Consider the following 57,671-nt stretch of genomic DNA (forward strand, 5'->3'; position numbering starts at 1 on the left):
TTGGACCTCACGCCGGGGGCGACCCGTTCAGGTCATCAGCGGCTGCCGTACGACGCACCGCGACGTGACCTGACGTCTTTTCGACATCAACTATTGACGCCGCCGTAACAGGGGGCCTAGCGTCTGTCGAACCGCTTCGTCGAAGCGGTTCGACGAACGGTCGAATCCGTTCCCGCCCGGCCCGAGGGAGGTGCGCGGTGGCCACCATGCATGACGTCGCCCGCCTGGCCCAGGTCTCGGTCAGCACCGTCTCCTACGTGCTCACCGGCACCCGGCCGATCTCCCGGGCCACCCGGGCCAAGGTGCTCGCCGCCATGACCGAGCTCGACTACCAGCCCAACGCCATGGCCCGCGGCCTGGCCAGTCGGCGCAGCCGGATCCTGGGCCTGCTGCTGCCGATGGACGAGCGCGGCCTCGGCGCGACCGAGACGGCGTTCGTCACCGGGGCCGCCGCGGCGGCCAGCGCCGTCGGCTACCACCTGGTCCTGTCCCCCGTCGGCGGGGGCGGCGACCTCGACGCCCTGCGCCGGCTGGCCAGCCAGCGCATGTTCGACGGCGTCGTGCTGATGGAGGTCCAACTCGCCGACGAGCGGGTCGCCGCACTCCAGCAGGCCGGCGTGCCGCTGGTGCTGATCGGGCGCACCGGGGACACCGGCGGGCTCTCCTACGTCGACATCGACTTCGAGCAGACCGTGCGGGAGGCGGTGGCGCACCTGGTCGGCCTGGGGCACCGGCAGATCGTCTACGTCAACCACTCGGCCGAGACCCTGGCCAGCGGTTACGGGCCGGCTCTGCGTACCCGGGACGCCTTCGTCACGGCCATGACCGGCCACGGCCTGGAACCGGTCATGATCCCGGCCGAGGACAGCGCCGCCGGCGGCCGGGCGGCGCTTGCCACCGCCGTCACGCGGGCGCCGGGCCTGACCGCCGTGCTGGCCATGAACGAGGCGGCGACCTTCGGCATCCTCGGCGAGCTGACCGCGCGCGGGCGGTCCGTGCCCGACGACGTCTCGGTGGTGTCGATGGTCACCTCGCCGCAGGTCGCCGAGCTGGCCACCCCGGCGCTGACCGCGATGACGTCGCCCGGCTCGGCGATGGGCCGGATCGCCGTCGAGGCGCTGGTACGCCACCTGGACGGGGCCGGGGACGAGCGCCACCAGCAACTGCTGCCGTGCGCGCTGGAGATCCGGGGATCGACCGCAGCACCACGAGGCCGCGAACCGATGGCGGCTGACCAGTAGTAACGGCCCGCCGTCGCGCGGCAACGCGACGACGGGCCAATGAAGTACCGGGCACGATACTCGACGAGGAGGATAGCAATGCAGCGATTCCGCCGGATCGTCGCCGCGATCGCCCTGGCGGCGACCGCGACGACCACCGTAGCCGCCTGCGGCGACGACAGCGGTGACGGCAGCGGGGCCAAGACCCTCAAGCTCTGGCACTACGAGAGCGAGAACAGCGCGATGGGGATCGGTTGGGACCGGGCCATCGAGATTTTCAAGGACGAGCACCCGGGCGTCGAGGTGCGCTTCGAGCGCAAGGCGTTCGAGCAGATCCAGCAGAACGCCGGTATGATCATCAACTCGTCCGAGGGCCCGGACATCATGGAGTACAACAAGGGCAACGCGACGGCCGGCCTGCTGTCGTCCCAGGGCCTGCTCACCGACCTCAGCGAGGAGGCCGAGAAGCGCGGTTGGGCCGACAAGCTCAGCCCCAGCCTCCAGACCACCGCCCGCTACAGCGAGAAGGGCGTGATGGGGTCGGGCAACTGGTTCGGCGTGCCGAACTACGGCGAGTACGTCACGGTCTACTACAACAAGGACCTGTTCGACCGCAACGGCGTCAAGGTGCCCACCACCATGGCGGAGATGACCGCCGCGATGGACACCTTCGTCGGCAAGGACATCACCCCGCTGGGCATGGCCGGCGCCGAGTACCCCGCCGGGCAGCTCTTCTACCAGTTGGCCCTGTCGAAGGCCGACCGCCAGTTCGTCGACAACTACCAGCTCTACAAGAACCCGGTCGACTTCCACGCCGACCCGCTGAAGTACGGCGCGGACACCTTCGCCGACTGGGTGAAGAAGGGTTACGTGGCCAAGAACTCGGCGAGTCTCAAGGCCGAGGACATGGGCACCGCGTTCATCGCGGGCAAGACGCCGATGATCGTCTCGGGCAGTTGGTGGTACGGCCGTTTCAAGGCCGAGATGAAGGCCAACTGGGACACCTTCCTGTTCCCGGGCAACACCCTGAACGCCGGATCGTCCGGCAACATCTGGGTCGTCCCGACGAACAGCAAGGCCAAGAGCCTGGCGTCCGACTTCATCGACATCACCCTGCGCCCGGAGATCCAGGATCTCATCGGCAACAACGGTGGGGTCCCGGTGGCCGGCGACCCCGCCAAGATCAAGGACGCGAAGGATCGCAAGCTGATCGAGGACTTCAACACGGTGAGCAAGCAGGACGGCCTTGCCTTCTATCCGGACTGGCCGGTGCCCGGCTACTACGACGTGCTGGTCGGCGGATTCCAGAGCCTGATCAACGGCTCCAAGTCCCCCGACCAGGTGCTCGACACGATCGCCAAGCCGTACGCCGACGGCGTCAAGGAGATCACCGGCAAGTGATGCGGCGAGCGGCGGGCGCGGCCGGTACGACAGGCGCGCCCGCCCCCGCCGGGAAGGATCTTCCATGGCAGTCTCCGACACCGTCGCCGCCACACCGTCGGCCGAACCCTCCTCCCCCGCGTCCCCGTCCCGCCGCCGGCCGCGTGGCCGCGACGCGGCGTACTGGCTCTACCTGCTCCCCGGAGCGGCGCTGTTCATCCTGGTCATCGGCGCGCCACTGGTCGGCACCGGCTACCTGTCGCTGACCCGGTGGTCGGGCGTCGGCGACCCCACCTTCGTCGGGCTGGACAACTACCAGCGGTTGCTGCACGACGAGGTGTTCTGGGCGTCGTTCCGCAACACCGTGGCCATGATCGTCGCGATGGTGGTGGTGCCGACCCTGCTCGGGCTGCTGCTCGCCTCGGTGCTCTTCGACGTCATCGGGCGTCGGTTCAAACCACGGACGGCGGCGGCGCTGCGGGCCGCGTTCTATCTGCCGCAGGTGCTGCCCGTGGTGGTGGCCGGCATCGTCTGGGGCTGGATCCTGCGCCCCGACGGCGCGTTCAACAGCCTGCTCGACGCGGTCGGTCTCGGCGCGCTGCGCCACGACTGGCTGGGCGACCCGGACACCGCGCTGCCGGCGGTGATGGCGGTGATGATCTGGGTGCAGATCGGCTATCCGGTGGTCGTGTTCATGGCGGCGTTGCAGCGGGTCGACCCGGAGCTGTACGAGGCGGCCGAGGTCGACGGGGCGAACTGGCTGCACCGGTTCCGGGCGATCACGCTGCCGCAGATCCGGCCGGAGACCTTCGTGGTGGCCCTGACCTGCACCATCGCCGCGTTGAAGGTGTTCGGGCCGATCTTCGCGCTGACCCGGGGCGGCCCGGCAAACGCCACGAACGTGCCGTCGTACTTCGCGTACTACACGTTCTTCAAGAAGCTCCAGGTCGGGTACGGCTCCGCGATCTCCACCGTGCTCACGGTGATCATCGTCGTGGTGGCCGTGGTCTTCATCTGGGCGCAGGCCCGAAGCGAGCGCCGGGACCGGGGGATCTGAGATGGCCGTCACGATCACCGACGCTCCGGTCCGCCGACCGGCGCGCGACCGGCACCACCGTGGCGTCAGCCGATGGCTGGTGCTCGTCGGAGTCACCGCCGGCGCGCTCGCCATGCTCGTGCCGTTCGCGTTCATGCTGCTCAACGCGTTCAAATCGCCGGGTGACTACTCGTCGGCCGGGCCGCTGAGCTGGCCGACGGACTTCTACACCCGAGGTCTGACGACGTACTGGTCCGAGGTGAACTTCCCGCTCAAGCTGTGGAACTCGGCGCTCATCGCCGGCTCGGTGGCGGTCCTCGGCGTCGTCGTGTCGTTGCTCAACGCGTACGCCCTGGGTGTCGGCCGGGTCCGCGGCCGGTTGTGGATCGTCGGTTTGTTCCTGCTGGCCAACATGTTGCCGCAGGAGGCGTTGATCTACCCGCTCTACTACGTCGCCAAGGAGATCGGCCTCTACAACACCCGACTGTCGGTGATCATCATCTTCACCGTCGTCCAGAGCGCGTTCGGCACGTACCTGCTCGCCTCGGTGCTCGGCACGTTCCCGCGCTCGCTGCTGGAGGCCGCGGCGCTCGACGGCGCCGGCAAGTGGACGGTGCTGTGGCGGGTGGTCTTCCCCAACCTGCGGCCGACCCTCGCCGTCCTGCTCATCTTCTTCTTCATCTGGACCTGGAACGAGTTCCTCATCCCGCTCGTCATGCTGATCGACAACCAGACGCAGACCATCCCGGTCGCACTCGCGTCGTTGCAGGGTGACCGCCTGATGGACGCCCCGACGACGAACGCCGGCGCGTTGCTCAGCCTGGTACCGGCCATCCTCTTCTTCCTCATCTTCCAGCGCACCCTGGCGCGCGGCATCACCGCAGGAGCCGAGAAGTGAAATTCACCGACGGATACTGGCAACTGCGCCCGGGGGTCAGCGTCCTGCGCCCCGGCACGGTGGAATCGGTCGAGCCGGACGACCGCGGCTTCACCGTCTTCGCACCGGCCGGTCAGATCAACGGTCGGGGTGACACGCTCAACCGGCCCGTCGTCACCGTCCGCTTCTTCTCCCCCGCACCCGGCGTGGTCGGGGTCACCATCGGCCACCACAGCGGCGGGTTGCCCCGCGAACCCCACTTCGGGCTGCACACCGACGACACGCACCCGGTCACCGTCGACATCACCGGGCTCAGCGCGTCCCTGACCACCGGCGAACTGACCGTCCGGGTCGCGCTCGTCGACGGCTGGCGGGTCGAGTTCCGGCACGGCGACCGGCTCGTCACCGCGTCCACCGGACGCAGCGTCGGGATCGTCACCGACCGCGCGGGGCGCCGGTACGTGCACGAACGGCTCGCCCTCGGCGTCGGCGAGACGCTGTACGGGTTGGGCGAACGGTTCGGCCCGTTCGTCAAGAACGGTCAGACGGTCGACGTCTGGAACGCCGACGGCGGCACCGCCAGCGAGCAGGCGTACAAGAACGTGCCGTTCTACCTCAGCAGCGCCGGCTACGGCGTGTTCGTGGACCACCCGGAGCACGTGTCGTTCGAGGTCGGCTCGGAGGTCGTCACGCAGACCCAGTTCAGCGTCGAGGGCCAGTCACTCACCTACCACGTCGTCGACGGGCCCACCCCGAAGGACGTCCTGCGCCGCTACACGGCGTTGACCGGCCGGCCGGCCCGGGTGCCCGCCTGGTCGTACGGGCTGTGGCTGTCCACGTCGTTCACCACGTCGTACGACGAGAAGACGGTGGCCGAGTTCGTCGACGGGATGGCCGAGCGGAACCTGCCGCTGTCGGTGTTCCACTTCGACTGCTTCTGGATGCGCCAGTTCCACTGGGTCGACTTCGTCTGGGACCCGACGACGTTCCCCGACCCGGAGGGGATGCTCCGCCGGCTGCACGAGCGGGGCCTGAAGGTGTGCGTATGGATCAACCCGTACATCGCGCAGCGCTCCTATCTCTTCGAGGAGGGCCGCCAGGCCGGCTACCTGGTGCGCAACCCGGACGGATCGGTGTGGCAGTGGGACAAGTGGCAGGCCGGCATGGCGCTCGTCGACTTCACCGACCCGGACGCGGTGGCCTGGTTCACCGGCAAGCTCAAGGCGCTGCTGGACATGGGCGTCGACTGCTTCAAGACCGACTTCGGTGAGCGCATCCCGACCGACGTGGTGTGGCACGACGGGTCGGACCCGCAGCGCATGCACAACTACTACTCCTACCTCTACAACAAGGTGGTCTTCGAGCTGCTGGAGGCCGAGCGTGGCGAGGGTGAGGCGGTGCTGTTCGCCCGCTCGGCCACCGCCGGCGGCCAGCAGTTCCCGGTGCACTGGGGCGGCGACTGCGAGTCGACGTTCGTCGCGATGGCCGAGTCGCTGCGCGGCGGGCTGTCCCTGGCGTCCTCCGGCTTCGGCTACTGGAGTCACGACATCGGCGGCTTCGAGGGCACCCCCGACCCGGCGGTGTTCAAGCGGTGGATCGCGTTCGGCCTGCTCTCCTCGCACTCGCGGCTGCACGGCTCCGGCTCGTACCGGGTGCCGTGGGCGTACGACGAGGAGGCCGTGGACGTGCTGCGCCACTTCACCCGGCTGAAGCTGCGCCTCATGCCCTATCTGGCGGCGACGGCCGAGGAGGCGCACCGCGACGGGATTCCGATGATGCGCCCGATGATCGTGGAGTTCCCGGACGATCCGGCCGTGGCGCACCTCGACCGGCAGTACATGCTCGGCCCGGACGTGCTCGTCGCGCCGGTGCTCAGCGCCGACGGGCAGGTCACCTTCTACGTGCCCGCCGGCACGTGGACCCACCTGGTGACCGGCGCGCAGCTCACCGGCCCGGCGTGGGTGACCGAGAGGCACGGCTACGACAGCCTGCCGGTGCTCGCCCGGCCCGGCGCGGTCATCGGGTTCGGGGCGCGCTCCGACCGGCCCGACTACCACTGGCCCGACGGGGTGGAACTGCGCCTCTACGCCCCGACGGAGGGGCAGCGGCAGCGGGTGCGGATCCCGACCCCCGACGCGGGGCCGGGCGCCGAGTTCGAGGTGAGCTTCCGCGACGGGGTGGGGACCGCCGAACTGGTGGCGGGCGAGTCGTCGGCGTACCGCTGCGTGGTGGCCGTTACGGCCGCCCCGCGCCCCGCCCGTCTCGCGGGCTAGCCGCGGGCCGGCTGGACGGCGACGTGGAAGTTGAAGACCGCGCCGTTGCGGGTGAGGACGAGGTTCCATTTCCCGCCGTTCTTGAGCACGACCGGGTTGGACGTCGGGTAGCGCTGGAGGAACCACGCTTCCAACCGGTGCGCCTCGGCGTCGGCGAGCACCCCGACCTCCCCCACCTCAGCCGCGTGGTGCGGCTCCGGGTTGCAGCCGGCGTTGAACCGGTAGCTGGAGTCCCGGTTCCACCGGCCGCAGCCGAGCATCGTGACTCAGGTGGCCTGCCCCTGCCCCGGTCACCGGCGCAGGTGGCCGATGCCGTGCCGGTCGAGCCAGGTGACGGTCCGCCGCACGAACGTCGGCGCCGCCGGGCCGGCGCTGACGTCGGTGGCGACCAGCGGCACCTGGGCGGCGACCGGGAGCAGGGTGGACTGCCAGCAGGCCGGCGTGGCGCAGGCCGAGCGGTCGTCGACGCGCCAGGCGGCGGCCACGCTGCGGCCGCCCGGGTCGGCCGGGCGGTATTCCAGCCACCGGCTCAGGTCGTTGCCGCCGTCGATCCCGGCGGCGAGGACCAGGTTGAACGCGCCCCGGACGCGGAGCAGGCGGATCTGCTCCTGCACGCCGAAGGTCGGTAGGCCGGTGCCCAGGCACGCGGGACCGCCGTCGCGCCAGCAGGTCCAGACCACCCCGGGATCGGCGCCGCCGAGCGCCGGGAAGCTGTCGGGCGAGATGTCGAGGACCACCGCGTTGTCGTCGCCGAACACCTCCGCCACCGCGCCCCAGAAATTGCGGGCGGCGGATTCGTCGCTCTGGCGCAGCGACACGATGGGTGTGATGCCGGCCCGGGCGAGCCGGTCGACGTACCGGGCCGCCTCGTCGAGGTAGCCGACACGGTTCGCCCTGTCGGTGGGGCTGCCGGTGTAGGCGTAGCAGGTGTCGCTCAGCACGACCCGCACCGCGTCGACGCCGCGGGCCCGCAGCGCGGCTACGGACGCGTCGTCGACCGGGCCGTCCCAGCGGATCGGTCCCCACGCGCACTCGCCGGGCACGGCCGACCGGATGATTCCGCGTGGCCGGTACGGCCTCGGGTCGGTTGTGACCGTGCGGATGCGGTTGCCGAACGCCTTCAGCGCGGGCGCGGCGCCGGGCGCCTGCGGCGGGAGCACCCGGATGCCGCGGACCTCGGCGGTGGCCTGGGCGCCGCTGCTGTCGTAGGCGGTGGCGGTGATGCGGGTACCGGTGTTCGGCGGCACGCCGCGCCAGTCGAACGCGTACGGCGCGGTGGTGTCCACGGCGAGCAACGTGCCGCGCTCCCGGAACTCGACCCGCTCGATCCGCCGGCCGGCCGTCGCCGCCGTGGCCTCGGCACGGATCGGGATGACGCCCGGCGCGGCGAAGAAGTCGTCGGGCAGGGGCGAGGTGAGCGCCACCGACGGCCCGCCCGGCAGCGGGCTGGGGGTGGGGCTGGGCCGCGGGCTCCCCGAGACCGGCGGCGACGAGGGGGGCGGGGGCGAGGATGGCGGCGGCGAGGAGGCCGGCGGCGACGAGGGGGGCGGGCTGGCGACGTCCCCGTCGCACGGCTGGCCGCTCAACAACCACTCGGTCGGCTCGGGGTTCGCGCCCTGGTAGTTGCCGCCGAACCGCACCGTCACCGAGGCGCCGGTCGGCAGCGTGGATCCGGCCGGTGGACGGAGCGTGGTCAGCGGGTACAACTCGCCGCTGCCGAGCGTGTATCCGTCCGGCAGCCGGTCGTAACCCATGGTGATCGATTGACCGTTGGCCTGCCGGAACCGCAGCCACCAGTCGGTGACGGGAGAGCCCAGGTTGGTGACGGTGAGCTCGGCCCAGAAGCCGCCGGACCACTCCCGGGTGACCGTGTAGTCCACCGTGCACGACGTCGCGGCGTAGGCCGGCGGTAGCACCATCGTCATGGCCCCGCCGACGACGACCGCGGCGGTCGTGGCCAGCGCGAAGATCCTGCGTCGCATCGTGCCCCCGTTAGTATCGACAGTTGTCGCTTAACACAGCGTCAACGGTCGGGACACGGCCTGTCAATACCGCGGCGAACGCCGGGCCTGCGGGACGCCACCGTCAGCCGGCCCCGAAGCAGACGAAGGCCGCCGCGGTGGCCCGGGCGGCACCGTCGCCCGTCGCGCCGAACGCCCGCTGCGCCTCGGCGAGGGCACCCGCCGGGCCGGCACCCGCCCGCATCCGCGCGTGCAGGTCCAGCATCAGTGCCGTGGTGGGCTCGGCCGGCACGGGCAACACGGTCGCGATCAGACACCGCGTGCCGAGCGCCAGGAGCACCGCGGTGAACCCCATGACCTCGTCGCCGGGGCGGAGCCCGGTCAGGCCGGAGTCACAGGCGGAGAGCACCACGCAGCCGGGCGGCCGGGCGACCGCCTCCCACTCGTGGGCGAACAGCGGCCCGTCGGCCAGTTCCAGGCTGGAGAACTGGGGGTTGTCCGCGCGGAATGTGCCGTGGGCGGCGATGTGCACCAGCCCCGCCCCGTCAAGCGCGGCGGTCAACGCCGCGGCGGTGGCGTCCGGCCCGGTGAGTCGACGCGCCCCGGGCAGGACCTGGGCGAGCCGGCACACCTCGGCGTGCCCGGCCGGCAGGCGCGGGCCGGCGGCCAGGACCGGCGGCCCGGCCGGCAGTTCCCGCCGGTCCGCCCCGAGCCAGGCGGTGGCCGAGGGGGCGACGGTCACCGGACGCCCCGCGCAGGTGGGCAGCGCCGACCAGGGCACCGCGTGCAGCGCCCCGACCGGGACGATCACCAGGGCCCGGTCGGCCAGCCGCAGCGGGGCGAACAGCAGCCGATCCAGGGCGGCTGCGGCGTGGGCGGCCCCCGCCCGCGCGGCGGCCGTGTCGCCGGTGGTGACCAGCCGGCGCAGGGCGAACCGGTGCCGGCGGGCCAGGTCCGCCGCGGCGGCGAGCGGGCCCAGGTCGTGCAGGCTGGCCCGGCCGTCGCGGACCATTACCGCCCGGATCCGGTCGCCGTGGGCCACCAGCTCGACCAGCACCCGGGAACCGAGCCGCGCGGCCAGCGCGCCCACCCCGGGCGGGGCCAGCACGGCGCCCTCACCGGGCACCCGCCGGGCGAGGTCCCGGATACGCTGTTCCAGCCGGGCCTGCCGGCCGCGCAGGGCGGTTGCCGGGCGGCCGGCCAGCACCTCGTCTTCGAGCAGGCTGCTGACCAGTCGGAGCTCAGCGAGCGCCGCCACCAGTTCGGGGTCGGCCGGGGGGCGGGCCGGCCGGGCCCGCAGCGCGTTGGCCCGCCACCGCTCCGCCCATGCCAGGACCCGTGCCGGCGCGCCCGCCCGGACCGCGATGTCGAGGCCCTCGGCCGCCAGTTCCTGACCGTACGCTCCACTGTGGGCACGCAGCTCGGTGGCGCCGAGCGACATGCGGTGCCGGTCGAGCACGGCCAGCCCGCGGCGCAGCGCCCGGGCGGCCCCGGGTTCGTCCCCGCCGAGGCGGCGCGAGAGGGCCAGGGCGTACCAGCCCTGTGCCCGCCGGTCGGCGGTGCCGCGACGGCGGGCCCGGGCGGCCACCGCCAGCAGGTTCCGGGCCCGGCCTGGCCGCCCCAGCGCGGCGGCCACCAGGCCGGCCTCGATCCGGGTGGTCAGCGCCGGACCCGGCCACCCGGTGGCGTCGAGCTGGTCGGCGGTACGGGCCATGGCGGTGAGCAAAGGCGCCGAGCGGGTGCCCCGGCGGTACTCGGCGCGCAGCTCGACGTGCCGGGCGAAGACGGCCCAGGTGCGCCGGCCCTGGCGACGGAACCGGGCCCGGGCCGCGGCGGCGGCCTCGGTCGCGGTGTCCAGGTCCGCGGCGAGCAGCGCAGCGCGGGCCCGGGCCAGCAGCGCCTCGGCGAAGTCGGAGGCCATGCCCCGGCGCCCCAGTTCCCGGACCGCCGCCGTCGCCACCACCACCGCCTCGTCGACGAGCGGCACCGACAGCAGCAGCTCGACGCGGTCCAGCAGCAGCGCCGGCCGGGGCACGGCGAGCCGCCGGTACTCCTCGTCGACGGTGGCGAAGCAGCGCAGCGCGCCGGCGATGTCGCCGCGCCGGCCGGCCGCGATGCCGCAGTTCCACCGGGCGTCGGCCGCCGCGAGGTCGAGGCCCAGCCGTTGGAACGCGGCTGCCGCGCGGGACAGGTCGTCGTGGGTGCCACCGGCGGCGCCCCGGTGGGCGTTGAGCAGCCCCCGGTTGTTGCGCGCCCGCGCCTCCAGCAACAGATCACCCTCGCGCAGGGCGATGTCGACGGCCAGGCCGTAGTCGCGGACCGCCTCGTCGTAGCGACCCCGGTAGTGCAGCACCACGCCCCGCTGCATCCGGGCCCGCCCCGCGTCGGCGCCGACGAGCTGCGGCAGCGCGGCGGTCACCGCGCGCAGCGCGGCGGCGGTGTGGCCGGCGTTGGCCAGCACGTAGCCCTGGCTCATCCGGGCCAACGCCCGGGTCCGGGGCGTGCCGGCGGCCCGGACCGCGCGGCGCAGGTGGCGCAGCGCGCCGGGCAGGTCGTTGAGCTCCCGCAGGGCTAGGCCGACGGCCCGCTCGGCGGTGGAGCGCTCGTCGGCCCCGGCCGCGGACCCGGCGGCCAGCACCCGCTGGGCGATGGCGATCGCCTCGTGCGGGTAGCGCTGCACGGCGTCGAGCGCCGCCTGGGCCGTACCGGCACCGGAACCGGTGCTGTCGGGCATGCCCCACAGAGTCCCCGAACCGGTACCCGGCCGTCAATGTCTTCGGGGCATGTCGGGAATCCGCACCAACCCTTAACGTCATTGACATACGACCATGCTTTGGAAGAATCGGCGACACCCGGGAAACATGGCCACGCCGGCCAGTGGCGGGCGCTTCTGCCGACCGCATGGAGGACCCGTGTCGCCTGACCGTCCCGCCGAGCCGCCCCCGGCCGGCCAACTGTCCCGACGGCGACTGCTGGCCACGGCCGCGCTGGCCGCCGCAGCGTCGTTCGCCACCGCATCCCGTGCGGCCCCGGCCCGCGCGGAGGGCGCGGACGACGTCGCCTACCAGCGCGCCTTCGACGAGGCGCTGGCTGCCGACAAGAACGTCCGCCGGCACACCACGCCGGGCCGGGAGTTCCTCTACCGGCCACGGCAGTTGCTCGCCGCCGACGCCGACGCCCAGCGGGTCACCGCCTGGCTGCGCGCCCGCGGCCAGGTGGTGGCCGGGGGCGGCGGCTTCGCCGGGGTCACCCGGCTGCTCTTCGACCGGGAGACCGACGTTCCCGCGATCGTCACCAAGCTGCGCGACCCCCAGCAGTGGCCGGGGCAGCCGGTGCCGAAGGTGCAGCCGCACCACGTGCTGCTGGGCTTCGGCAACATCATGGGCAACCCGGGCGGCCCGCCCGCGACGGTCGCCGCGCTGTCGCCGCCGGACCCGGCCCGGCTGGGCGAGGGCGCCGGGGTGACCGTCGGGATCTGCGACACCGGCATGTGGCGGCAGGCCGGCAGCTACCACCCGCAGTGGCTCGGCGGGGCGTACCTGCCGGAGGTCGACGACGAGGACCCGCTCTACGTGCACACCGACGTGCTCGCCCCGCAGGGCGGGCACGGCACCTTCGTCGCCGGGGTGGTGCGGCAGGCCGCGCCGGGGGTCCGGGTCGACCCGGAGCAGGCGCTGACCGCCACCGGCCTCGGCGACGAGGCGTCGGTGGTGGCCGCGATGGCCCGACTCGCGCCGGCCGTGTCCGTGGTCAACCTGTCCCTGGGCGGCTTCACCCAGGACGACCAGCCGTCGCTGCCTCTGGCCAACGCCGTGGCCGCGCTACCCGGGACGAGCGCCGTGGTCGCGGCGGCGGGCAACGCCGGCACCAGCCGGCCAACCTGGCCCGCCGCGCTGGACCGGGTCGTCGCGGTGGCGGCGGTCAGCCAGGGCTCCGGTGGCGTGGTGCCGGCCACCTATAGCGGCTACGGGCCATGGGTCGACGTCTGCGCCGTCGGCGAGCGCCACAGCACGTACGTCGAGGGGCAGTTGCCGCTGCCGGGCCGGCCGACCCGGGTGTTCCACGGCTTCGCCGCCTGGGCGGGCACCTCGTTCGCCACGGCGCACGTCTCCGGTCGGCTCGCCGCCCTGATGACCGCCGGCGGCCTGACCGCCGACGCGGCCCGGCTGGCGCTGCTCGCGGCGCCGCGCTGGCACCCCGACTACGGCGTGCTCGTCGGATGAACGGGCGGGCCGTGAGCAACGGAGCAGCGCCCCACCAGCCGGCGGACGGCGTCGCCGTGACCGACCCGAGCGCGACCGACCTGGTCACCGCCGCGGCGGGCGGGGACGAGTCGGCGTGGGTGGAGCTGGTCCGCCGGTACACCCCGCTCGTCTACTCGGTGATCCGGTCGTACGACCTGAGCCGCGCCGACGCCGCCGACGTCAACCAGACCGTGTGGCTGCGTCTCGTCGAGCATCTGGGCCGGGTACGCGACCCGCAGGCCCTCGCCTCCTGGCTGGCGACCACGGCCCGGCGCGAGTGCTACCGGCTGTCCCGCCTCGGCCGCCGCACCCAGCTCTTCGACCCGTACGACGACGCGCTGGACGCCTACCATGGCTTCTCCCGCTCGGCGGAGGTCGCGGCCCCCGACGAGGAACTGCTACGCGCGGAGCGGCGGCAGGCGCTGCGGGAGGGCTTCGCGCAGTTGCCGCCGCGCTGCCAGCAGCTGCTGGCCCTGCTGACCACCGACCCGCCGGCCAGCTACCGGGAGATCGCCGAACGGTTGCGCATGCCGATCGGCAGCATCGGGCCGACCCAGGCCAGATGCCTGCGCCGGCTACGGGACTGCCCGGCGCTCGCCCCGTTCCTCGGGACGGCCGCGACCCGGACGAACGGAGGTGAACGCGATGGAGCCGTTGCCGCCGGCCGATGACGTAACCCTGGCCGCCGAGCTGGGCGCGGCGCTGCGGGAGGTCGGGGCGGTCCCGGAGGAGTTCCTGACCGCCGCACTGGCGGCGTTCGCCTGGCGGGGCGTCGACACGGAGGTGACCCTCGCCGAGCTGACGTTCGACTCGGCGTGCGACGCGGCGCCGGCGCTGACCCGGTCGGCCGGGTCGACGCGGACGCTGTCGTTCCGCAGTGCGGCGGTGGTGCTGGAGATCGAGGTGACCGACGCCGGCATCGTCGGTCAACTCTCCCCGCCCCGAGGTGGGCGGGTGTCCGCGCAGACCGCCTCGGGCACGTACGCGGAGGCGCCGGTCGACGCGGTGGGCTTCTTCTCGCTCGGCGCTCCCCCGCCCGGCCCGGTCCGGCTGCGTGCCCACACCGACGGCTACGCGGTGGCCACCACCTGGGTCTCGCTACGCTGACCCACCGCCGGCCGGGACGACGGCGCTCGCGGGACGCCCGGACCGTCCCGCGAGCGCCCGGCGACGGGGCCGCGGGCTGCCCGGGCCCGCGACCCCCGCTGTTGGCCGGGCTACTGCCGCCCGACGCTGATCAGGTACTCCACCCCACCGAGGTCGGTCCGCTCCGCACCGCTCGTGTCCGGCCCGAACTGGGTCACGTCGAGCGCGAACTCCTTGTCCGAGGCGGCCTCGGCCGCGAAGGTGAGGGAGAACTCGACCCGCTCACCCGGTTTCAGCACCAGGTTGCCGAGGCTGGCCTTCGCCGGCTCGACGACCTCCACCTGGTTCTTGCCGACCTCGCGTACGCCGGTGCCGACCTTGCCACCGGCCTGCCACCGCTCGAACAGGGTCGGCCCGAGGTCGACGACGACCCGGCCGCCGACACGCTGGATCGGCTCGCCCGGCTGCGTGAAGACCAGGTCGTTCTTGGTCTCCACCTTGAGCGAGTTGCCGATGGCGAACGGCCGTACGATCGCCGGCCCGCCCGCGACGAGCCGCACCGAGTCGACGTTGCGCCAGGCGATGTTGTTGTTGTTGCGGGTGTTGGTGCCGATGTCCGGGCCCTCGAAGGTCATCGGATCGGTGGCCGACACCCACCTGGCCAGCAGGCAGAAGTGGCCCGGCCCGGGCACCCCGGTCCACGGGATCGTCACGGTCGTGGTGCCGGCGAAGGCGGTCACGTTCATCGCGCCGATCTGGGTCCAGTGCATCGGCCAGACGGCACCGCCACCCGGCGTCGTCCGGTAGACCCGCAGCACGCCGCCGCTGGTGCCGGTGCCGTACGGGCCGGGGTTACGCAGCTTGACGAAGATGTAGTTGGTGACGCCGACGATCGGGTTCTGGCTGACGGCACACTCGACGGCGGTCGGGCAGACCTTGATGTCAGGGCTGGCCCACAGCGGGTTGAGCGAGTGGGGCTGGACGCCGACATCGGCGGTGACGTCCCGGATGTAGACGTCGGTGCGGGCCGCCGCGGCATTGTCCGGCCGCGCCACGACCGGCGCGGCGGCGGCCGTGGTGACCGCCAGCAGGGCGGCCAGCGCCGTGCCGGTGAGCACGGCCAGCGCCGAGCGGCGGACACGTCTTCCTACGTTGCCCATGACAGGCTTCTCCCATCGTCGAGAAACCGCCGACCGGCGTTGTCGCCTACCCGGCCGACGCGATGACGTTGTTCAGGAGCGCGGCGCGGCGGGGCTGATACGCCCGGCGGGAGCGGTGACGGTCAGATGGAGCGAGGAACGACGAATTAGACGGACGTCGATGCTATTGCGAAATGCTCGCGATCCGCGGCGAGCACCTACGTGAGCGCGTGCACCAGTGCGGTCGCCGCTCCGGCCAGGAGAGCCACGCCCGTGCCGGCACCGACGACGGCGCTGGGGGTGAGGTGGAACCGTCGGGCGACGGGGACGCTGACGAGCGCGACCAGGGTGACGAGCGCGGCCCAGACCGCGAGGACCGGATAGTCCAGAAGTGGCGCCAGGGGGAAGAAGTGCAGGCCGACGATCAGGGCGATCCAGGCCGGAACCAGGGACGTGCGGCCGATCCGCCGGAGCCAGATCGCGCCGGCGGCACAGAGGACCACCTCGATCAGGACGATCACCCCGAAGACCGGCCCCGTCCGCTCGTCCACGGAGTTGCCCTCGTCCCAGGTGCGTGCCGTGACGATGCCGCCGATGATCGCGGCGACCAGGGACAGCACCGAGCCGATGCCGAGCCAGGGGCGCCACGCCCTGGGCGGCGCCTCCTGCGCCCAGCCGAACCAGACGATCCCGAAGACTCCGAAGATCGCGGCGGTGGCGGCGGCGTTGGCGGCGAATTCAGCATCCATCGGCGCAGTCTAGGGTGGACGGCAGTCGCTCCGGACGGTGCCCGCGCTCATCGTCAGACCGCGAGCGCCGCGCGCACCTCCCGCTCCGCCGTGACTCCCCCGTCGCCGTGCGAGGTGACCCGGCCGGATTCGAGGACGTGGTAGCGGTTCGCCACCCGCAGCGCGAACCCGAGGTGCTGCTCGACGAGCAGCACGCTGAAGCCGGACTGCCGGGTCAACTCGACGATCCGCTCCTGGATCTCGGCGACCACCGACGGCTGGATGCCCTCGGTCGGCTCGTCGAGCATGAGCAGCCGCGGCCGGGTGATCAGCGCACGGGCGACGGCGAGTTGCTGGCGCTGACCACCGGAGAGCAGCCCGGCCCGCCGCCGCAGCAGCGGACGCAGCGCCGGGAACAGGTCCAGCACCTCCGCCGTCGCCACCGCGCCGTCGCGCCGGCCGTCGGCGACCAGGCGCAGGTTCTCCGCCGCCGTCAGGTGCGGGAAGCACTGCTGGCCCTGCGGGACGTACGCCATGCCGCGCGCCACCCGCTCGTGCGGCGCGAGCCGGGTGACGTCCTCGCCGTCCAGCTCGACGACGCCGGCGGTCGGGCGCAGCAGGCCCGCCGCGACCCGCAGCAGGGTGCTCTTGCCGGCGCCGTTGTGCCCGAGCACCGCGGCCACCCCGTCGGGCGGGACGGCGAGGTCCACGCCGTGCAGCACCCGGGACCGCCCGTATCCGGCGTGCACCCCGCGCAGGGTCAGCATCATGCCTCCAGACCGCTGGGGACCGACCCGGCGTCGACCGGGTGGCCAAGGTAGACCTCCTGTACGCGCGGGTCCGCCTGGACCTGCGCCACCGTGCCCTCGCTGAGCACCTTCCCCGCGTGCAGCACGGTGACGCTGCGCGCGAAGCGACGCAGGAAGTCCATGTCGTGCTCGATCACCACCACCGTGCGGTCCCGGCTCACCGTCTCCAGCAGGGCGCCGGTGGCGTCGCGTTCCTCGTGGCTCATCCCGGCGACCGGTTCGTCGAGCAGCAGCAGCCGCGCGTCCTGCACCAGCAGCATGCCGATCTCCAACCACTGCTTCTGGCCGTGCGCGAGCGTGCCGGCGAGCTGGTCGGCCCGGCCGGTCAGCCCGATGGTGGCCAGCGCGGCGGCCACCTCGTCGGGGATCCCCCGCCGGCGCCGGGCCAGGGTGGCCCAGCTCCGGCCGGCGCCGGCCGCGATGTCGAGGTTCTGCACGACCGACAGCTCCTCGAAGACCGTCGACGTCTGGAACGTCCGGCCGATGCCGAGCCGGCTGATCCGGTGCACCGGACGCCCCAGCAGCTCCTGGTCGCCGAAGCACACCGAGCCGGTGGCCCGTACCAGACCGGTGATCGCGTCGACCAGGGTGGTCTTGCCGGCGCCGTTCGGCCCGATCAGGAACCGGATGTCACCGGCGGGCACCTCGAGCGAGACGCCGTCCACGGCGGTGAAGCCGTCGAAGCTGACCCGCACGTCACGGACGGACAGCCCGTCGAGTCGGTCGTCGCTCATGGATGCACCTCCGTCCGCTGGGCGCGTCGTCGGGCCAGCGCCCACAGCGACGCCAGGCCGCCGGGAAGGAACGCCACCACCACCACGAAGAGCAGACCCTGGAGGTACGTCCAGGTGCCCGGGAAACGTTCGGAGAGGGCGGTACGCGCCCAGGCGACCGCCACCGCGCCGAGCACCGGCCCGAGCAGCGTGGCCCGGCCGCCCACCGCCACCCCGATGACGAACTCGATCGACGGGACGATGCCGATGAGGGCGGGCGAGATGATGCCCACCGCCGGCACGAACAGCGCGCCGGCGAGGCCCGCCATCCCCGCCGCCACCACGTAGGCGACGAGCTTGACCGACGCCGGGTCGTAGCCGAGGAAACGGACCCGCTCCTCGCTGTCCCGCACCGCCACCAGCAGTTCCCCGTAGCGGCTGTGGATGAGCTGGCGGGTCAGCGCGAGCAGCGCGAGCAGGACGCCGGCGATGATGAAGTAGACCATCCGCTGGTTGACCGGGTCGTCCAGGTCGTAACCGAAGAAGCCCTGGATGTCGGTGAGCCCGTTGGTGCCGCCGGTGGTCCCCTGCTGACCGATCAGCAGGATCACCATGGCGGCGGCGAGAGCCTGGCTGAGGATGGCGAAGTACGCGCCCCGCACCCGGCGGCGGAACACGAGCGAGCCGAGCCCGAAGGCGACGGCCATCGGCAGCAGCACCGTGGCCGGCAGCGCGAACCACGGGCTGGCGAACGGCCGCCACCAGACTGGTAGTTCGTCGAGCTGCCCGTACAACTGCATGAAGTCGGGCATCCCACCGGGACCCGCGTCGGCGAGCTTGAGGTGCATGGCCATCGCGTAGCCGCCCAGGCCGAAGAAGACGCCCTGGCCGAGGGTGAGCATGCCGCCGCGCCCCCAGGCGATGCCGATGCCGACGGCCACCATGGCGACGCAGAGGTACTTGGCGAGCAGGGCCAGCCGGAAGTCCGACAGCGCCAGCGGCGCGACGGCGAACAGCAGCGCCGCGCCGAACGCGAACCCGGCCGCGGCGCGCAGCCGGGACCGGCCACCGGACCGGCCCGGAGGCGCGGTCCCGGCCGGGGCCGGCGCGCCGGCGGTGCTCGGTGGCGCGGGTGTCACGGCGGTCATGCGAGGCTCCTGGTCCGCAGGGTGAACAGGCCCTGTGGCCGCCACTGGAGGAACGCGACGATCGCCACGAAGACGATCACCTTGGCGACGCTGAGGGTGGTGAGGTACTCCCCGGTGGCCTGGAGGACCCCGAGGGCGAAGGCGACGATCACGCTGCCCTTGAGTTGGCCGATCCCGCCGACCACGACGACCAGGAAGGCGTCGATGATCAGGTTGGTGCCCATGGTCGGGCCGATCGGGCCGAGGAGGGTGAGCGCCACCCCGGCGAGCCCGGCCAGGCCCGAGCCGAGGAAGAAGGTCGTCCGGTCGACCCGGGCGGTGGGGATGCCGGAGACCGCGGCGAGGTCGCGGTTCTGGACCACCGCGCGGATCCGCCGCCCCAACGGGGTGAGCCGCAGCGCCAGGGTGAGGGCGGCGACGGCGGCCAGGGCCAGGGCCAGGATGAACAGCCGGTTGTTGGCGACGGTCAGCCCGCCGGGCACCGCCACGTTGCCGGTGAGCAGGTCCGGCGCGCGGGTCTGCACGTTCGGACTGCCGAAGATGTCCCGGGCGAGCTGTTGCAGCATCAGGGACACACCCCAGGTCACCAGCAGGGTGTCCAGGGGACGGGCGTAGAGCCGGCGGATCAGCAGGAACTCCAGCAGCACCCCCATCGTGCCGGCGACCACGAACGCCACCGGCAGCGCGACGAGCAGCGACAGGCCGGCGCCGGTGATGCTCTGTTGCAGCACGTACGTGGTGTAGGCGCCGGCCATGATGAACTCGCCGTGCGCCATGTTGATGACGTTCATCTGCCCGAAGGTCAGCGCCAGCCCGAGCGCGATGAGCAGCAGCACCGCGCCGATGCTGATGCCGGTGAAGAGTTGACCGAAGAGGACTGTCACGGTGGGTACTCCCGTACTGCTGGTCGGGGGCCCGGGCGGGGCGCGTCGTCGCGGCGCCCGCCCGGGCCGGCGTCGTCAGCTCAGGCCGCTCGCCCACGGATAGGTCTTGAGGTACGGGTCCGGCGCGACCGGCTTGCCGGAGTTCCACACCTCGGTGATCAGGCCGTCCGCGCCGATCTTGCCGATGCGGGCGGTCTTGGCGATGTGCTGGGTCTTGCCGTCGACCGTGACCAGGCCCTCCGGCGCGTCGAAGGTGATGCCGTCGGAGGCGGCGCGGACCTTCTCGACGTCGAACGCGCCGGCCTTCTCGACCATCGCCTTCCACAGGTAGACGCTGACGTAGGCGGCCTCCATCGGGTCGCTCGTCGGCTTGTCCGCGCCGTACTTCGCCTTGTACGCGGCCACGAACTTGCCGTTCGCCGCGCCGGGCGTGGTCTGGTAGTAGTTCCAGGCGGTCAGCTGACCCTCCAGGTATTGCGTGCCGATTCCCTTGACCTCCTCCTCGGCGATGGACACCGACACCACGGGCATCGCGGCGGCGGTCAGCCCGGCCGACTTGTACTCCTTGAAGAACGCCACGTTGCTGTCGCCGTTCAGAGTGTTGAAGACCGCCTTCGCGCCGGACGACTTGACCTTGTTGACGATCGTGCCGAATTCGGTGGACCCGAGCGGCGCGTAATCCTCGCCGGCCACTGTCATCCCGTTCGCCGCCGCGTACGCCTTGATGATTTTGTTGGCCGTCCGGGGGAAGACGTAGTCGCTGCCGACCAGGTAGACCGATTTCGTTCCCTGAGCCTTGAGGTAGTCGAGTCCGGGGACGATCTGCTGGTTGGTCGTCGCGCCGGTGTAGAAGATGTAGGGCGACTGTTCCAGACCCTCGTACTGCACCGGGTAGAACAGCAGCGCCTTGTTCTTCTCGAACACCGGCTTGACCGCCTTGCGGCTGGCCGACGTCCAGCAGCCGAAAACGGCGGCGACCCGGTCCTCGGAGATGAGCTTCTCGGCCTTCTCCGCGAAGGTGGGCCAGTCCGAGGCGCCGTCCTCCCCGATCGGTTGGATCTTCTTGCCGAGGACGCCGCCGGCCGCGTTGATCTCCTCGACGGCGAGCATGATGGAGTCGCGGACGGTGACCTCGCTGATGGCCATGGTGCCGGAGAGCGAGTTGAGCAGGCCCACCTTGACGGTGTCGCCGGAGACGTCGGCGGTGACGCCGGCCCCGCCGCCCTCGTCACTGGTCTTGCTGCCGCACGCGGTCATGGCCGCCGCGGCGACGAGGGTCATGGCGCCCGCCAGGATGCGGCGGCTCCAAACAAGTGACATCTATTCTCCCTGCGGTGCAGTCAGGTCACGAAAGGACGGTCGGTGCGGTCCGGTGGAGCTGAGGTTGGCGATGCCGAGGTCGACGGGTGGACGTCGCCTGTGGTCATCGCATCGGCTACGGGCACGCAAAGCGTCGACCGGCATGATTGCGCGGACGTTTCCCAGTCCTTAATTGACTGTTTCCCGCGCGCCCTGGAGAGAGCGCACGTCACAATGCCGGCATCACCTTCTCAAGATGATTCCGGCAGTGATTGTTTCGGCGAGAAAAAGGTCACCACAATGGTCGGCGGACAGATTTCCGCCGACGGTGGACGCACAATCGCGGTATCCGGCCGCGGCCAGATACTTCACGCAGGAAGTATTTTAGGGCCGGGTCGGGTGGACGTGTCAAGGGTGTGCCGGGCGTCAGAGCTGGGCGAGCACGGTGAAGTCGAGACCGTCGGCCTCGGCGAGGTAGATCCGCTGACGCACGTGCCGACGACGCAGCCGCAGCCGACCGCGCGGCCCGTGGTAGGCCACCGTGTCGGCAGCCGTCTCGATCGCCCGTACGTCGAGGGTGCGGGCCTGCCCGATCAGGGCGGCGAGCAGCATGACGCCCTCGTAGCAGGACTCCCCCAGGCTGCCCAGCGGCGGCGCCTCCACCCCGAACCGGCGGGCGAACTCCCCGTGGAAGTCGAGGTTCTCCTGCGTCCCGAGGCCGGCGAAGAAACCCGCCGTGCTGTAGAGCCGCCGCGTCGCGCCCGCCCCGCTCGCCAGCAGCATGTTCTCGTCCATCAGGGTGCTCAGCCGCAGGCAACGCTGGTCCATCCCGGCACGCGCGAACGCCCGGTTGAACCGCACCGCGTCCGCGCCGACGAGCAGCATCACCACCGCGTCGGCCCCGCTGCGCTCGATCCGGCGTAACACGTCGTCGAAGTCGTACGTCTCCAGCGGCAGGAACGCCTGCCCCACCACCCGACCGCCGCCGCGCAGCGCGTACCGCTGGGCCGCCCGCGCGGTGCGCCGGGGCCACACGTAGTCGTTGCCGACCACGAACCAGCGGCGCACGCCCTGCTCCCCCGCGAGCAGCCGCATCGCGGGCCACAGCTGGGCATCCGGCGTCTCGCTCGTCAGATAGACCCCCTCGGTACGCTCGCCGCCCTCGTACAGGGCGGTGTAGACGTACGGCACCCGGTGCGCGACCCGCGGCGCCAGCGCCTGCCGCACCGAGGAGATGTGCCAACCGGTCACGCCCTGCACGGCGCCCACCGACACCAGCGCCTCCACCTGGGCGGCCACCTCGGCCGGCGGGGCGCCACCGTCGACCGGCACCAGCCGCACCTCGCGGCCCAGCACCCCACCACCGGCGTTGATCTCCTCGACCGCGAGCTGGGCGCAGAGTTCGCAGGTCGGGCCGAACATTCCCGCCGGCCCGCGCATCGGGTAGACAAGCGCGATGCTGACCACGGCCCGATCGACGGTGAGCCACGGCGGTGCCGGCGCGGACATGAGCCCATGATTGCCCGGTCGACGGGGGAAAACCACAGCTCACCACGGAGCGGGACGAGTCGCTACGATGACAGGGCCACCGGCCCAGGGAGCTTTATGTCAGACGTGCCCGGGGCGCCAGCCGATCTGCTGCGCTCGCTCGCCCGCGCCGAACGGCTGCTCTCCCGCCGGTTGGCCGCCGTGCTTGCCGACGACGACCTGACCACCGAGGCGTGGCGGGTGCTCTGCCTGCTCGCCGACGGTCAGGGCCATCCGATGAGCGAGGTGTCCGCCGAGGCGTCGCTGCCGCCGGGGACCCTCACCAAGCTGGTCGACCAGCTCGTCGACCGCAATTTGGTGTTCCGGCGGATCGACCCGCTGGACCGCCGACGGATCCGGGCCTACCTGACCGCCCGGGGCCGCCGCGAGCACGCCCGCCTCGACGAGCGGGTCCGGACCAGCCTCGCCGAGGCGGGCGTACCCGCCGACACCGCCCTGCTCGACCACCTCACCGACCTGATCGCCCGACTCGACCCGGCGGGTCGCCGCGACCACGCCGAGGCGGCCGGCCCGCGCCGCTGACCCCCGCCTCACCCCACCTCGGCGCGCAGCGGCGCGACCGCCACGTCGAGCTGGGCGCGCAACGTGTGCGCGTCGGGCGCGGTCGCGGTCCACAGTGTCGCCGGACCACCGGCCAGGGGCAGCCGGGCGAGGGTGCCCTCGACCGTCGCGCGCTCGTGGGGCAGCGACGGGTCCACCACCAGCAACGACCCCGTGGCCGAAGCGCCGCCGAGCACCGCGGGACCGGCCCAGCCGGGCGCGCCCGGTCCCACGGCCAACGACTGGCGCAGCAGCGGGCGGCCGTCGTAGTCGACCCGGGTGTGCACGACCGCGCCGCCGGGCGCCTCGCCGTACCGGCCGCAGATCACCTCGTCGCGCCAGGTCAGCCTCGCCCCGGCGGCCAGCTCGACCCGGGACTCGGCGAGGTGGGCGCAGCCGGCCGCCGCGACCAGTTGCTCCGGCAGCCAGTGCAGCGCGCCGCCGTCGTGCACCACGGCGCGGACCGCCATCCGCGACACCGCGTCGGGGCGGCCGGGCAGGGCGACCGAGGCGGCGACGCTGTGTACCCGCACCGCCGCCCCCGGTCCCACCTCGATCTCCAGCCGCAGGTCGTCGCCGGCGAGCGGGCCGGCCGCCCCGCCGACGACGTACACGGTCACGACCCGACCGCTGCTGGGGGTCTGTCGCAGCAGCAGCGGCGTCTCACCGCGCAGCTCGGCGAGGACCGTACCGCCCCGGCCGTCGGCCCGGGCCATCAGCCGGGCGTACGCGCGCATCAGGTCGGGCCGACCCGCGCGGCGATCGGGTGCCGGGCCGCGTGGTGGGCCAGTTCGTGGCGGATCCAGTCGGCGACCCGCCCCGCGGTCTGGTCGCCGACGATCGACAGGAACACGGTCGGCAGGTCGCCGCGCCGGGCCCGCGCGTCCCGGTCCATGACGGCCAGGTCCGCGCCCACCATCGGGGCCAGGTCGGTCTTGTTGATCACGAGCAGGTCGGCGGACGTCACCCCGGGTCCGCCCTTGCGCGGCACCTTGTCCCCGCCGGCCACGTCGACCACGAAGATCTGCCGGTCCACCAGGCCCCGACTGAACGTGGCGGTCAGGTTGTCCCCGCCGCTCTCGATCAGCACCAGGTCCAGCGGGCCGACCGCCTCCGCCAACTCGTCCACGGCGTCGAGGTTGGCCCCGATGTCGTCCCGGATGGCGGTGTGCGGGCAGCAACCGGTCTCCACGGCGCGGATCCGGGTCGGGTCCAGCACGCCGGCCCGCTTGAGGAAGTCGGCGTCCTCGGTCGTGTAGATGTCGTTGGTGACCACGCCGAGTCGCAGCTCGCCGGCGAAGGCCCGGCACAGGGCCGCCACCAGGGCGGTCTTGCCGGACCCGACCGGCCCGCCGATGCCGACGCGCAGCGCCCGGCCGGGGAGTGCCAGCGGCGGATGCGGGTCCACCCCCGGTTCGGGGTGGGTGTGCGGAACGGTCTCGTCGTGCGGGGCGGGATTCTTCTCGGCAGTGGACGCGGCGGTCGGCCCAACGGTGTCAGGACGCAAAGAGACGCACCTCCCAGGTGGCATGAGCTTCGGCGTGGATGTCGGCGAGGGGCGCGGCTGCCGCGGGCAGCCGCTCGGGTGGGTCGTCGGCGGCCCGGGCCGCCTCGGCGGCGGTGCCGTCGCATCGGTCGGCGAGACCGACGAGCAGGGCCTGGACCCGGTACGGGTCGAGGCCGAGCAGGCGTACGCCCGCACTTGCCGCACCGGTCACCGTCCCGTGGACGGCGACCGTGGCGGTCTCGGCGCGGCTCAGGCCGGCGGCGGCGCAGAGCAGCCCGAGCACCAACGGCTGGTGTGCTCCGCCAGGTGTGGCGGGCAGGTCGTCGAAGGACGCCGCCGGCCAGATGGCCCGGCCCGCGCGCAGCAGGGCCCGGCCCTGGCGACGGGACACCGCGCGCAGCGCCGGCGCCGCCGTCCGGGCGTCCAGCTCCGCGTCGAGCAACGCCAGCGTGGTCCCGCGGTCGGCGGAGCCGGCCGAGGTCACCGCCCGGTGCGCCGCCGCCGCGAACGCCGCGCCGACCAGCCCGGCGGTGGCCAGCCGGCCGGCCAGGAACGCCTCCAACGAGGCCAGGTCGGTGACCCGGCCGGCGGCGACGGCCGCCTCCAGGCCGTTGGAGTGGGCGTGCGCGCCGGCCGGGAAACGACCGTCGGCCAGCAGCAGGAGCAGGCTCGACGTCGCCATCAGAACAGGAAGTACCGCTGGGCCATCGGCAGGCGTGGCACCGGATCCGGCTCCACCACCTGACCGTCGATCCGCACGGTGAAGGTGTCCGGGTCCACCTCGATCCGGGGCATCGCGTCGTTCTCCGGCAGGTCGGCCTTGCCCCGCGAGCGCACGTCCGCGACGGGCACCACCCGTCGCCGCACGTCCAGGCGCAGCCCGGCGTCGAGCGCGGCCGGCGCGACGAACGCCAGGCTGGTGGCCGCCGCCGCGGCGCCGTACGCCCCGAACATCGGGCGCGGCAGCATCGGCTGCGGCGTCGGGATGGACGCGTTCGCGTCACCCATCTGGGCGTACGCGATCATGCCGCCCTTGAGCACCAGGTGCGGTCGTACGCCGAAGAACGCCGGATCCCACAGCACCAGGTCGGCCAGCTTGCCCGGCTCGACCGAGCCGATCTCGGCGTCCAGCCCGTTCGCCATCGCCGCGCAGATGGTGTACTTCGCCACGTACCGGCGGGCCCGGTGGTTGTCGGCCGCGCCGTCGCCGGGTAGCGCGCCGACCCGCTCCTTCATCACGTGCGCGCTCTGCCAGGTGCGCAGGATCACCTCACCGACCCGGCCCATCGCCTGGGCGTCGGAGCCGATGATGGAGATCGCGCCGAGGTCGTGCAGCAGGTCCTCGGCGGCCATGGTGGACGGTCGGATGCGGCTCTCGGCGAAGGCCAGGTCCTCCGGCACGGACGGGTTGAGATGGTGGCAGACCATCAGCATGTCCAGGTGCTCGGCGAGGGTGTTGGCGGTGTACGGCCGGGTCGGGTTGGTCGACGACGGCAGCACGTTGGGTTCGCCGGCCACCGTGATGATGTCCGGCGCGTGCCCGCCCCCGGCGCCCTCGGTGTGGTACGAGTGGATGGCCCGACCGGCGATCGCCCGCAGCGTGTCGGCCACGAAACCGGCCTCGTTGAGGGTGTCGGTGTGGATGGACACCTGCACCCCGGAGGCGTCCGCCACCCGCAGGCAGGCGTCGATCGCCGCCGGGGTGGTGCCCCAGTCCTCGTGCAGCTTGAAACCGCCCGCGCCGGCGCGCAACTGCTCCCACAGCGCCTCCGGCGAGACGGTGTTGCCCTTGCCGAGCAGCAGCACGTTGACCGGCAGCGTGTCCAGCGCCTCGTGCATGCGGGCCAGGTGCCAGGCGTTCGGGGTGACAGTCGTGGCCCGGGTGCCCTCGGCGGGGCCGGTGCCGCCGCCGACGAGTGTGGTGATGCCGCTGGCCAGGGCCTCGGTGACGATCTGCGGGCAGATGAAGTGCACGTGGGTGTCGACGGCGCCGGCGGTGAGGATCCGGCCGTTCCCGGCGATGACCTCGGTGGCCGGGCCGATGACCAGCTCGGGGTGGACGCCGGGCATGGTGTCCGGGTTGCCGGCCCGGCCCAGGGCGACGATCCGCCCGTCGCGCAGACCCACGTCGGCCTTGACCACGCCCCAGTGGTCGAGCACCACCGCGCCGGTGATGACGGTGTCGAGGGCGCCCTCGGCGCGGGTCGCCCGGGACTGGCCCATCGACTCGCGGATCACCTTCCCGCCGCCGAAGACCGCCTCGTCGCCGCCCACGCAGTGGTCGGTCTCCACCTCGATCAGCAGGCTCGTGTCGGCCAGCCGGACACGGTCGCCGGTGGTCGGCCCGTACAGGTCGATGTAGCGGTCCCGCCGCACGGCGCTCACCGCGCCGGCCCGTCGCCCGCCGGCGCCCCGCTTGCCGGCGCGTCCGTTCCGGGCGCGGTCGGTGCGGCTACGTCGAGCGGCCCGGCGCACTCGCCGCGCAGCCCGGGCACGACGCGTGCGCCGCCGAACGGGACCAGCTCGACGGTGCGGCTCACGCCCGGCTCGAACCGGACCGAGGTACCCGCCGGAACGGCGAGACGCTGGCCCCAGGCGACCGCCCGGTCGAACATCAGGGCCGGGTTGGCCTCGGCGAAGTGGTAGTGCGAGCCGACCTGCACCGGACGGTCGGCGGTGTTGACCACGACCAGGGTGGTCACCGGCCGACCCACGTTGATCTCGACCGGGCCGGCCGCCGGCAGGATCTCCCCGGGGATCACGGGATCGGGTGGTGCACCGTCACGAGCTTGGTACCGTCCGGGAACGTCGCCTCCACCTGCACCTCCCTCAGCAACTCGGGGATGCCGTCCTGCACGTCCTCGCGGCCGAGCACCGTCCGGCCGGCCGACGTGAGGTCGACCACCGACCGTCCGTCGCGGGCCCCTTCGAGCAGGAAGGCGGTGATGATCGCGACGGCTTCGGGATAGTTGAGTCGCAGGCCGCGCTCGCGGCGGCGGCGAGCGACGTCGGCCGCGACGTGGACGAGCAGGCGGTCCTGCTCGTGCGGGCTGAGGAACACGGGATTCTCCGGTGGGGATCGGCGTGGCCCGCTCGCTGTCGGCTCCGCGCGGAGCCGCGCCGGGCAGCACCACCCGGAGGACGAGCTGGAGTCACACGACCGCCGCGACGACCGTCGACGGAGTGGCCCGGGACTCCACCGTCCCGGCCCGCGCGACGGGCACCCGGCGGTGTCGGTCGGATGCGGACCGCACCGCCCACCGCTTGAGCAGACCGTAGAGGATCGCCACCGGCGGGGGCAACAGTGCGCTCGGGATGAGGGCGATTATTACGGCGAGCGAATTAAATCGTCAAGTGGCCGAACGGCCCATCATCCGGACGCTAGCTCGACTGGCAGCGGAAACGTTGCAGCCGCCACGCACTCACGGTCCACCGCTCGGGTGCCACCGCCGCACCCCGAGACCCGCAGAACGCCGACTTGTTTTCTTCTGCAAATGAAGAAACTCCTTCCAAAGCATTGACGGGCCGTCGCGTCGGTCCTTAGCGTCACCGAACGAAGGCCTTCCAGTGTGTACGGACCCGGCGACGCCGGCGCCTCACCCGCCGTCCACCCGCGACCCCACTCACCACCGTCCACTCCGCGACCCCGACGTCGGCGCAGCCGCGCCCGACGTCGCCGGCCGCTGCGCGGACCTCGCGTCACGCGAAAGGATCCACATGCGCATCAAGGCGTTCCTGCTACCCACGGCGCTCGCTCTGGCCCTGTCCGGGACACCGGCCATGGCTCACGCCACCCCCAACCACAACGCCGTCGACCTGGATGTTCTCTTCGTCAGCGCGCACCCCGACGACGAGGCCGGCAGCCTCGCCACCCTCGGCCAGTGGAAGCAGAATTACGGCGCCAAGGCCGGCGTCGTCACGATCACCCGCGGAGAAGGCGGAGGCAACGCGGTGGGCCTGGAGGAGGGACCACCGCTGGGCATCATCCGGGAGCGCGAGGAGCGCACCGCGATCGGCAAGGCCGGGGTGGAGAACCTCTACAACCTCGACCACGTCGACTTCTGGTACACCGCCTCGGCACCCCTGTCGGAACAGATCTGGGGACACGACGAGACGCTGGGTCAGATCGTCCGGGTGATCCGGCAGACCCGGCCCGAGATCCTGATGACGATGAACCCCTCCCCCACGCCCGGCAACCACGGCAACCACCAGCAGGCCGCCCGGTTCGCCGCCGAGGCGTTCCAGGCCGCCGCCGACCCGAAGGCCTTCCCCGAGCAGATCCGCCGGGAAGGACTCAAGCCGTTCCGGGCGGCGAAGCTCCTGCGTACCGGCGGCACCGGCACCTCGTCCACCGGGCCGCAGTGCGCCTCCAGCTTCGTGCCGGCCGTCCCGACCGACCAGGTGTTCGGCGTCTGGGAGGGCGCTCGCGCCGCCGACGGCCGGACCTGGGCCGAGATCGAGGTCGAGGCCCGCCGGCAGTACGTCACCCAGGGCTGGGCGAACACCGCCGCCGCCCCCACCGACCCGTCCAAGATCCGCTGCGACTTCTACACCCTGGTCGACAGCCGCGTCCCGTACGACCCGTCGGACACCTCCCCTGAGGCGATCCTGCGCGGCTCGGTGCTGCCCCCGGCGGCCGGCGGCCTGCCCGGCGGCACCGAGTTCCACCTGACCACCGACCGGTTCGACGTCACCCCCGGGCAGAGCGTCAAGGTCACCGCCCACGTGCGGGCGCCCCGGAACCGGGCGCTGACCGCGCCCCGGGTCGCGCTGCGACTGCCCGCGGGCTGGACCGCCACCGGCTCCGGCGCGCTGCGCGGCGCCGTACCGGCCGGCAAGGAACGCACGGCGACCTTCACCGTGACCGTCCCCGCCGACGCCGGCACCAATGCCCAGCAACTCCTCGGCGGCACCCTGACCACCCGCCAGGGCACCGGACGCACGGACCGCGCCGTCCGGGTGGTCGCCGACGTGCGCGGCACCCTGGAGCCGCTGCCCGAGGTCGGGCTGTTCCGCACCTGGGCCGGCGACAGCGGCTACCCGCAGCTGGACACCCTGATCAAGCCGGTGCTGACCATCGGCTCCGGCAAGAGCCGGTCCGTCCGGATCGACCTGCGCAACCACGGCAGGAAGCCGCAGAGCGGCACCGTCACCCTCGGCCTGCCGGCCGGCTTCACCGCGGACGCGGCGACCAAGAGCTACACCGGCCTCGCACCGGGCGCCACCGGAGCGGTCACCTTCACCGTCACCAACAGCGACACCGGCCTGCCGACCGCCAACGAGGGCGGCGACGGAGGCGACTACGGCGTCACCATCACCACCACGAGCGGCACCGGCAGCACCGTGGAGACCGGCGCCCTGGAGATCGTGCCGACGAGCGTGGTGCCGCGCGCCGGGCAGGACCACGCCGTCGACGGGGTGGCCAGCCCCGGCGAGTACCCCGGCGAGGAACTGGACCTGTCCCGCATCTGGGAGGGAGCGGCCACCACCGAGCAGGATGCCTCGGCCAAGGGGCGGATCGCCTGGACCGAGGACTCCCTGCTCGTCTTCGTCCAGGTCACCGACGACGTGCTCGGTAAGAAGGTGGTGCCGCAGGACTGCAAGCGGCAGCGGCGTACCGACAGTGTGGAGATCATCGTCGACCCGAAGGGGAACTCGAGCGACACCTCCACCGTGTTCAAGGCGGGTATCTTCCCGGTCACCGACGACCCCGCCAACGGCGACCCGCCGTGCTGGCAGCGGGACGCCGACAACCGGCAGGGACCGGGCGCCACGACCGCCCCGGGGATGACCGTGGTCAGCAAGGTCACCGCGCCGTACACCGGCTACACCATCGAGGCACGCATTCCGTACGCGGTGCTGCCCGACGCGATCGACCCGGCCCGGATGGGCTTCAACGTGCTGGTCTACGACTCGGACACCCAGGACCTCAGCTCCCAGTCCCGGCTGGGCTGGTCCACGTTCACCGGCGTCCGGGCCGACCCGTACCGCTACGGTCTCGTCACCCTGCCCGGGCTCACCCCGGCGTCTCGGCAGCCCAGCACCCCCGTCTTCCCGGACACCGCCGCGCGCAGCGTGCACAGCGCGCAGACCATCGCGCAGTCGGCGGTGGACGGCGTCGCTCCGGCCGCCGTGGCCGGCTGCCCGAGCGGGCGCTGCGACTGACCGGACCACGACGGGTGACCGGCGGGGTGCGGGTGACCGTCCGCGCCGACCGCGCCGGGACGGTGTACCTGCACAGCTACGACGGCGACCGGTCGCTCGGTGAGCGCTCGGTGCAGCTACGCCGCGGACGCGCGACGACCGTCGTGGTGCCGGTGACCGGGGGCACACCCACCTCCGTCCTGGCCGCCTTCGAGAGCGGCGGCGCCGCCCTCGCCCGCCGGGTCCCGTTGACCTGACCCGGGCGCGCCGGAACCCCTGGCGGATCGGCCGGGGGTTCCGGCGTCGGCAGGCGCCGGCCCGGGCGGGTCACCGCACCGCACACGGTGGCCGGCACCGGCCTCCACCGGACGCACGGCGCGGACCGGATCCGCTGTCAACGGCGAAGCCCGTGGCGGGACTGGACCAGGTACAACACGCCGGCGAGGAGGGACAGGACACCGGAGAGGACGATGGCGGCCGGGTAGCGACCGGCCGCCATCAGGGTGCCGTAGGCGAGGGAGGCCACGGCGCTTCCGGTGAAGATGCCCATCCGCTGGACACCGTTCACGAAGGCGCGGGTGCCGTGCGCGGCCCGACTGTTGGCGAAACTGTCAAGGACCGGCATCTGGGCGTAATGGGCCCCCTGGCGCAGCAGATACCAGAGGACGAAGAGGCTGGCCGTGCCGGCGGTGGCGCTCAGGAACTGGAGGAACAGCGCCGCGATCATGGCGAGGCCGGCCACGCGGAGAGCCCCGCCGCGCTTCATCAGGGGGAACAGGACGAAGATGCCCAGGACGCTGGCCAGGCGGTCCGCGACCAGGAGCCAGCCCAGCGACTCGGTGGCCAGGTGCAGGTAGTTGACGGCCACCAGGTTGATGAAGCGGATGGCGAGGACGCCGGCGCCACCGACGAGGACGGCCAGGGCGAACAGGCCGGTGAGGTGAGCGGCGTCGGCGCGCAGCGCCGGCAGGACCGGCGGGCGGGACTCGCCGGGCGCGCGGGCCGGCCGGGCGCCGCGACGCCACATGGCTGTCCGGGAGATCCCGATCAACAGGGCCAGCACGGCTGAGCACAGCAGATCGAAGCGGTACCAGCCGGCGCTCTCGTCGCCGACCCGGGCGAGCAACACGCCGGCCACGTTGCCGACCGCGGAAGCGGTGAGGAAGGCGACGAAGCCGGTGCGGAACACCGCGAAGCGCGCCTGCTCGTCGTCGATGGCCGAGGCGAGCACGGCGTTGACGCTCACCAGCATCAGCGCGGAGCAGACACTGTTGAGGCCGAACAGCACCAGGTGGGCGGAGAGGCTGTCGACGAACGGGATCGCCAGCATCGTGCCGGCGAAGCCGAAGCTGCTGAGCAACATCATCGGTTCGAGGCCGAGCCGGTCGGTGAACGCGCTCAGCGGCAGCACGATCACCGCCATGACGGTGAAGCCGACCGAGAAGACCTGGCCGGCGCCGGCCGGCGAGATGCCCACCTGCCCGAGGAACAACGCGTAGTACATGTCGAACAGGCTGGTCGCCAGGCCGAAGAAGACCTGGCTGAGCACGAAGCCGGTGCGGACCCGCCGCAGGTGGTGCTCGCGGCGGGTCGCGGAACCGAGGTCCGGAAGCAGAGTCACCGGGCGTTGTCTCCGGTGAGCGGCGTGCGCGCGGGATGGGACGCGCCGAGCTCCCGCCCGGACTTGGTCACCAGGATCCCGTCAAGGTAGAGGTGGTCGAGTTCGGTGCGGACGAACGTGCAGAGGGCGTGCAGCGGTGTCTCGACGATCGGCTCGCCGGCGTCGTTGTACGACGTGTTCAGCACGATCGGCACCCCGGTCAACTCGTGGAACGCGGAGATCACCGCGTGGTAGGCCGGATTGTCGGCCGCCGAAACCGTCTGCAGGCGGGCGGTGCCGTCGACATGGGTGATGCTCGGGACGCTCTCCCGATGGGCCGCGCTCACCTGCGGGACGAGCAGCATGAACGGGCTCTCGCCGGTGAAGTCGAACCAGCTGTCCGCGTGCTCGACGAGCGCGGACGGAGCGTACGGGCGGAACGGCTCCCGATGCTTGACCACGGTGTTCAGGTAGTCGCGCATCGCGGGGTGCCGCGGGTCCGCCAGCATGCTGCGGTTGCCGAGCGCCCGCGGGCCGATCTCGGAACCGCCGCTGAACCATCCGACGACCCGGTGCGCGGCGAGCAGCTCGGCGACGTCGCGGGGGCCGGCCTCCCGCCAGGTCAGCTCCACTCCCGTGTGGTCGACGACCGTGCGCAGCGCGTCCAGCACCTCGTCCCGCGTGTACGCCCGCCCGAAGGACGCCGTCCGCATCACCGCGGGACGCCGGGTGCCGAGCAGCTCGACGCTGCCGTGGAGGGCCGCGCCGATCGCGACACCCGAGTCGCCGGCCGCCGGCGGGATGAAGACCTCCCGGAACGGTGACTCGGCGCGCACCCGCTCGTTGGCGACCGAGTTGAGCATGACGCCGCCGGCCATGCAGAGGTGGTCCGAGCCGGTCAGCTCGTGCGCCACCCCGGCGAGGTGCAGCATCGCCCGCTCCAGCTCGGCCTGCACGTGGTAGGCGACGTCCTCCGCGAACGGCGACTGCCAGCGCAGCGGGTCCGCCGGGTCGTAGCCGGCGCCCTCCTCGGCGAGCAGCCGTTGCCAGATGTCCTCGAGGTCCTTCTGGGCGGAGCGGATGTCGAAGCCGTCGAACGTGAGCCAGTCACCCCAGTCGGGACGCGGCCGGCCGTAGGGTGCCAGCCCCATGGTCTTGCCCGCCTCCGGATAGCCCCCGCAGCCGAACACGCCGAAGTCCGGGGTGCCGTACCTGGTGACGAAGCCCAACCTGGTGGTGAAGAAGTCGTAGAACAGGCCGAGGCTCAGGTCGGAGTAGTCGGCCGGGTAGCGGCAGGCGGCCACCGGTTCCAACCGGTCGCCGGTCCCCCGGAACAGGGTGTGCTTCTCGATGGTGCTGTCCGGGAACCGGGCGCCGGCCTGGTCCACGACGAGGACGGCCGCCTCGTCGTACCCGGAGGGGTAGTAGGCGACGGCGGCGTGTGCGCGGTGGTGGCCGGGCAGCGGCAGCGCGCGGACCTTGGTCTTGTCCTTGATGGGCAGCTCGCGCAGGATGCGGCGGACCGCCCCGTCACCCAGCGGGCGGTTGCCGACCACCAGGTCCACGTCGTCGATGCCGGCGCCGACCGCGTCGAGGCAGTAGGCGACCGCCTTCATCGGCAGGGTCTTGGTGATGCGCTCGAAGTGTCCCTGCACGAGGAACCCCTCGGAGTGCTTGATGCGGTCCAGGCGCTCCTCTTCGACGGCAACGGCGATCTCGCCGTCGCGCACCAGGCAGGCAGAGCGGTCGTGGCTGAGGTTCAGGCCGAGCACGAGAGACATCGGACTCCATTTCCTTCGTCGGAGCGGTACGGGCGGGTCAGGGCGTCCTCCGGGCCCGGTCCATCGCCTCGGCGAGGCCGTCGAGGATCCGGAGCGCGTCGTCGCGCAGCGTCAGCGGGTCGGTGGTCCGCAGGAAGAGCAGGCCGGCGTAGCCGAGCACGCCGGTGTTCGGGTGGTAACGGGGCATCGGCGTGCCCGGCTCCTGAGACTGACCGCGCACCAGTTCGACCGTGGTGGCGGGCGACACCAGGGACGACCAGTCGACATGGTCGGGATCGAACGGGGGCAGCACCGGCCAGGGCTTGCCCGACGAGTCGGACGCGATGACCGAGAGGGACGCGGCGGCGCAGGTGGCGTCCGCGGGCAGCAGCAGCCGACCCGGCACGTCGGGCGCCTCGCCGAGCGCGGCGGCGTGCTGGAGGGCGATGAGGTCGACGCCGTAGACCTCCAGCAGTTCGCGGGTGACGGCCGCACCGCCGGCGCGGGCCGCCGACTCCAGGAGCCGCACCGAGCCGTCGGCCATCAGCTTGAACTCGGTGTGCGTGGCGCAGGTGTCCAGATCGAGCGCGTCGACGGCACGGCGGGCGACGTCGGCGATGCGCTGTTGCAGCGCCGGCGCCAGCACACACGGCGCCTGGTTGCTCAGCTCCACGTACACCGGGATCGTGGGCAGCCGTGCGGTGATCGCCAGCGGGTGGTAGGTGCCGCCCGCCACCAGCCCCTCCACGCTGAGGTAGTCGCCGAAGCCGGGCTCGGTGTACCAGCCCTCCGTGCTCGCGTCGATGACCTCCTCGGCCAGGAAGCGGGGTCCGCCGGCGCTGCCGTGCTCGGACATGCCCGACTCCCGCGCGGCGTCGACGGCCGCCGCGAGTTCCCGCCACACCGGCTCGGGGTCGTCGCCGGGCTGGATCGTGGCCTGCCCGATCGAACCCGCGCCGAGGACCGACTTGACGATCACGGGACCGTCCAGCTCGGCGCAGGCCGCGGCCAGGTCGTCGAGCGAGTCGACCGGACGGAACGCCGGATTCGGTACGCCCGCCGCCTCCCAGGCGCGCCGCATGAGCAGCTTGTTGCGGGAGGTCGCCGCGCCCGGGCCGGGCCCGGGCAGGCCGAGTCGCAGGCAGGCCGCCGCGGTGGGCACGACGCAGAACTCGGAGAAGGTGAGCACGGCGTCGGCGCGTACGGCGGTGGCGTGCTCGACGATCTCGTCGGCCAGTGGGGCGTCGGGCCGGGCGTGGCGCAGTTGTCGGCACAGGCGGAACAGGAGTTCGCGCTGCCAGGGCAAGGGCTCGCCGACCAGCAGGACGTCGACGACGGCACGGCTGGTGAGTCTCGGCAGCAGGTATTCCAGCGCGGGCCCGCCCTTGCCGTACACCAGCAGGGTCACCGGTTGCATGCGTCATCGCTCCTGTTCGCGGAAGGCCGGCCGATGTCTGCCGGCCGGGGTCTGCCATAGGTAGGTACGCAGGGACATGCGCATGGCGCGCAGTTGCCCGTCGATGGCGTCGAGGTCGTCGCGGGTGGGACGCCGCGGCGCCGGCCCGAGCAGGGGCAGCAGTACCTCCACCGCTTCCAGCAGGCACAGCACCGCGTCCCGCTCGGCGGTGGCCGGCCCGGCGTTCACCGCGACGGTCAGGTGGTTGAGGTGCCCCAGAAGGTCTGCAGGACCGCCGTCGCGCTGTCCAGTTTCATCCGCGCCTGCTGCCACACCAGGCTCCGCGGCGAGTCGAGGACGGCCGCGGACACCTCCTCCCCTCGGTGCGCCGGCAGATCGTGCAGGAACACCGCTCGCGGCCAGCGACTCAGAAAGTCCTCGTCGATGTGGAAGGGCCGGAAGGTCTGGCGCCACAGCGGATCCTCCTTGACGGTTCCGGTGGTCTGCCACCGTGTGGTGTAAACACAGTCGGCGATGTCCGGGAGTTCGTCCCGTTCGTGGGTCTGGCGCACGCGGGCGCCCGGCACGGCGTCCTTCTCCGCCGCGGCCAGGCTCGCGGCGTCGAGGCCGTAGCCCGGCGGGGTGTAGAGGGTCAGCTCGGCGCCCGGGATCCGGGCCAGCGCGTACGCCAGCGCGGAGGCGGTGTTGTTGCCCTCGCCGACGTACAGCACCCGGATGCCGTCCAGGGTGCCGCGATGCCGTCGCAGCGTCGCCAGGTCGCACACCGCCTGCGTGGGGTGTTCCTCCCGGGCCATCGCGTTGATCAGCGGCAGGTTTCCGGCGTCCCGCATCCGGGCCAGCTCGGCGACGGTGCGGGTGCTGCGGATCACCACCCCGTCGAGCATCAGGCCGAGGATCCGCGCGGTGTCCTCGGCGGACTCGCCGGTGTTCGTCTGCAGGCTCGCCGGCCCGTAGTCGAGCACCTGCGCGCCGAGTCGGAGCGCCGCCACGCCGAACGCGGTGCGGGTCCGGGTCGACGTGCGTTCGAAGAGTGTCGCCACCACCGTGCCGGTCAGGGTCGGCGGCACCGCGCCCGGGTCGTCGGCGACCCGGACGGCGGCCTCGACCAGGCCGGTGAGCTGGGCGGCGGTGAGATCGCGCAGGGAGATGAGGCTGCGCCGGGTCCCGGTCATCCGAGGTCCACCGTCGACCCGAGGCCCGCGGCGGCGGCGTGGCGGCGTACCTCCTCGATCAGGGCGACGTCGAGCACGCCCATGCCGAACGGATTCACCACGGCGTAGGAACGTGTCGGTACGCGCTGGTGCCGGCCGGTGATCAGGCCGCCGATCGTGCCGTCGATCGCCCGGCCGGTGGCCGAGCCGGGGCGGGTCACCCGGCCGTGCGCCATGAGTGCGCCGAGCGGGCGTCTGGGGTTCTCCGCGACCAGATCGACGTCGTCGACGTAGAGGGCGCCGGCGGCGAGCAGCGCCTCGGCGGTCAGGTCGGCCAGCGACACGTTGACGACCAGGGCGCCGGCGGGAATCCACTCCGGCCGCAGGTAGCCCTCGTCCGCCGTGGTCGTGGCGATGATCACCTGCCCGGCCGCGACGGCCGGGGCCGCCTCGGCGGCGATGCGTACGTCCAGCCCGGGGCGGAGCCGGCGCAGGCGTTCCGCGAGGCCGCGGGCGGAGGCGCCGACGCGGTCGTGGAGCGTGACCCGGGACAGGCGCGGAAGGGTCTCGAGGAACAGGGCCGCGTGGGTGCCGCCCTGCGCTCCGCAGCCGAGCACGGTCAGGCTCTCCGCGTCCGTGTGCCCGGTGAGGTCGACGGCGACGGCGGAGACGGCGGCGGTGCGTACGGCGCTGATGATCCCGACCTCCACGACGGCCGTGATCCGGGCGGTCTCCGGGTCGAAGCAGAGCCCCACCCCGCCCGCGCGCTCCAGCCCGACCGCCGGGTTCGAGACGCTGGCGTTGATGATCTTCATCCCGTAGGCGCCCGGCACCGCCGCGGGCATCCCGATCGACCGGGTGTACGCGCCCCGGCCGTTGTCCCAGCGCAGGTATGCCTCGCCGGGCAGCACGCAACGCCCCGCGTCGTGGTCGGCGAGGGTGCGCCGGACCAGCGCCACCACGTCGAGCGCGTCGAGGCAGCGCAGGACGTCCGCGCGGGACAGCACCGCGACGCCGCCCGGCCCGCGCAGCCCGGGCAGTCCGGCCGTGAACCATCGGCCGACTGAGGTGGTCACAGGAGTCCCTCCTCGTGGAAGGCGTCGAGCCCCTCGGGCAGGTCGAGCACACCGCAGGAGCGGAACAGTTTGACGGATTGGACGGCCTGCTCGTGTGCGCCCCGCCGCACGGAATCCGGGTGGTAGACGTCACGTACCACCTCTTCGACCTGCGCGGGGGTGAGTCCCGCGGCGGCCAGGTTGGCCCGTGCGGGCCGCAGGTCCGGCCGCAGGCTGTGGCCGATCAACCGGGGCAGACACCTGGCGGTCTCCCGGCGTGCGGCCGGGTCGAGCCCCGCCCACAACTCGCGGAACAGGTGGGCGAAGAAGGCGTGGTGCCTACCCTCGTCCCGGGCGTGGTCGCGGACCGTCTCGCGAACCAGCCCGACCAGGTCGGGGTCGTTCGGCAGCTCGGCCAGCAGGGTGGTCACCAGCGTCTCGAAGACGACGACCTGCAACAGTTGCGGCAGCGTCCCGCGGCGCGGCATGACGTCGGACGAGATGCCGTCGAGACGGTTCAGGAACGGGGTGAAGTCGTACGGCAGTGCCGCGACCCGGCTCGCCGACTCCAACTGTCGCACCACGTCGAACGAGTAGAGCGCGTGGTACGCCTCGTCGCAGTAGATCTTGTAGGCGTCGAACCGGACGTCCCGGCGCAACGGCACGTCCGCCCGGCCGTTCGCGAGCATCTCCGTGGCCCGGTTGACGACCCTCGTCTCGAAGTGGGCCGTGAACGCGAAGTAGTGGTAGGTGTGCCGAGCGACCAACGCCGCCCGGGCCTCGTCGTCCAGGCGGTCCACCAGTCGGTGGCCGAGGTAGGGGATCAGCCGGGCCGGGAAGAGCACCTTCCCGCCGTCCAGCTCGTCGGTGAGCACCCGGCGCGGATCCACCCGCACGCCCGCGCGGTCGAACCAGTCCCGCATCGGTTCCGCGGTCACGCGCTACTCCATTCCACCGGACCGCAGGCGGCGGCCGGCGGTTCCGCGCCGAGCCCGTGCACCGCCCGCCAGGCCGGTGAGTAGACCGTGTCCAGGTAGTTGCCGGCGCCGTCGGCGCAGACGCAGACGACGTCGCTCAGCCGGTCCCGCTCGATCAGCCGCAGGGCCGCCGCCACCAGGGCGCCCGAGCTGGCGCCCACCCCGATGCCGGTCTGCTCCAGCAGCCAGACACAGGCGGCGACCGCGTCGGCGGGACGGACCCGTTCGATCGGACCGTCGCCCGCGGCGACGAAACCGGAGTGTTTGCTGGAGCCGATGCCGGACAGCAGCCGCGGCCCCTCGGTGTGCCCGACCGCGTACGAGCCCGGCACGTCGACACCGACGACCGTCCACTTCGTGGCGCGGGCGGCGTAGCTGCGCATCCCGGCCAGGGTGCCGCCGGTGGAGACGGCGACCAGGACGACGGTGTCGGCGGGAACCTGCCGGGCCAGTTCCGGCGCGGTGCCGCCCTCGTGCGCGCCCGGGTTGGCGGGATTCTCGTACTGGTTGGTCCAGCGCAGGGTGGGCCGCTCGGTGAGCATCCGTTCGACTGTCTCAAGTCGGCTGAGCAGGTAGCCGCCCCGGCCGTCCTCGTCGGTGGCCACCACCACCGAGGCGCCGAGGCGGTGCAGCTGGCGGACCGCGTAGGCCGGGGTGCGCGGGTCGACGACCGCGGTGAACGGCACGTTCGCGGCCGACGACAGCGCGGCCAGGGCCACGCCGAGATTGCCCGACGTGGACTCGACGATGCCGCTGACCGGGTCGAGCTGGTCGGCGACGGAGTCGAACAGGGCGACGGCGGTGCGGTCCTTGATCGATCCGCACGGGTTGAACGACTCGAGTTTGAGCCGCAGCATCCCCTCACGGCCGCCGGCCGTCACCGGCACGGAGGCCACGGGGGTGTCGCCCACCAGCAGCGAGACCAACGCGGCACGTGGTGGCGGGGTGGCGAGGCCGGGACCGGTCATCGGTCACCGTGCCCCGACGGGCTCGGCGGCGTCCGGCTCCGGCACCCCGACCGACCGGCGGTGCCGGGCGTGGACCGCGTACGCCACCAGGACCGCCAGCAGCAGCGGCGCCCCGCTGAGCACCGGCACGCTGAAGGTGTCGCTGACCGCCATGATCACCAGCACCGCGGCCAGGACGACGATGGCCAGCACCACGGCCCCGGCCAGCACGGGGTCCGCCGGGCGTTCCGCACGGCGGTAGGCGAGGTAGGTGGCGAGGATGAGGATCCAGGTCAGCACCGCCCCCGACAGGGAGAGCCCGACCAGCGCGAGGAAGGCCCGCTCCGGGACGACCGCCGCGAGCAGAGCGGCCAACAGCAGCCCGGCGCCGGAGACCAGCAGCGCGGGGAGCGGAACGCCGCGCCTGTTGACCCGGCCGAACACCCGCGGGGCCTGGCCGCTGCCGGCCAGTCCGTACAGCGTGCGGCTGGCGACGTAGACGTTCGTGTTCATCGCGGACAGCGCGGCGGTCAGCACCACGAGGTTCATGACGTGCACCGCGGCCGGCACCCCGGCGATGTCGAACAGCCGGACGAACGGGCTGGCGTCGACCGAGCCGCCCGCCGCCGCCTCGGTCCACGGCACGATCGAGACGACGACGGCGGTGCCGAGGACGTAGAACAGCAGCAGCCGCAGCACCACGCCGCGGGTGGCGGAGACGACGTCCCGGCCGGCGGTGCGCGCCTCGCCCGCGGCCACGGCGAGCGCCTCGGTGCCCATGTAGCTGAAGGTCACCAGCACCATGCCGAGCCAGATGCCGCTCATGCCGTGCGGCGCGAAGCCGCCATGGTCGGTCCAGGCCGACAACCCGGTCGCCGGCCGACCGCCGAGGCCGACGAAGACGGCGACGGCGCCCAGGCCGACGAAGACCACGATCGCGATCACCTTGATCATCGCGAACCAGTACTCGAACTCGCCGAACACGCCGACCGTGAACGAGTTGACCACCAGCACGAGCGTCGCGAACAGCACCGCGGGCACCCACAGGGGCAACTCCGGCCACCACAGCTTCAGGTAGATGCCGACCGCGAGCGCCTCACCGCCGATGTTCACGACCTGGGCGATCCAGTACCACCAGCGCTGGGCGAAGGCGGGGCCCCGGCCCAGGTACCGCTCGGCCATCCCACCGAATCCGCCCACCTCGGGATGCGCGGCGATCATGCGGGCGAGCGCGTAGGCGAGGGTCACGGCGACGGCGCCACCGATCGCGTAGGCGATGGTGACCGCCGGGCCGGCGGTCGAGATCGCCTGTCCGGATCCGAGGAAGAGCCCGGTGCCGATCGCGCCGCCGAGGCCGATCATTCTCAGCTGGCGTCCGGAGAGGTCCCGGCGCAGCGATGCGCCGCCGGTCGGGGATGGGGTGGCCATGGCCTAGTGCTCGACCGTCAGCGGCAGTGGGCGGCGGCCGGCGGCGGACACTCCGGCGCCGACGGGATCGCGTTCCAGTGGTGAGAAGTCGTACCTGTCGAGCGGGTCCCGCTTGAGGTCGACGATCCGGGAGTTGGCGTCCTGGACCCGGGCCAGGACCTGCGGGCTCACCATCCGCAGGGCGATGCTGTCGGCCACCGGCACACCGTTGTCGGTCAGTCGGATGGCGTCGTCGTCGATCCGGATCAGACCGTGCTCCCGGTAGGGCGCCAGCTCCGCGGCGAAGTGCTCGGCGGGGTCGACGCCGTAGCGGCGGCGGAAGTCCTCCCGCCCGACGCCGCGCGAGCGCAGGTTGAACATGACCGCGCGGCGCATCCGCTCGTCGGTCGACAGGTGCACGCCGTGCCAGACCGAGGGTTGGCCCGCCTCCACGCGCTGCATGTAGCCGTCCATGGTGCAGTCGTTGTAGTACTGCGTGTTCCCGACGTAGCCGAAGCCGGAGACCCCGAACGGCAGCAAGTTGGTGTCCTCGATGGAGTCGTACTTGTTCTCCTGCTGGCGCGAGTGGGTGGACGCCTTCGAGTAGTAGAAGAGAGGGCCCCGCCGGAAGCCGAGTCTGCGGGTCAGCGCCTCGGTCATGAAGTGCATGAGCAGCCGACGCCGCAGGTCGGGGAAGATCCCGGGCTCGTTGCGGTAGTGCGCCGAGATCGGGTCGGCCTGCTTGAACATCAGCGGGAAGATGTTGAACTTCTCGACGCCGTACTCGATCAGGCTCGTCAGCGTCGTGTACCAGTTCTCCTCGGTCTGGTACGGCAGACCGAAGATCAGGTCGACCGAGTGGTTGTCCAGGCCCCGCTCGTGCAGCAGGTCGAGCAGCCGGTAGACGTGGGACGACTCGTGCCCGCGGTTGAGCTTGCGCAGCACCCGGTCGTCCATGGACTGCACGCCGAAGACCCACCGGTTCACGCCGGAGTCGCGCAGCGCGTCGAGCCGGTCGGTGTAGTCGGGGGCGTCGATGACCGACGGGTGCAGCTCGAAGGTGACCTCGGCGGTCTCCGGGAGGTCGATGTGCCGCCGGAGCTGGGCGAAGAGCGCCGTGATCTGCGGGGCGGACAGGTAGGACGGGGTGCCGCCGCCGAAGTACACGGTTTCCGCGCTGACCGGGTGCGGGAGCATCCCGGTCACGAGCGCGATCTCGCGGTGCAGCGCGGCGAGGTAGCGGGCCACCCGCGGGGAGTCCGGCCGGATCTCCTTGGCGAAGTGGCAGAACGTGCAGCGCTGTTCGCAGAACGGCAGGTGCAGGTAGACATTCGCGTTCCGGGTCAGGCCGGCGAAGGTCTCGGCCGGCGTGATCTCCGCCATCGCCTTGAGGGGCGGGTACGTGCCGACCAGATAGTAGTTCTCCACCGGTTGCAGAATGCCGATCTCGGCGAGCGCGGTGATCGGCATCGCGTCCAGGCTTTTCTGGGCCTCGGCGAGAATTTCCCCGAAGGGCGGAAAGGATTGAGCCATGAGTCAGCCTCCAGTGGTCCCGGGGCGGGCGAACGGCATGTGTGGCGGCTGCGGGCGTGCGGATGCCACCACCGCGATGTGGCGGCCGTGCGCACGGAGCAGCGGAAACAGCCTGCCGCCACGGCGTGGCGCAGGGTGATGTCAGCAGGTCAACAGGTGGATCTGGTCCGCCGAGTGGCGTGGCTCATGCGCGATTAACTCCCCGTGTCAGCGCTGCGTCGAGTTACCGCGAGGGTTCAGCGGATCACTCTTTGTGGCCGTGAAACAGTTAACTCATGCCCGAGGGGTGATGTCAATGGAACTCTCAAGATCATCCCTGTGGACGGTGGCACGGCGCCACGCGGCGCGGCGCACCCCACCACGCCATCCACGTCGGACATTGTCATGAGCGCCGGTCCTGGGCCGGTAGTGTCGGCGGAATGACAGAGTCGCGCGATGCGTTGCCCACCCCGATGCGCATTCTCGACCGGGCCGGAGCGGCCTATGCGGTGACCGTGCACCGGGCCATCCGCACCGCTGACGACGTGACGACGTGGCTCGACCTGCCGGTGGAGCGATCGGTGAAGACCCTGGCCTTCGAGGGCGCGCGGGACGGGCTGGTGCTGGCGGTGCTGCCCGGGCCCGCCCGGCTCGACTACCGGGGCCTCGCCGAGGCGGTCGGCACCTCCCGCTCGCGGCTGCGCCCCGCGGACCCGGCCGCGCTCGACGTGCTCGACATGGAGCCGGGCGGCGCCAGCCCGCTCAGCGACGCCGAGGGCGTCGTCACCGTCTTCGACGTCACGGTAGCCGGCATGGGCCCCGTCTACTGTGGCAGCGGCCGTAACGACCGTACCCTCCAAGTCGACGGTCGGGACCTGCTCCGGCTCGCCCGCAACCCCCGCGAGGCACGCATCGCCCGCCCGGCGGGCTGACCTCACCCGGGCCGGGCGGCGGCCGTCCGCCGGGCCACCGCGCCCCGCAGAGCGAAGGCCGCGGCAGCCGCCGCGACGCCGGCCGCGGCGCAGACCACCCAGAGCGTCGTCGGCCCCGCCGCGTCCAGCACCGCGGCGCCGACGAGCGGCCCGACCAGGCTGGAAGCCCCGTACGCCATGCCGAACAGGCCGCTGTAGCGCCCCTCGGACCCCGGCTTCGCGATCTCGGTCACCAGGGTCGGCCCGACCGTCGCCACGCCGATCTCCCCCACCGTCCAGATCAGGACCGCGAGCACGTAGACGGGCACGTCCCGCGCGGCGGCGAGCAGCCCGAAGCCCACCCCCGTGACCGCAAGGCTGCCGGCGTAGACGGGCATCCGCGGCCAGCCGGCCAGCCGCCCGACGAGCACCGGCTGCACCACCAGGATCACGATCGGGTTCACCGCGATGACCAGCCCGTACGCCGTTGCCGGCAGCCCCTGGTCGAGCATGATCAGGGGCATGGTCACGTACGCCTGCACGAGCAGCACCGCGAAGACGAGGAACGTGCCGGTCACCGCCCACAACAGGGCGTCGGAAACCGGGCCCGCGCCACCCCGGCCGCCGTCGCGGGCGCCCGCCCGCCGGTCGGGCGGCAGAAGCCGCACCGCGACCAGCGCGAAGATCACGCACGTTGCCGCGTCGGCCGCGAACAGCAGCACGAAGCCACGCTCCGCCATGACGCCGCCGGCCAGCCCCGCGACCGCGCTGCCCAGGTTGACCGCCCAGAAGATCAGGCCGAAGGCCCGCGCCCGCTGCTCGCCGGTGACCGTGGCGACGACGAGAGCGGCCAGGGCGGGCCGGTAGAGGTCGACGGCGAGGCCGTAGAGCACCACCGCGCCGACCAGGGTGGGCAGGGTGCCGGCCCAGGGAATGGTCATCGCCGTCGCCGCGGTGGCCAGCAGGCCGGCGACGAGCGTGCGCCGCCCGCCCCACCGGTCCGCCAGCCAGCCGCCGAGCGGCTGCGACACCACGGCCCCGGCGCCGAAGCTCGCCAGGACCAGACCGACGGTGCCGGGTGACAGGTGCCATCGACCCGACAGGAACAGCGCGAGGAACGGTTGGATCAGGTAGCCGAGCCGGTTCAGCAGGCTGCCGGTCCACAGCGCCCAGAAGGCGCGCGGCATCCGTTGCCGCCCGGTGGCGGGACTCTCCTGGATCAGGTCCGTCATCGCCGCACGGTCACCCGGTGGCCACCGACGGACTCGAGCTCGCCGATCACCCGGTCGAAGAAATCGCGCAGCGCGGCGCGCATCGGCGTGAACACGGCGGGGTCGGCTCCGGACACGCCGCCGATGTGGTTGGCCAGCAGGTGGTAGGTGTTCGCCCCGACGTCGAGCTTCTTGACCTCGTTGCCGCGCCCGAGGCTGAACACGCTTACGCCGTGCCCCTCGCCCCAGCGGTACAGCTCGTAGAACGCGGCGCGGTAGACGTTCTGACCGGGCGACACCAGGGCGGGGTCGATGCCCTGAGCGAGGATGGTCAGCTCGGTCCCGGTCGGGTCGAGGAAGCAGAGCACGACCTGCACGGTCGCGCCGTCGGCACGCGACTGCCGCAGGAAGAGCCGCATCCGGTCGCGCAGCGGCGAGTCCAGGACCAGTTCGAGGGCGGTGGACGACAGGTGGTTGTAGCGGTGTCCGTACTTGGCCAGGTTGAGCGCGTGCAACCGGTCGAAGTCCTTGAGCGCCGCGGGGTCGGCCGCCGCCTCGGCGCCGTCGAGGACGCGGTAGTCGTACTCGCCGGCCGCGCGGCGCACCAACCGACGCAGGTCGCGGTAGCGGGAGTTGCCCAGGTGGGCCCGCAGGTCGTCGTCGACGCCGGCGCGCACCCGGTACTGCGCCTCGATGAACCAGGGCAGGTCGAGGAAGCCGTCCGCGGCGAGCGCGGTGGTGTCGCCGGTGGTGCGGATCTGCGGGTAGAGCAACCAGTCCGCGCCGGCCCGCCGGGCGCGCTCGCGGTCGGCCCGGCGCCGCTCGTCGGCGGGCACCGGGATGTGCATCTCGTAGAAGTGTCCGGCCGGCACGAAAGCCGTGCCGAGATTGCAGTCGTCATCCTGCATTCCGACGTCGGCGGTAACGGCTCGCCAGTGGATTATCTTGCTGAGCGGCACCGCCGGCTCGGCGACCTCGTACATCCTGCAGAACATTTCCTGGAACGTCGCCTCGGCCGTTTCCCACATGGTCGGACTTCCCTTTCCCGCACGATTTCCGTGACGCCCCCGCCACGTGTCCCGCGCCCCATGATGTCAAACCGCACGCCGACCCGCGCACCCGAGAACAGCGGCTATATCGGCTTTTATGGTTCTTTCGCGCTCACCGGACGGGGTGATCCGATCACTCAGGCGAGAGCCAACCGGCACCAACCTGGCCGCCCTGAGCTGCGCACATCACTTTTGCATAGATCAACGACTAACTGGTCCACGCCTATCAGGGTGGACGGCGATGCCCGTGCGTGTCAGGATGAGCGAGTCTTCGCGGCGTCGGACCGGCGTGGGACACAAGGACGTTCCCCCCGGTTCCGCAGAGCCAGATTCCTCGTTCCGGCGGCCAGCCCTGTCGCCGAACGCGACAGTCACCACGGGGAGGGCGTCATCGTCATTCGACGTGTCCGCGGAATCCGGTACGACGAGGTGCAGGCCTGCTGGCCGGCGACCGGAGATGTCATCACGCAGGCCGATGTCGACGCCGTCGTCGCACAGGTCACGAGGGAACCGGGCGCCGAGTGCCTGCGCGTCGTGGTCTTCGGTGACGTCGACCTGGCGCCCGACGGGGACCGGCCGCTGCGCCCGCTGACCGCCGGGCGCCAGTACGCGGCCACCGGACGCCCCGGCGTCGAGGTCACCGCGATCGTCCCGCTGCCCGGTGCGGAGGTGGAGGTCGTGGCGCTCGGCCCCGGCACCCGCCTGGTCCGCACCCACGAGGACGGCGCCGAGGTCCGGCGGCTGGCGCACGTCGCCGCGCCCAGCCGCGAGGGGTCCACGTTCGAGCAGTCGATGGCGGCCCTGCACGGGCTGGAAACGGCGCTCACCAGGGCCGGCATGGAGCCCCGCCACCTCGACCGCACCTGGTACTTCCTCGCCGACATCGAGGAGACCTACGCCGAGTTGAACAAGGCGCGGGACGCCACCTTCGACAGGTGGAAGCTCACCACCTACCCGGCCAGCACCGGCATCGGCGCCGGACTGCCGCCCGGCCAGGCGGTGGCCGTGATGGCCGAGGCGGTCGCGCGGGACGGTGCGCCGGCGGCGACCCCGTTCGGCACCGACCTGCAGTGCGCGCCCTACGACTACGGCCCACGCTTCGTGCGCGCCAACCGTTCGCACCGCAACGGCTGCGAGGTGGTGCACGTCTCCGGCATCTCCAGCATCGACAAGCGCGGCGTATCCCTGCCGCAGGATGACGTGCGGGCCGCCGTGGACTACGCGATGGCCAGCTTCACCGACCTGCTCGCCGGCGCGGACCTCGCACCGGAGGACGTGGTGAGCTGCTACGTCTACTGCAAGGACGCGGAGGCGAGAAGCGCCTTCGAGGCACACTGTTCGGACGGCGGCTTCACCGTGCCGTACCTGTTGAACACCGTGGACGTCTGCCGTCCGGAACTGCGCTTCGAGATCGAGGGCCGGGCCGTGCGGAGGAAGCCGGCATGAGCCGTCGCGTCGTCGTGCTGGACAACTTCGACTCGTTCACCTACAACCTGGTGCAGTACCTGGCGGTCGCCGGCGCGCGACCGACGGTCCTGCGCAACACCGCGGAGCTCGACGAGATCGCCGCACAGCACCCCACCCACCTGGTGCTGTCGCCCGGTCCGGGCTCCGTCGAGAATCCCGGTTCCTACGGCGTCTGCCTCGCCGCCCTCGCCCACTACGCCGGCCGGATCCCGGTGCTGGGCGTCTGTCTCGGACACCAGGCCATCGGCCGGTTCTACGGGGCGCGCACGGCACGACTCGCGAGCGTGCGGCACGGCCACGTGTCGACGATCCGGCTGCGCCGCAGCAGCCGGATCTTCGCCGGGGTGCCCAGCGGCTTCCCCGCCATGCGCTACCACAGCCTGGCGGTCACCGCGGCCACCCTCCCGGACGACCTGCGGCTCGTGGCGAGTGCCGACGACGACGAGTGCGTGATGGCCGTCGAGCACGCCAGGCAGCCGGTGTACGGAGTCCAGTTCCATCCGGAGTCGATCGGCACGCCGGCCGGGCAGCTGATCATCGACAACTTCCTGTCCGTGACAGGTTCGAGGAGCGACAGTGGCTGAGGAATTCATCTTCGATCTGGCAGACGCCGGCCGGTCGGACGTCGTCGACCAGCTCATCGAGGCCGACGACCACATACCGGGGCTGGTGTTCACCTATCCGCCGATCTCCCTCTGGGAGCCGCGGGACGCCACCGCCTCCGACCCCGACACCCTCTGGGCCGGCAGCGACACCTTCTCGCACAACCTCTACATCCACATCCCGTTCTGCCGCCAGAAGTGCAGCTTCTGCTACTACAGCGTGGCCGTCGTCCAGGACGACACCCAGGTGATCTGGGACTACCTGCACTGCCTCGAGAAGGAGGCGCTGCAGTACCTGCCGATGATGCGGAGCAAGAAGATCGAGACCGTGTTCATCGGTGGGGGCACACCCAGCCGGCTCAACCCGGCACAGATCGAGTTCCTCTTCGAGCGGGTCATCCGACGCTTCGACCTCTCCGAGTGCCGCGAGATCACCTACGAGTGTTCGCCGGACTCGGCGACCGAGGACCGCATCGCGGTGATGGCGGCCAACGGGACGAACCGCCTGTCCATGGGTGTGCAGTCGCTCGACCCGGAGATCCTGCGCAAGTCGCGCCGCTCCGACACGCCGTCCAGCGTGGTGCGCACCTACTACAACATGGCCGACAGCGGCGTGCCGAACGTCAACATCGACCTCATCGCGGGCATCGAGCGTGAGGCGTTCGACAACATGCAGCGGACCATGGACGCGGTCACCGCGCTGGAGCCGATGCCCACCCAGATCACCCTCTTCACGCTCTCGGTGCGCAAGGGCGCGATCAACAACACCACGTTGCGCGAGGAGGACCACGCCAAGCTCTTCCGGCGCAGCCTCGCGCTGTTCCGGTACGCCAAGCGCCGGATGCGGGAGAACGGCTACTGGCAGTACTCCCGCAACCTCTTCCCGCGCGAGAACTGGATCTTCCACTACCAGGACAACCACTGGGGCAACAACGGTTACGTCCTCGGGCTCGGCGCCAGCTCCTACAGCCATTCGCACGGCTACACGTACAGCAACGCGTTCACCTTCCGGGAGTACATGCGCCGGATCCAGGCGGGCGGGTCGGCGGTGGAGAAGGCCTTCCCGCTCTCGGCGGACGAGTCGCTGCGCCGGCACCTCGTGCTCGCCATGAAGCACCGCGAGCTGGACGTCGCGCGGTTCAACTCCTTCTATCCGGCGGGCTCCGAGCCGCTGCGGCAGTTCCAGTCGGTCTTCGACGCGCTCGCCGCGATGGGCATCGTCACCGTCGAGGACGGGCGGATCGCGTACACGGAGGACCATGCCGACGTCAGCGACCGCTACACCCGGCTGTTCTACTCCGACGGGGTCAGCGACGCGGTCAGGCGCGGCGTCGGGCAGCTCACCGGGGCCGGCAGCAACGCCTTCAACTTCACCCTCTAGGACGTCGATGTCGGCGCCCGCACCCACCGCCACCACCGCCCGCGTACCCTTCGCCGGCGACCCGCACGACCTCGTCGAGCCCCTCGCGGAGCTGTTCGGACCGCTGTTCTGCTACCGCCTGCCGGGGCGGGAACGGCGCACCCTCCTCGCGTCGCTCGCCGACGTGTGGCGGATCACGACCGACGGGATCGAGCGGGGCGGCGAACGCTTCGACGGCGACGTCGCCGCCCTGCTCGACCACCTGCTGGCCGAGGCCCGGCGCGGTCCGGGCGCCGACGTCGCGTTCGCCCTCTCCTACGACCTGTCCCTGCGGCTGCGGGCGGAGGCCGGCATCCCGGGCGGGCCGTGGCCGACCGCGGCCCCCGGACGGCTGCTCGGCTTCGCCGGGCCGCTGCGCCGCGCGGTGGTCCACGACCCCGCCACCGGCACCCTGAGCTGCGCCGAGGAGGACCGGGCCGACGTCATGTCGGCCTGCGCCCGCACCGCCGCCCGGGCCGCGCCGCCGCCGACCGCCCCGCTGACCGAGGTCGTGACCGACATCGACCCTCACCGGTACGCCGACCAGCTCGCCCGAGCGCGCGAGCACCTGCTGGCCGGCGACATCTACCAGGTCGTCCTCTCGGTGCCGGTGCGGGTACGCCCACGCACGTCGCTGCCGCGCTACTACGCCGACGTCGCCCACCGGTACGCCACGGCCGACTACTCCTACTGGTTCAGCCTCGACGGGGCCACGGTGTTCGGCAACTGTTCCCTGCCGCACGTGCTGGCGCGCGACGGGCGGGTGCGCAGCCGCGTCTTCGCCGGCACCCAGCCGGCCGCGCGGGACGAGCGGGAACGGCAGGAACGGGGCGCGTTGCTGCGCGACGACCCGAAATACTTCGCCGAGCACATCATGCTCGTCGACCTGGAACGCAACGACCTCGGCTCGTACTGCGAGCCCGGCACGGTGGTGGTCGACCGGTTGTGCGAGCCGCTGGTGATCGGTCCCACGACGTATCTCGCCAGCGACGTCTCGGGCGCGTACGACACGGCGCGCGGGCTCGGCGGTGTCGTGCTGGCGAGCTTCCCGCGCGGGGTGGTGGTCGGCGCGCCGAAGCTGCGCGCCCAGGAGGTGCTGGCCGACCTCGAGGGCGAGCCGCGCGGGTTCTTCGCGGGCGCGGTGGGCATCTATGACGCGGCCCGCGACGCGCTGACCTCCAACACGATCGTCACCTGCGCCGAGCGGGACGGGCCGGACGTGCTGCTGCGCTGCGGCGGCGGCGTGGTCGCGGGTTCGGACGTCACGCAGGAGCTGGCGGAGTTGGACCTCAAACTGCGGTATCTGCGATAGCGGGGTGATGGGCATGATCGTCGTCGGTTTCAACGGTTTCACGCGGTCCGCGGAGCTGTTCGGGCGCCTGTACCGGCGTTCGGGCCTCGACCGGCACCGGGTGCTGGGGCACGACGCGGCCGTCGCCGTGGTGGTCGACGGCGAGCTGGTCGCCGCCGTGGAGGAGGAACGGCTCAGCCGGGTCAAGAAGACGTCCGACCTGCCGGTCAACGCGCTGCGCTGGGCGCTCGGGGAGGCGGGCGTCGAGCTGGCCGACGTCGACTGCTTCGCCTTCCCCTGGAGTTTCACCGCGGAGGTCTGGGCGGCGGAGCGGGCCGGGATCGCCCGATCGGCGGTGCCGGAGCCGGAGCGGGCCGACCGCCTGGCCCGGCTGGAGGAGCTACGCACGACGCTGCTCACGCCGGAGGCGATCCGGGCGGACTTCGCCGCGCGCACCGGTTTCACCATCCCGGCCGACCGGCTCCGGCTCGTCCCGCACCACCTCGCCCACCTGTCGTGCGGCTACCACACGGCCGGCTGGCGGGACGCGGCGTTCCTGGTCAGCGACGGCCGCGCGGAGCGCTACTCGTCGATCATGGGAGAGGTCCGCGACGGCGAGGTGACGATCCTGGAAGACGCCACCGTCGACATCACCAACAGTCTCGCGCTGCTCTACAGCAAGGTCACCCGCTACCTCGGCTTCGTGCCGAACAACGACGAGTACAAGGTGATGGGGCTCAGCGGTTTCCATCCGCCGCTCGGCGCGGACAATCCGCTCCTGCGCGAGGTGATCACGCTGGAGGAGGCCGGCGGCTATCGGCTGCGGGTCGGCAACCCGCTGCTGGACACCCAGGCGTACTACTCCTACTTCGACGAGATCTTCGGGCGCACCGGCGACCGCACGGACTGGGACTTCCGGTGCCGGGTGGCCCGGGCGGTCCAGGACGCGGTCGAGGTGGTCACCCGGCACCAGGTGTCGGTGCTGGAACGGCGCACCTCCGCGCGGAATCTGATCATCGAGGGTGGCCTGGCGCTGAACTGCGTGAACAACACCAAGCTGCTGGAGGGCTCCCGGTTCGAGGACGCGTCGGTCAGCTTCGGCGCGAGCGACCCGGGCGTGACGATCGGCGCGGCGGTGTACGCGTCACGCGAGCTGGGCCGCCCGGTGCGCCCGTCGCCCGGCCCGTACCTGGGTCCGAGTTACACCGACGACGACGTCCGCGCGGCGCTTGCCGCGGTGGGTGACCGGGTCGAGTGGCGCGAGCTGGCCGAGGACGAGCTGCTCACCGAGGTGGCCAAGCTGCTCGTCGACCCGGTGGTGATCGGCTGGTTCCAGGGCGCCGTCGAGTACGGCCCGCGGGCTCTCGGCAATCGCAGCATCCTGGCCAACCCCGCGTTTCCCGATATTCAGGACGTCATCAACATCCGCGTCAAGCGGCGGGAGCCGTTCCGGCCTTTCGCTCCGGTGCTGCCCGCGGCATCGGCGCAGGTGGTCCTCGAAATGGGCAAGAAGACGTCCTCGCCCTACATGACATTCGTCTTCCCGGTACGATCCGAATACCAGAAGCTCGTTCCGGGCGCCGTCCACGTCGACGGCACCGCCCGGGCCCAGACGGTCGACGAGGCGGACAATCCCCTGCTGGCGGGCCTGCTTCGAGCCTTCGAGCAGGTCACCGGCGTGCCCTGCCTGATCAACACTTCCTTCAACGTCGCGGGACAGCCAATCGTCGGGTCGCCCGCCGATGGGCTAAGCTGCTTCCTCGATACGGAAATCGATTACCTGGTGTTACACCACTTTCTGATCAGCAAGGTGGCCTCCGGTGAGTCTTGACTTCGCTAGCCCCTATTGCCTCGTCCATTCCGAGGGTCGGGTCAACTACGCTCGCGGGGAGACCGTGCGGTCCTGGTCGCTCGCCGAGGTGCCTCGCCCGGCCGCCCACCCGGTGCTGACCATGGTGCCCTACGCGCAGTTGCGTGAGCGCGGTTACGTCTGCCACGACGACAACGAGCCGCTCATCTCGTTGGTGCCCAGCGAGTTCCGTGAGGTCGAGCTGGAGTCGTTCGCCGACGTGCGCGCCGACGTCCGGGTGGTCTCCGAGCCCGTGCACACTCCGGACGACGAGGAGTTCGCCGCCCGTATCGACCGGGTCATCAAGGAGGAGATCCAGCGCGGTGAGGGCTCCAACTTCCTCATCTCGCGGCGGTGCGACGTCACCATCGGTGACTTCGGGCCCGAGGTCGCGCACACGATCTTCGCCCGGCTCGCCCGTAACGAGATCGGGGCGTACCTCACCTTCTGCTTCTTCGACGGGGAGCGCTACTTCATCGGGTCCTCGCCGGAACGGCACCTGACCTACCGCCGCGGCACGGTCACGATGAACCCGATCTGCGGCACGCTGCCGCGCGCCGCGTTGCAGAAGCGGGCCGACCTCATCGAGTTCCTCTCCGACCGCAAGGAGGTGAACGAGCTCTTCCAGGTGGTCGACGAGGAGCTCAAGATGATGTCGCGGATCTGCGGCGAGGGCGGCGTCGTGCGCGGACCGTACCTCAAGGAGATGAGCGCGCTCGTCCACACCGAGTACGTGCTCGAGGGCAGCGCCACCATGAGCCCGCTCGACGCGTTCCGCGAGTCGATGTTCGCCGCGACGATGGTCGGCAGCCCACTGGAGAACGCCGCCCGGGTCATCCACCGCCACGAGTCCGAGTCCCGCGGCTACTACTCGTCCGCCCTGATGATCCGTGGCCTGGAGGACGACGGGCAGGAGTGGCTGGACAGCGCCATCACGATCCGGACGATGGCGGTGGACGCCGAGGGGCACGCCGTGATCCGCAGCGGCGCCAGCGTCGTCCGCGACTCGGTGCCCGCCAAGGAGTGCCGTGAGGTGCGCACCAAGGCCGAGGGGCTGCTGAAGGCGATCACCACCGCCGAACCGCCCGGCCCCTTCCTCGACCGGTTCGTGGACGACAAGGTCCTCGAGGTGCTGAACGGGCGGAACCGCTACCTGTCCCGGTTCTGGATCAACAGGCAGGTCGACGACAGGTACGCCGCGCCCGAACTCATCGGCCGCTCGGTGCTGATCGTCGACAACGAGGACCAGTTCACCGAGATGCTCAAGCACATCCTCGAACACCTCGGGTTCAAGGTCACCATGCGCGACTACCGGGAGTCCGGCATCGGCCTCACCGGTTACGACCTGGTGCTCGTCGGGCCCGGTCCCGGCGACCCGAACGAGATGAACGACCCGAAGATCGCCCAACTGCACCGCATCGTGGGCGAGCTGATGAAGACCGGCACGCCGTTCCTCGCCGTCTGCCTCGGCCACCAGATCCTCTGCCGTCTGCTCGGCATGACCGTGCGCCCGGTGGACCCCCCGTTGCAGGGCGTGCAGGAGACCGTCGACCTGTTCGGCCGGGCCGAGCCGGTCGGCTTCTACAACACCTTCTTCGCCGACGCCCCGGCCGAGGCCCCCGCCGGGGTGACCGTGGCCGTGGAGCCCGACGGCCGGGTGGTGGCGCTGCGTTCCGAACGGTTCACCAGCTTCCAGTTCCATGTCGAGTCCGTCCTCACCACCAACTGCATCACCATCCTCCGGGAGGCGCTGTTGTGGCTGTTGAAATGAGCCTGCCGATGTCGGCGGGGTACGGCGACCTGACGATCCTGGTCTGCGGGTTGTCCGCGGGCGGCACCCACGAGCGGTACCTTTTCCTCGACGTGGGCTCCCGGACCGTGCGGGAGACCACGATCGACATCGGTGACCTGCGGTCCCGCCAGTTGGCGGTGCTGCGGGAGCGGCTCGGCGACAACCCGGTGCCGTACGGGCTGGGCCGGCTGGAGGACCTGCTCCCGTACTTCCTGCACCCGCACAGCTTCGTGCAGACCGACGACGGCGAGGTCGTCGTCTCCTTCAAACAGGCGCCCTACCTGCGTCGCCTCGGCCGCGACGGCGGCTCGCACCTGTGGCCGCCGGCGGCCGAGCTCGACTTCGCGGCGATGCAGAGTTCCACCAAGTGCGAGGTCGAGCCCGGCGTGATCGCCTTCGCGATGACCGACACCGAGGACCGCCTGCGCCGCTACCACGACCCGGACCAGCCGTTGCGCAGCAGCGCCTGGCGCTACGACCTGCGCACCGGCGCGGCGACCCGGCTGGGCGACCTGCCCGAGTTCGCCTTCGACACCATCCACGAGCTGGAGGCGTCGCCGAACGGGTTCATGGTCGGCGTCGACATGGACCTGTCGGTGCGCCCCGGCGCCGACGGCCGGGTGCTGGGCACCGACGGGGACAGCCTCGACGTCGCCCGGTACGCGGCCAACGAGTTCCCCACCGGCCGGTTCGTCGTGGCGGACGAGAAGCTGACCCGCGCCTCGGTGCACACCACCGGCGCGAGCTGCTCCGCGCACGTCGACGTCGACCTGGACGATCCGGACGTCTTCTACGTCTCCTGCAACAACATCTCGAAGTGGCAGAACAACGTCGTCGTGCACGGGCCGGGTGTGCTCGAACGGTGGCGCTACCAGGGCGGTCACGCGGTCCGGGAGGCCACCCACACCGGGCCGACCTTCCTGCGCATCACCTCGCAGCAACTGTTCCACCGCGACGGCCGGCAGCTCATCGCGGTCACCGGCTTCCCGAACCGGCTGTTCGTCCTCGACCCGGCCGACATGTCCACGGTTCTCGACCTGGAGCTGTTCGCGCACGAGCCGGTCCGGCCGCCCTTCATGTGCGCGAAGAACAGCCAGTCGCCGCTCTACCTGGCGGTCGAGCCCACCGGCCGGTACGTCTTCATGACCGGCGCCTCCACCCTGTTCGTCGTGGACCTCGACGAGGGCCGCGTCGTCGAGCGGGTGCCGTTCTGCGAGCCCGGCTCGCTGATGGCCACCGCCCACATCGGGTTCGTGCGCTGACTACCGCCTGCGTCGCGGTGGCTCCGGCAGCGCCGCGCGGTCCAGCTTGCCGTTCGCGGTGAGGGGGAAGGCCGCCAGGCGTACCAGCCGGGCCGGCACCATCGGCGCGGGCAGCCGTTCGGCCAGATAGGCCCGCAGCTCCCGCTCACCGGGGCCGTCGGGCGGCCCCACCACATAGCCGACCAGGCGGTCGGCGCGTCCCTCGTCGCGGCGCAACAGGACGACGGCGCCGGTCACGCCCGGATGCCGGCGCAGCGTCTCCTCGATCTCGCCCGGCTCGATCCGCTGCCCGCGCAGCTTGATCTGGTGATCGAGGCGGCCGAGGAACTCCAGCACCCCGCCGGGCAGCCACCGGACGAGGTCGCCGGTCCGGTACAACCGGGCGCCGGCGGCGAAGGGGTCCGGCACGAACCGCTCCGCGGTGAGCCCCGGCCGGCCGAGATATCCCCGCGCCAGCGCGTGGTCGCCACCGAGGTGGAGCTCCCCCGGCACGCCCTCGCGCACCGGGTTCCCGTCCGCGTCGAGTACCCGCACCACCACGTTCGCGATCGGCCGGCCGATCGGCACCGAGTCGCCGTCCTCCACCGGGCGGCAGGGCCACCAGGTGACGTCGATCGAGGCTTCGGTAGGCCCGTACAGGTTGTCGATCCGCGCCCGGCTCCGCGCCCGGAACCGGCGCACCGCGGCCGGTGGGAGCGCCTCGCCGCTACAGACCACGAGCCGCAGCGCGTCGTACCCGTCCCAACCGGGCTCGTCGAGGACGGACTCCAGCATGGACGGCACGAAATGAACCACGGTGATCCGCTCCCGCCGCATGACGGCCATCAGGTATTCCGGGTCACGCTGCCCGCCCGGCCGGGCCAGCACCAGGCGGGCGCCCTGCGCGAGCGGCCAGAACAGCTCCCACACCGACACGTCGAACGTCGCGGGTGTCTTCTGCAGGACGGCGTCGGCGCTGGTCAGGGCATACTCGTCCTGCATCCAGCGCAGCCGGTTGACGATGCCGCGGTGCCCCACGCCGACGGCCTTGGGGCGCCCGGTGGAGCCCGAGGTGAACAGGACGTAGGCCAACCCCAGGTCCGAGGCGGGCAGCACCGGCGCCGCCGGGACGCCCGCGCGCAGCTCACCGGCGGAGACGGCGAGCACGCGACGGCTCCCGGCGACGGCCTCGGCGGCGGCCTTCAGCTCCGGCTCGGTCAGGACGAGAACCGCGCCGGCGTCGTCGAGCATGCCGGCGAGGCGGGGCACGGGGTCGCCCGGTTCCAGGGGCAGGTATGCGGCCCCGCTCAGCAGCACCCCGAGCAGCAGCACCGGGAAGCGGACCGACCGTTCGGCGCAGACCGCCACCACGGCGTCCTGCTCCACCCCCGCCGCGACGAGCTGTCCGGCCACCACGCCGGCCTGCCGGACCAGTTCCGCGTACGTCAGCGACTCCCGCTCGTCCACGACGGCGCACGCGCCGGGTGTCCGGGCCGCCTGCGCCAGCACCAGCTCGGACAGGTACGCGGTCACCGGAGCGCCGCCGTCGGGTCGACAAGCGCGATCAGGGCGGCCCGGGTCACCGGCGCGGTCGGCATCTCACCGGCGGAAAGGTCGAGCCGGAGCGTCTCGACGCCCGGGTGCTCGGCCGTGTAGTCGCGGCTGGCCAGCACCACGTCGGCGGGCCGGGGCGGCACCGGGTCGGCGGACGCCGAGAGCAGCACGTGCAGCCAGGCGACGTACCTGTCGACGAGCTGCTCGCGGGTGTCCTGCCGTTCGTCGTCGGGCAGATCGTTCGCGCGGGCGAACACGTCGAGGTCGCCGTCCAGGGTGCGCGCCATCACGGACAGGGCCCGTGCCGGGTCGGCGTCGAGTGGCACCGCCGGCGGCTCGCCCTCGCGCAGGGTGGCGCGGAAGCCGCGGAAGTCGTGTTCCGCGGCGGCCCGGTCGGGCCAGGTCGGCTCGACCAGGGCGAGCGGCACCCCGGTCAGCTCGGCGGTGCGGATGGCCACCGGCGTCGCGCTGCAGTAGCCCACGATCCGGGCCGGGCGCACGGGCAGGCGGTGTACGGCCGCGGCGTACTCCTCGGCGAGGTCGGTGGCGCTGCGGAACCGGTCGGCGCGCAGGAGCGTCTCGACCGGGTCGGCGCGGTACACGGGCCGGTCGGCGGGCGCGGAGGCCAGCAGCTCGCCGAGCCCGGCGCCGGCGGAGATGCGGATGAAGTCGATGATCACGAGCGGTGCGCCCGGGCCGTCCGCGAGGACTTCCAGGGCCGGCGCCGATGCGGACACGGTCTCTCCCAGGTGTCGCTAGTTGACGCGGGCCGGCAGGCGGTCGAGGGCCGCCCGCGTCAGCCCGCGCACGGTGGGGTCCTGCGCCAGGATCCGCAGGGGTACGCGGACGCCGCAGCGCTGTCGCAGCCGGCTGAGCATCCGCACGGCGACCAACGACTCCCCGCCCAGCGCGAAGAAGTCGGATTCGGGCACCACGTCGGTCG

51 protein-coding genes (1 of these 51 only partly in view) are annotated in these 57,671 nt (G+C 72.2%); 19 read left to right on the forward strand and 32 right to left on the reverse strand.

Annotation, left to right across the window (positions count from 1 at the left end; translation table 11 throughout):
* The first annotated feature begins 206 nt into the window (after window positions 1-206).
* The 5 genes from O7613_RS14325 (at window position 207) to yicI (ending at window position 6,786) form a co-directional block, all read left to right on the forward strand.
* Window positions 207-1,241, forward strand: a complete 1,035-nt coding sequence (locus O7613_RS14325; RefSeq protein WP_282294535.1) for a LacI family DNA-binding transcriptional regulator — start codon at window positions 207-209, stop codon at window positions 1,239-1,241.
* Window positions 1,242-1,319: 78 nt separating this feature from the next.
* Entirely contained in the window at window positions 1,320-2,621 is a 1,302-nt protein-coding gene (locus O7613_RS14330; protein WP_282294380.1) for an extracellular solute-binding protein, read from the forward strand.
* 64 nt (window positions 2,622-2,685) lie between these two features.
* Window positions 2,686-3,657, forward strand: a complete 972-nt coding sequence (locus tag O7613_RS14335; RefSeq protein WP_281587925.1) for a sugar ABC transporter permease — start codon at window positions 2,686-2,688, stop codon at window positions 3,655-3,657.
* 1 nt (window position 3,658) lies between these two features.
* Window positions 3,659-4,534, forward strand: a complete 876-nt coding sequence (locus tag O7613_RS14340; protein WP_282294381.1) for a carbohydrate ABC transporter permease — start codon at window positions 3,659-3,661, stop codon at window positions 4,532-4,534.
* A complete protein-coding gene (gene yicI / locus O7613_RS14345; RefSeq protein ID WP_282294383.1) occupies window positions 4,531-6,786 on the forward strand; it encodes an alpha-xylosidase in 2,256 nt (751 codons plus the stop codon). Before O7613_RS14340 ends, yicI begins: the two co-directional genes overlap by 4 nt.
* Here yicI and O7613_RS14350 read toward each other — a convergent pair.
* From O7613_RS14350 to O7613_RS14360, 3 genes are all read right to left on the reverse strand, one after another.
* Window positions 6,783-7,046, reverse strand: a complete 264-nt coding sequence (locus O7613_RS14350; protein ID WP_282294384.1) for a hypothetical protein — start codon at window positions 7,044-7,046, stop codon at window positions 6,783-6,785. The genes yicI and O7613_RS14350 overlap by 4 nt on opposite strands.
* 30 nt (window positions 7,047-7,076) lie before the next feature.
* Window positions 7,077-8,768, reverse strand: a complete 1,692-nt coding sequence (locus O7613_RS14355; RefSeq protein WP_282294386.1) for a cellulose binding domain-containing protein — start codon at window positions 8,766-8,768, stop codon at window positions 7,077-7,079.
* 103 nt (window positions 8,769-8,871) lie between these two features.
* Entirely contained in the window at window positions 8,872-11,481 is a 2,610-nt protein-coding gene (locus O7613_RS14360; RefSeq protein WP_282294387.1) for a CHAT domain-containing protein, read from the reverse strand.
* Between the two features lie 178 nt (window positions 11,482-11,659).
* Between O7613_RS14360 and O7613_RS14365 the strand changes: the two genes are divergently transcribed.
* Genes O7613_RS14365 through O7613_RS14375 form a run of 3 tightly spaced genes read left to right on the forward strand, consistent with a single transcriptional unit; the run spans window position 11,660 to window position 14,098 of the window.
* A complete protein-coding gene (locus O7613_RS14365) occupies window positions 11,660-12,970 on the forward strand; it encodes a S8/S53 family peptidase (protein WP_282294389.1) in 1,311 nt (436 codons plus the stop codon).
* Between the two features lie 11 nt (window positions 12,971-12,981).
* Window positions 12,982-13,662 (forward strand): sigma-70 family RNA polymerase sigma factor, encoded by a 681-nt coding sequence (locus O7613_RS14370; protein ID WP_281587909.1) that lies wholly within the window; start codon window positions 12,982-12,984, stop codon window positions 13,660-13,662.
* Window positions 13,637-14,098, forward strand: coding sequence for a hypothetical protein (locus O7613_RS14375; RefSeq protein WP_281587907.1), 462 nt, complete (start codon window positions 13,637-13,639; stop codon window positions 14,096-14,098). The genes O7613_RS14370 and O7613_RS14375 overlap by 26 nt, the downstream gene beginning before the upstream one ends.
* A 110-nt stretch (window positions 14,099-14,208) precedes the next feature.
* On the opposite strand, the gene O7613_RS14380 is transcribed toward O7613_RS14375, so the two are convergent.
* From O7613_RS14380 to O7613_RS14415, 8 genes are all read right to left on the reverse strand, one after another.
* Entirely contained in the window at window positions 14,209-15,237 is a 1,029-nt protein-coding gene (locus tag O7613_RS14380; RefSeq protein WP_281587905.1) for a hypothetical protein, read from the reverse strand.
* Between the two features lie 197 nt (window positions 15,238-15,434).
* Window positions 15,435-15,965 carry a hypothetical protein gene (locus tag O7613_RS14385; RefSeq protein WP_282294391.1) on the reverse strand — a complete coding sequence of 177 codons (531 nt, stop codon included), beginning with the start codon at window positions 15,963-15,965 and terminating at the stop codon, window positions 15,435-15,437.
* 53 nt (window positions 15,966-16,018) lie between these two features.
* Complete coding sequence (gene urtE / locus O7613_RS14390) at window positions 16,019-16,711, reverse strand: urea ABC transporter ATP-binding subunit UrtE (protein ID WP_282294393.1); 693 nt, start codon at window positions 16,709-16,711, stop codon at window positions 16,019-16,021.
* Entirely contained in the window at window positions 16,711-17,487 is a 777-nt protein-coding gene (gene urtD / locus O7613_RS14395; RefSeq protein WP_282294394.1) for an urea ABC transporter ATP-binding protein UrtD, read from the reverse strand. Before urtD ends, urtE begins: the two co-directional genes overlap by 1 nt.
* Complete coding sequence (gene urtC, locus O7613_RS14400; RefSeq protein ID WP_282294396.1) at window positions 17,484-18,614, reverse strand: urea ABC transporter permease subunit UrtC; 1,131 nt, start codon at window positions 18,612-18,614, stop codon at window positions 17,484-17,486. Before urtC ends, urtD begins: the two co-directional genes overlap by 4 nt.
* A complete protein-coding gene (urtB, locus tag O7613_RS14405) occupies window positions 18,611-19,498 on the reverse strand; it encodes an urea ABC transporter permease subunit UrtB (RefSeq protein ID WP_282294397.1) in 888 nt (295 codons plus the stop codon). Before urtB ends, urtC begins: the two co-directional genes overlap by 4 nt.
* Before the next feature lie 75 nt (window positions 19,499-19,573).
* Window positions 19,574-20,818, reverse strand: coding sequence for an urea ABC transporter substrate-binding protein (gene urtA / locus O7613_RS14410; protein ID WP_282294399.1), 1,245 nt, complete (start codon window positions 20,816-20,818; stop codon window positions 19,574-19,576).
* Between the two features lie 405 nt (window positions 20,819-21,223).
* On the reverse strand, window positions 21,224-22,306 hold the full coding sequence (locus O7613_RS14415; protein ID WP_281587892.1) for a substrate-binding domain-containing protein: 1,083 nt from the start codon (window positions 22,304-22,306) through the stop codon (window positions 21,224-21,226).
* 96 nt (window positions 22,307-22,402) lie between these two features.
* Here O7613_RS14415 and O7613_RS14420 point away from each other — a divergent pair, with 96 nt between their 5' ends.
* Window positions 22,403-22,867 carry a MarR family transcriptional regulator gene (locus O7613_RS14420; protein WP_282294402.1) on the forward strand — a complete coding sequence of 155 codons (465 nt, stop codon included), beginning with the start codon at window positions 22,403-22,405 and terminating at the stop codon, window positions 22,865-22,867.
* A gap of 8 nt (window positions 22,868-22,875) precedes the next feature.
* On the opposite strand, the gene O7613_RS14425 is transcribed toward O7613_RS14420, so the two are convergent.
* Genes O7613_RS14425 through O7613_RS14450 form a run of 6 tightly spaced genes read right to left on the reverse strand, consistent with a single transcriptional unit; the run spans window position 22,876 to window position 27,453 of the window.
* Window positions 22,876-23,622 carry an urease accessory protein UreD gene (locus O7613_RS14425; RefSeq protein ID WP_282294405.1) on the reverse strand — a complete coding sequence of 249 codons (747 nt, stop codon included), beginning with the start codon at window positions 23,620-23,622 and terminating at the stop codon, window positions 22,876-22,878.
* Window positions 23,622-24,392 carry an urease accessory protein UreG gene (gene ureG, locus O7613_RS14430; protein ID WP_348775408.1) on the reverse strand — a complete coding sequence of 257 codons (771 nt, stop codon included), beginning with the start codon at window positions 24,390-24,392 and terminating at the stop codon, window positions 23,622-23,624. The genes O7613_RS14425 and ureG overlap by 1 nt, the downstream gene beginning before the upstream one ends.
* Window positions 24,382-25,074, reverse strand: a complete 693-nt coding sequence (locus O7613_RS14435; protein ID WP_282294406.1) for an urease accessory UreF family protein — start codon at window positions 25,072-25,074, stop codon at window positions 24,382-24,384. Before O7613_RS14435 ends, ureG begins: the two co-directional genes overlap by 11 nt.
* Window positions 25,074-26,777, reverse strand: a complete 1,704-nt coding sequence (locus tag O7613_RS14440) for an urease subunit alpha (RefSeq protein ID WP_281587887.1) — start codon at window positions 26,775-26,777, stop codon at window positions 25,074-25,076. Before O7613_RS14440 ends, O7613_RS14435 begins: the two co-directional genes overlap by 1 nt.
* Complete coding sequence (locus tag O7613_RS14445) at window positions 26,774-27,154, reverse strand: urease subunit beta (RefSeq protein ID WP_281587885.1); 381 nt, start codon at window positions 27,152-27,154, stop codon at window positions 26,774-26,776. The genes O7613_RS14440 and O7613_RS14445 overlap by 4 nt, the downstream gene beginning before the upstream one ends.
* A complete protein-coding gene (locus O7613_RS14450) occupies window positions 27,151-27,453 on the reverse strand; it encodes an urease subunit gamma (protein WP_281587883.1) in 303 nt (100 codons plus the stop codon). Before O7613_RS14450 ends, O7613_RS14445 begins: the two co-directional genes overlap by 4 nt.
* A 656-nt stretch (window positions 27,454-28,109) precedes the next feature.
* Here O7613_RS14450 and O7613_RS14455 point away from each other — a divergent pair.
* Together O7613_RS14455 and O7613_RS14460 are read left to right on the forward strand one after the other, a co-directional pair.
* On the forward strand, window positions 28,110-30,557 hold the full coding sequence (locus O7613_RS14455) for a sugar-binding protein (protein WP_282294410.1): 2,448 nt from the start codon (window positions 28,110-28,112) through the stop codon (window positions 30,555-30,557).
* 14 nt (window positions 30,558-30,571) lie between these two features.
* Complete coding sequence (locus tag O7613_RS14460; protein WP_282294411.1) at window positions 30,572-30,793, forward strand: hypothetical protein; 222 nt, start codon at window positions 30,572-30,574, stop codon at window positions 30,791-30,793.
* 137 nt (window positions 30,794-30,930) lie between these two features.
* On the opposite strand, the gene O7613_RS14465 is transcribed toward O7613_RS14460, so the two are convergent.
* The 10 genes from O7613_RS14465 to O7613_RS14510 are packed head-to-tail and all read right to left on the reverse strand — an operon-like array spanning window position 30,931 to window position 42,383.
* On the reverse strand, window positions 30,931-32,157 hold the full coding sequence (locus tag O7613_RS14465) for an MFS transporter (RefSeq protein WP_281587880.1): 1,227 nt from the start codon (window positions 32,155-32,157) through the stop codon (window positions 30,931-30,933).
* Complete coding sequence (locus O7613_RS14470; protein WP_282294412.1) at window positions 32,154-33,917, reverse strand: carbamoyltransferase C-terminal domain-containing protein; 1,764 nt, start codon at window positions 33,915-33,917, stop codon at window positions 32,154-32,156. The genes O7613_RS14465 and O7613_RS14470 overlap by 4 nt, the downstream gene beginning before the upstream one ends.
* Window positions 33,918-33,954: 37 nt before the next feature.
* On the reverse strand, window positions 33,955-35,313 hold the full coding sequence (locus tag O7613_RS14475) for a hypothetical protein (protein ID WP_282294413.1): 1,359 nt from the start codon (window positions 35,311-35,313) through the stop codon (window positions 33,955-33,957).
* A 3-nt stretch (window positions 35,314-35,316) separates the two neighbouring features.
* Window positions 35,317-35,541 carry a hypothetical protein gene (locus O7613_RS14480; protein WP_281587876.1) on the reverse strand — a complete coding sequence of 75 codons (225 nt, stop codon included), beginning with the start codon at window positions 35,539-35,541 and terminating at the stop codon, window positions 35,317-35,319.
* Window positions 35,542-35,549: 8 nt separating this feature from the next.
* Window positions 35,550-36,485, reverse strand: coding sequence for an ornithine carbamoyltransferase (locus O7613_RS14485; RefSeq protein ID WP_282294415.1), 936 nt, complete (start codon window positions 36,483-36,485; stop codon window positions 35,550-35,552).
* Entirely contained in the window at window positions 36,482-37,540 is a 1,059-nt protein-coding gene (locus O7613_RS14490; protein WP_282294417.1) for a hypothetical protein, read from the reverse strand. The genes O7613_RS14485 and O7613_RS14490 overlap by 4 nt, the downstream gene beginning before the upstream one ends.
* On the reverse strand, window positions 37,537-38,457 hold the full coding sequence (locus tag O7613_RS14495; protein ID WP_282294419.1) for a diiron oxygenase: 921 nt from the start codon (window positions 38,455-38,457) through the stop codon (window positions 37,537-37,539). The genes O7613_RS14490 and O7613_RS14495 overlap by 4 nt, the downstream gene beginning before the upstream one ends.
* A complete protein-coding gene (locus tag O7613_RS14500; protein ID WP_282294420.1) occupies window positions 38,454-39,464 on the reverse strand; it encodes a pyridoxal-phosphate dependent enzyme in 1,011 nt (336 codons plus the stop codon). The genes O7613_RS14495 and O7613_RS14500 overlap by 4 nt, the downstream gene beginning before the upstream one ends.
* Window positions 39,465-39,467: 3 nt before the next feature.
* On the reverse strand, window positions 39,468-40,871 hold the full coding sequence (locus O7613_RS14505) for an amino acid permease (protein ID WP_282294421.1): 1,404 nt from the start codon (window positions 40,869-40,871) through the stop codon (window positions 39,468-39,470).
* A 3-nt stretch (window positions 40,872-40,874) separates the two neighbouring features.
* Window positions 40,875-42,383 carry a coproporphyrinogen-III oxidase family protein gene (locus O7613_RS14510; RefSeq protein WP_281587870.1) on the reverse strand — a complete coding sequence of 503 codons (1,509 nt, stop codon included), beginning with the start codon at window positions 42,381-42,383 and terminating at the stop codon, window positions 40,875-40,877.
* Between the two features lie 419 nt (window positions 42,384-42,802).
* Between O7613_RS14510 and O7613_RS14515 the strand changes: the two genes are divergently transcribed.
* Window positions 42,803-43,294, forward strand: coding sequence for a YbaK/EbsC family protein (locus O7613_RS14515; RefSeq protein ID WP_281587869.1), 492 nt, complete (start codon window positions 42,803-42,805; stop codon window positions 43,292-43,294).
* Window positions 43,295-43,296: 2 nt separating this feature from the next.
* Here the strand turns inward: O7613_RS14515 and O7613_RS14520 are convergent, their stop codons facing one another.
* Both O7613_RS14520 and O7613_RS14525 read right to left on the reverse strand, forming a co-directional pair.
* Window positions 43,297-44,505, reverse strand: a complete 1,209-nt coding sequence (locus O7613_RS14520; RefSeq protein WP_282294422.1) for an MFS transporter — start codon at window positions 44,503-44,505, stop codon at window positions 43,297-43,299.
* Window positions 44,502-45,479: a GNAT family N-acetyltransferase gene (locus O7613_RS14525; protein WP_282294424.1), complete on the reverse strand. Its 978-nt coding sequence runs from the start codon at window positions 45,477-45,479 to the stop codon at window positions 44,502-44,504. Before O7613_RS14525 ends, O7613_RS14520 begins: the two co-directional genes overlap by 4 nt.
* A gap of 483 nt (window positions 45,480-45,962) precedes the next feature.
* Between O7613_RS14525 and O7613_RS14530 the strand changes: the two genes are divergently transcribed.
* The 7 genes from O7613_RS14530 (at window position 45,963) to O7613_RS14560 (ending at window position 55,195) form a co-directional block, all read left to right on the forward strand.
* A complete protein-coding gene (locus O7613_RS14530) occupies window positions 45,963-46,979 on the forward strand; it encodes a hypothetical protein (protein ID WP_282294426.1) in 1,017 nt (338 codons plus the stop codon).
* Entirely contained in the window at window positions 46,976-47,584 is a 609-nt protein-coding gene (locus O7613_RS14535) for an aminodeoxychorismate/anthranilate synthase component II (protein ID WP_281587865.1), read from the forward strand. Before O7613_RS14530 ends, O7613_RS14535 begins: the two co-directional genes overlap by 4 nt.
* A complete protein-coding gene (locus O7613_RS14540) occupies window positions 47,577-48,983 on the forward strand; it encodes a coproporphyrinogen-III oxidase family protein (RefSeq protein ID WP_281587864.1) in 1,407 nt (468 codons plus the stop codon). The genes O7613_RS14535 and O7613_RS14540 overlap by 8 nt, the downstream gene beginning before the upstream one ends.
* Window positions 48,984-48,990: 7 nt before the next feature.
* The gene (locus O7613_RS14545) at window positions 48,991-50,313 is read left to right on the forward strand and encodes a chorismate-binding protein (protein ID WP_282294428.1); all 1,323 of its coding nucleotides are present in this window, start codon (window positions 48,991-48,993) and stop codon (window positions 50,311-50,313) included.
* Window positions 50,314-50,326: 13 nt separating this feature from the next.
* Complete coding sequence (locus O7613_RS14550) at window positions 50,327-52,123, forward strand: carbamoyltransferase C-terminal domain-containing protein (RefSeq protein WP_282294429.1); 1,797 nt, start codon at window positions 50,327-50,329, stop codon at window positions 52,121-52,123.
* A 64-nt stretch (window positions 52,124-52,187) separates the two neighbouring features.
* Window positions 52,188-53,912: an anthranilate synthase family protein gene (locus tag O7613_RS14555; RefSeq protein ID WP_282294430.1), complete on the forward strand. Its 1,725-nt coding sequence runs from the start codon at window positions 52,188-52,190 to the stop codon at window positions 53,910-53,912.
* Window positions 53,909-55,195, forward strand: a complete 1,287-nt coding sequence (locus tag O7613_RS14560; RefSeq protein WP_282294431.1) for a hypothetical protein — start codon at window positions 53,909-53,911, stop codon at window positions 55,193-55,195. The genes O7613_RS14555 and O7613_RS14560 overlap by 4 nt, the downstream gene beginning before the upstream one ends.
* Here the strand turns inward: O7613_RS14560 and O7613_RS14565 are convergent, their stop codons facing one another.
* The 3 genes in view from O7613_RS14565 to O7613_RS14575 are tightly spaced (at most 18 nt apart) and all read right to left on the reverse strand, a layout consistent with a single transcriptional unit that may run on beyond the window.
* Complete coding sequence (locus O7613_RS14565; RefSeq protein WP_282294432.1) at window positions 55,196-56,707, reverse strand: amino acid adenylation domain-containing protein; 1,512 nt, start codon at window positions 56,705-56,707, stop codon at window positions 55,196-55,198.
* On the reverse strand, window positions 56,704-57,465 hold the full coding sequence (locus O7613_RS14570) for a hypothetical protein (protein WP_282294433.1): 762 nt from the start codon (window positions 57,463-57,465) through the stop codon (window positions 56,704-56,706). The genes O7613_RS14565 and O7613_RS14570 overlap by 4 nt, the downstream gene beginning before the upstream one ends.
* Before the next feature lie 18 nt (window positions 57,466-57,483).
* Window positions 57,484-57,671 carry the end of a beta-ketoacyl synthase N-terminal-like domain-containing protein gene (locus O7613_RS14575; protein WP_282294434.1) on the reverse strand. It continues 2,770 nt past the right edge of the window, so the window shows 188 of its 2,958 coding nt (coding positions 2,771-2,958); the start codon falls outside the window, past its right edge; its stop codon occupies window positions 57,484-57,486.

The sequence above is a fragment of the Micromonospora sp. WMMD975 genome, assembly GCF_029581215.1.
Taxonomy (GTDB): Bacteria; Actinomycetota; Actinomycetes; order Mycobacteriales; family Micromonosporaceae; genus Micromonospora.

Bases quoted from the DNA above. Each gene is read 5' to 3' on its own strand.
- O7613_RS14325 (WP_282294535.1), top strand. From the start codon at position 207: ATGCATGACGTCGCCCGCCTGGCCCAGGTCTCGGTCAGCACCGTCTCC.
- O7613_RS14330 (WP_282294380.1), top strand. From the start codon at position 1,320: ATGCAGCGATTCCGCCGGATCGTCGCCGCGATCGCCCTGGCGGCGACC.
- O7613_RS14335 (WP_281587925.1), top strand. From the start codon at position 2,686: ATGGCAGTCTCCGACACCGTCGCCGCCACACCGTCGGCCGAACCCTCC.
- O7613_RS14340 (WP_282294381.1), top strand. From the start codon at position 3,659: ATGGCCGTCACGATCACCGACGCTCCGGTCCGCCGACCGGCGCGCGAC.
- O7613_RS14350 (WP_282294384.1), bottom strand. From the start codon at position 7,046: ATGCTCGGCTGCGGCCGGTGGAACCGGGACTCCAGCTACCGGTTCAAC.
- O7613_RS14355 (WP_282294386.1), bottom strand. From the start codon at position 8,768: ATGCGACGCAGGATCTTCGCGCTGGCCACGACCGCCGCGGTCGTCGTC.
- O7613_RS14360 (WP_282294387.1), bottom strand. From the start codon at position 11,481: ATGCCCGACAGCACCGGTTCCGGTGCCGGTACGGCCCAGGCGGCGCTC.
- O7613_RS14375 (WP_281587907.1), top strand. From the start codon at position 13,637: ATGGAGCCGTTGCCGCCGGCCGATGACGTAACCCTGGCCGCCGAGCTG.
- O7613_RS14380 (WP_281587905.1), bottom strand. From the start codon at position 15,237: ATGGGCAACGTAGGAAGACGTGTCCGCCGCTCGGCGCTGGCCGTGCTC.
- O7613_RS14385 (WP_282294391.1), bottom strand. From the start codon at position 15,965: ATGGATGCTGAATTCGCCGCCAACGCCGCCGCCACCGCCGCGATCTTC.
- urtE (WP_282294393.1), bottom strand. From the start codon at position 16,711: ATGCTGACCCTGCGCGGGGTGCACGCCGGATACGGGCGGTCCCGGGTG.
- urtD (WP_282294394.1), bottom strand. From the start codon at position 17,487: ATGAGCGACGACCGACTCGACGGGCTGTCCGTCCGTGACGTGCGGGTC.
- urtC (WP_282294396.1), bottom strand. From the start codon at position 18,614: ATGACCGCCGTGACACCCGCGCCACCGAGCACCGCCGGCGCGCCGGCC.
- urtA (WP_282294399.1), bottom strand. From the start codon at position 20,818: ATGTCACTTGTTTGGAGCCGCCGCATCCTGGCGGGCGCCATGACCCTC.
- O7613_RS14415 (WP_281587892.1), bottom strand. From the start codon at position 22,306: ATGTCCGCGCCGGCACCGCCGTGGCTCACCGTCGATCGGGCCGTGGTC.
- O7613_RS14420 (WP_282294402.1), top strand. From the start codon at position 22,403: ATGTCAGACGTGCCCGGGGCGCCAGCCGATCTGCTGCGCTCGCTCGCC.
- O7613_RS14425 (WP_282294405.1), bottom strand. From the start codon at position 23,622: ATGCGCGCGTACGCCCGGCTGATGGCCCGGGCCGACGGCCGGGGCGGT.
- O7613_RS14435 (WP_282294406.1), bottom strand. From the start codon at position 25,074: ATGGCGACGTCGAGCCTGCTCCTGCTGCTGGCCGACGGTCGTTTCCCG.
- O7613_RS14455 (WP_282294410.1), top strand. From the start codon at position 28,110: ATGCGCATCAAGGCGTTCCTGCTACCCACGGCGCTCGCTCTGGCCCTG.
- O7613_RS14470 (WP_282294412.1), bottom strand. From the start codon at position 33,917: ATGTCTCTCGTGCTCGGCCTGAACCTCAGCCACGACCGCTCTGCCTGC.
- O7613_RS14475 (WP_282294413.1), bottom strand. From the start codon at position 35,313: ATGCAACCGGTGACCCTGCTGGTGTACGGCAAGGGCGGGCCCGCGCTG.
- O7613_RS14485 (WP_282294415.1), bottom strand. From the start codon at position 36,485: ATGACCGGGACCCGGCGCAGCCTCATCTCCCTGCGCGATCTCACCGCC.
- O7613_RS14500 (WP_282294420.1), bottom strand. From the start codon at position 39,464: ATGACCGGTCCCGGCCTCGCCACCCCGCCACCACGTGCCGCGTTGGTC.
- O7613_RS14505 (WP_282294421.1), bottom strand. From the start codon at position 40,871: ATGGCCACCCCATCCCCGACCGGCGGCGCATCGCTGCGCCGGGACCTC.
- O7613_RS14510 (WP_281587870.1), bottom strand. From the start codon at position 42,383: ATGGCTCAATCCTTTCCGCCCTTCGGGGAAATTCTCGCCGAGGCCCAG.
- O7613_RS14515 (WP_281587869.1), top strand. From the start codon at position 42,803: ATGACAGAGTCGCGCGATGCGTTGCCCACCCCGATGCGCATTCTCGAC.
- O7613_RS14520 (WP_282294422.1), bottom strand. From the start codon at position 44,505: ATGACGGACCTGATCCAGGAGAGTCCCGCCACCGGGCGGCAACGGATG.
- O7613_RS14525 (WP_282294424.1), bottom strand. From the start codon at position 45,479: ATGTTCTGCAGGATGTACGAGGTCGCCGAGCCGGCGGTGCCGCTCAGC.
- O7613_RS14535 (WP_281587865.1), top strand. From the start codon at position 46,976: ATGAGCCGTCGCGTCGTCGTGCTGGACAACTTCGACTCGTTCACCTAC.
- O7613_RS14545 (WP_282294428.1), top strand. From the start codon at position 48,991: ATGTCGGCGCCCGCACCCACCGCCACCACCGCCCGCGTACCCTTCGCC.
- O7613_RS14550 (WP_282294429.1), top strand. From the start codon at position 50,327: ATGATCGTCGTCGGTTTCAACGGTTTCACGCGGTCCGCGGAGCTGTTC.
- O7613_RS14560 (WP_282294431.1), top strand. From the start codon at position 53,909: ATGAGCCTGCCGATGTCGGCGGGGTACGGCGACCTGACGATCCTGGTC.